We start from the raw sequence: 55,247 nt of genomic DNA on the forward strand, positions 1-55,247 counted from the left end.
AATCCGCCACTCTCCGCCACGACACTCACCGTGAACCGATGTTTGGCACCCTCGCCCGTCTTGTCGCCCGCCGGCGTGACCGTCTCCGGGCCGAGGCTGATGTAGAGGGCGGGGACAGCTCCGGTCGGCACGGCGTCGTAGATTTCCGCGTCGACGAGCCCGGAAAGGGTGCTGTCTGCTTGAAGGTGCTGGTATATCGCCGATTGTAGCGCCGCCGCCGTTCCGTAGCTCATGCCGAAACCTCCTCTTCCCTCGTGAAGCAGGTCAGGTAGCGGCCGCGCACGTCCGCATCGGCGACAGCCAGTATCCGGAATACACGGCTCCCCTCCCGGAAACGCTGATCGGCCTTCGGCCGACTCGCCGCACCGGGCGGTGCAGAACGAACCGTGATACGGTACGGCACCGTCGAAAGCGTGAGGAATTCCTCCTCGGTCTCCTTGCCCGTGCCAGCCTTGACCTCTGCCCAAAGCGTGCCGAGAACAGACCAGGACTCGACAAAGCCGCCCGCGCCGTCAGGCACCCGCTCCAGCGCCTCGAGCGTCAGCTTGCGCGTTAGTTCCGGCTGCGCGGTGCTCATCTCGCACCCCCACCGACAAGCCGGACGTTCCGCCAACGGTCGACCAGCGAAGACACGCCGTAGGGCATGACTGCGCCACCGACCCGCATCTCGTGCCGGTACTCGAAGTAGTAGGCCGCCAGTAGCATCACCGCCTGCGCAAGATCCGCCGGCACATCGGCCCAGGCCGGACCGAAGCCCGCCGTGAAGTCTATGGAAATGGACCCTTGCGGCGGGATGGTCGGCAGTCGGCTACCGCGCGCCATCAGCACCGGGCGATGGGTATCCTGCTGCAACCGGTACTTCGAGGTATCGACAAGGCTCTCCCAGTCCAGGCAGTCGGTGATCCTCACTGCCGTGATCTCGCTCACAGGTGCCACCGGAAGCACCTGCGCTCGCCCGTCGCGCCAGGCTGTCAGGGAAAACGTGAAGGTCCGCTCCAGCAGCACTTTCCCGGTCCACGCTTCCACGGCCGCGATGGACGCACGCAGGAATGTCTCCAGCAGGCTGTCCTCGCCCCCCTCATCGGCAAACCCGGTGCCCAGGCGCAAATGGTCTCTGAAATCCGCAACCGGCAGTGCTGCCGCAGGCGCTGTGGTCTGCTCGACTAGCATCATTCATCTCTCCGAATGTTCTGCCCCTCAAAAGGTGGACTTGGCAGGCGCGCACCCCGCATTGCTCGGACGGAGGGGAGCAGCTGGTCAACGCGGTGAATCACTTCACGGCACGCACCCGCCGGCGGATTCGACCGTGAGGGGCCGAAACCGCCATTCCCGGGAGGCGTTAGCTCGCCGAGAATTTCAGCACCTTGATTGCGGCGAAATCGCTCACGTCGCCGCCCACGCGCTTGGTGGCATAGAACAGCACGTGGGGCTTGGCCGAGAACGGGTCGCGAAGCACCCGAAGGTCCGGACGCTCGGCAACGGTGTAACCGGCCGAGAAATCACCGAACGCGATGGAGGCGGAGCCGGTGGCAATGTCCGGCATGTCCTCGGCAATCATCACCGGGTAGCCGAGCAAGCGGGCCGGCTCGCCGGCCGAAAGTCCGTCGGACCACAGGAAGCGGCCGTCGCCGTCCTTCAGTTTCCGCACCGTGCCCGCGGTTTTGGAGTTCATGACAAAGGTCGCGCCCGCGCGGTATTCGGCGCCAAGCGAATAGACCAGGTCGATCAAGCAGTCCGCGCCGGAAAACCCGCCGTCCGCGCCCGACGCCACGTACCCGATATTGCCCCAGCTCCAGCTGTCGTTGTCGACCGTTGGATGCGTCAGGAAACCCGTGGGCTTGTCGACGCCGTCGCCATTGACGAAGGCTGCGGCCTCCGCGCGGGCAAACTTGTCTGCGATGCGGCCGGCGAGCCAGCCGTCGATGTCGAAGGCGCTGTCGTCGAGGAGCCGCTGGCTGGCCTTCGGCAGCGCCGAAAGCTCGTGCAGCGGGATGGTGATCCGCTCGATTTGCGGCGTATCGGTTTCGATGGACGAGCCGGTCTCGGTCGCCCATCCGGACCCGAGCTCACCGTGATCCATCAGAACATCGAACGACGTTGCCTCGACCGACACCACATTGGCGATCGAACGGATCGAGGCGTTCGACATCAGAACGCTCTTGATGGTTTCGGAGGTTTCGGGGTCCACCAGGTAGCCGCCGTCGGCCGCGACCGCCGTCGAGAGCGCTTTGCCCTCCAGTTCCAGGCCGCGCAGCGCGTCGTCGTCACCGGACCGCAGATAGGCTTCGAACGCCTTCTGGTGCGGGGCTCCCCCGGCCTCGGTCTGGGTGGCAAGCGCCGGGCGTCCGGCAATCATGGTTTTCCGATCCAGCATGGTCAGTCGCTCTTCCTGCTTGTGAATTCTGTTCTTTACGTCGGCCTGAAAGGTTCTGAAATCACTCAGAAAACCTGCCATGGCCTCCTTGAAATCGGGCAATTCCTGCCCGGCCCGAGCCTTCGTCTCGGCTGTGCTCATCGCATGGGTCCTTCCTAAATGGGCTAGGGGGAGGTCCGGCGGCTACTCTGCCGCCATGTCGCGGCGGGCCGCCTCCAGCGCCTCCGCCAGCTCGCGCATCAGGCCGGTCTCGGGGCTCTCCCCCTTGGCACCCACCCGCGCTTCGGGAAGCATCGGAAAGGTCACGAGCGACACTTCCCAAAGCTCCAGATCGTGCAGGAGCCGCTGGCCCCTTGCATCCTTCTCGGCCCGCTTGGTGCGGTAGCCGATTGACAACCCGTCGATGGCGCCCGCGTCTATCAGCGCTGCCGCCTCCCGGCCCTTTCCGACCTCGGTCAGAATGCGGCCTTTCACGTAGAGCCCGCGCGCATCTTCCCGAACCTCGTCCCATACGCCGATGGGTTGCGCGGGATCATGCTGCCAAAGCATCTTCACCCGCCGGTCAGCCGCCTCCAGAGCCTTCAGCGACTCCGCATAGGCGCCGGGCTGTACCACGTCGCCGCCTTGGTCCGTCTTGCCGAAAAACGAGGCGTACCCCTCGATCACGGCGCCATCCTTCACCGTCAGCGCCGCTTCGAACTGACAGAATTTTCGCTCCAGTCCGGAGCCGAACGTCTGATCCATATCTCGATCCTCTCTCTTGCCTCAGGCGCCGCCTTCCACGAGCGGAGGAAGGCCCAGAAGGGTGCGCTTCTCCGCGTCGGTCAGAAACGTCGCTGCACCCACACGCGCCCATTGCGCTTCCCGCTCGACACTGAGAGCCGGGATCTGATCCAGGTCCGGCGCCAGCGCGATCGACTCGTCCTGGAACCGGGAGAGCCAATCGGCGATCGTCGCCGCCACGCGGCTCGCCAGCGGCAGAACGGTCAGGCGGTAAAACGCCCGGTTCGCCTCCTGGTAATTCGCGTAGGTCAGGTCTCCGGGGATCCCCAGCATCATCGGCGGCACGCCGAAAGCCGTTGCGATCTCTCGCGCCGCGTCCGACTTGGTTTGCTGGAACTCCATGTCGGAAGGGGAGAACCCCATGGGCTTCCAGTCGAGCCCGCCCTCCAGCAGCATCGGCCGGCCCGCATTCCGGGCGCCTTGGTGATGCATCTCCATTTCGCTGAGCAGGCGGTCGTATTGATCGGCCGTGAGCGTGCCGGGCCCACCATCCGAACTCTTGTAGACAATCGCGCCCGAGGGACGCGCCGCATTGTCGAGCAGCGCCTTTGACCAACGCGACGCGCTGTTGTGCACGTCAATCGCCGTGGCCGCCGCCTGCATGGGCGACAGGCCGTAGTGGTCGTCCTGCGGGTGGAAACTGCGGATGTGACAGATCGGCGGAACCTCTGCCCTCATGTCGAACCGGTGTTTCCGCCCGCCCACGGAATACTCGTAGGCTACGGGCCAGCCATCCGACCCGGGGACGATGTCCATCCGGTCGCTGCGCAGGACATGAAGCTCGAATGGCAACGCGCCGTCTCCGACCGCTTCGATATAGCCGTTTCCGGACAGGAGGATCTGCCCGTAGAGCGCCTCCAGCAAATCCGCCCGCCCCTGCGCCGCATTCGGACGCGACAGCAAGGACAAGACCGGATGCACCTCGTACCGCCGGGCCCCGTCCTGGCAGATCAGCGGCACGGCCGCCGCGGCCTCCGCGATCAGCTTCACGCAGCGAAAACCGACGGGATTGCCGGTGAACCCGGTTTTGGTCAGCGAGACCGTATCGCGCGGCGACCAGACCACGCGCCCGGAACCCTGCCAGGCAACCACCGGCCCCGTGGCCGATGCCTTTCGTTCCGGCGGCCGGGGTGTCTCGGTCGCGTCGCCGGACCGTCGCAGGAAATCCAGTACCATGCGCCATTGCTCCTTGTTCCATGTTTCCCACGGGGCACGGCGCCCCGGCGTCATCGGCCCGGCCCCCTGCCAGTCGGCAGGGGGCGGGCACACCGAGAGAGGGCACGCCCCTCACCAAGGCGCGCCTCGCTCTCTCGTCTGTCTCGTGTCAGTAGATCCCGGCGCTCAAAGCGTCCGTACCCGGGGCCGGCGGAATTGCCCGGCCGGCCCGATCATCAACTCGGTCATCGCCCAGACCAACGCGTCCAGCCTGTCCGGCGAGCCCCGCCCGTCATAGCCGCGGGTCGTCATCCGGCACATCTGGTCTTCCAGATCGCCCATATCCCGCAGGTGCCGAACCCTGCCCTGCTCGTAGAGCGCCGCCACAGGTTCCGCCCGGGCGGCCTTGCCCTTCTGGGCCCGCACCGCCTTGAATGGCAGCATCGGGTCGATCTGGTTCAATACCGATTGGACCATTTCGCCGCCCTGGTTCACCTCCGCGACCAACCTGTCCGCCCCGTGCCGTTCCAGTGCCGCCACCGCCGCATGTGCCCAGGCCGAGGGCGATGCGGCCGATACTGAGGCGTCCTCCAGCACCCAGGCCACCCAATCCTTCGGATCGCCCCTGGTTTCCGCACCGACAACGACAATGCCGCATTCGTCCGAACCGGCATGTCCCGTCACCGGCGGGTCGATGGCAACAACGATCCGGTCCAGCTCCGGGGCCGCGTCGCGGCGCGCGTTCTCGATCAGGGCAGAGGTCCAGAGCGCGCCGTCGGTGTCCTCCACCAAAACGCCTTCCAACTCCTGCCGCCCAAGGCTGGTACCACCGTATCTTGCCTGCACCTCCGAGAGGAAACTCTCCGCCAGGTTGGCCCGGTTCGCTTCCGTCGACGCCGAGGTCACCACCGTCGATTCCCGTTTCAGCAAATCCTTCAGGATCTGCACATTCCGCGGTGTCGTGGTCACGCATTGCTGCGGGTTCTCGCCAAGCCGGAGCCCGAACTGGAGCATCGACCACGTCTCTTCCGCCTTTTTCCACTTCGCCAGCTCGTCCACCCAGGCGCAGTCGAACTGCGGCCCCCGCAAGCTCTCAGGCTCATGCGCCGAGAAAACCTGTGCCACCGCGCCGTTGGGCCAGAGCAACCGCTTCCGCCCCGCCTGCCACTCCGGAACACGGTCGGGCGGCGAACAGGCGAGAATTCCGCTGTCGCCGAAGATCATCACTTCGCGAACCTGCTCGATCGTCTCGCCCACCAGCGCAATACGGCTTGCGATACCGGGGTCCTGTGGGCGCGCGCCTTCGACCCTGGAACGCACCCACTCCGAGCCGGCGCGGGTCTTCCCCGCGCCGCGCCCGCCCAGGATCACCCAGGTCTTCCAATCCCCCGCCGGCGGGAGTTGATGCGGCATTGCCCAGAACTCGAAGAGCCAGGGCAACGCGCACAACGCCTCCCGGCTCAGGCCCTCAAGAAACGCCGCCTGCACCTCGGGCGGCTCGGAGGCGAGCAATTCGGCTCCCGATCTCATCGCGGGCCGCGGCAAGGTCGAAAGCCTGCTGGTGAACATTCCCGACGAGCTTTCGGCGAAGATCTTCGACATTGCGCGCCTCTTCCATCATGGTGACCGAAGCCTTCCGGAGCTCCGAGAGAACCCCCTGCAGCTTCTTTGCCCGCTCGGTCTTCCCCCGACCGATCTCTTCAATAATATCCGTCAGCTCCTTGGAGCCGCTGCGATAGAGCGTGACGGCCTGATCAAAATACTGGCCGGTTTCGTCTCCCGATGTCTCGGGGCCAAAGGGTTTATCCATTCTATGAACCTGCTCTTTCTCATGCCTCCGCACGAGCGAAACGAAAAAGCGCCGGGACCATCGGTCCGGCGCTTGCCCACTTCTTCCAGCTTGACCTGTTTCTACTTTAGACCGTTCGGAGAGTCAAGCTCGATGGCTCACTCGCGACCTGAACGGCGCACGCCAGGTTACTGTTTTTTAACCTTTTCCCTACTGGTTCGCGCGCTCCGCCTCGATCTCGCGCCAGCGTTGCACATTGCGGTTGTGCTCCGTCAACGTGGCGGCGAAAGCGTGCCCGCCGGTGCCATCGGCCACGAAGAAAAGGTAATCGGTATCGGCCGGGTTGAGCGTCGCCGCGAGGGACTCGCGCCCCGGATTCGCAATCGGCGTCGGCGGCAGTCCGGGAATCACATAGGTGTTGTAGGCCGTCGCCCCGCGCAGCTCGCTCTGGCGGATGCCGCGGCCCAGCGGTCCCTTGCCCTCGGTGATTCCATAGATCACCGTCGGGTCGGTCTGCAGCCGCATGCCGTCGTTGAGTCGATTCACAAACACGCTCGCCACCAGCGGGCGCTCCTCGGCCACGCCGGTTTCCTTTTCCACGATAGAGGCCAGTGTCAGCGCTTCCTCCGGCGTCTCCAGCGGCAACCCGGGGGCACGCGCCGCCCAGAGGTCGCTCAGGATGGCCGCCTGCCGCGTTTCCATCTCCTGCACGAGCGACGCCCGGTCCGCCCCGTTCGGCGTCTCGTAGCTGTCGGGTGCCAGGCTCCCCTCCGCCGGAACCGCCGCCACCTCCCCGCTCAGGAACGGCGCCTGTTTCAGTTCCTCGACCACCTGCCAGCTTGTCACGCCCTCGGCGAGCGTCACGCGGAACCGGGTGCTCGGGTTCGCCATGATCGCGTCCAGCCCGTCAGGCGCGGCCTCCTCGCCCGGGCTGAAGCTGGCCAGTTCCACGTATTCCTGTGTCGCCGGATCCAGTTCACGAACGACCATGTTCGCGGCCGCCACGCCGATGCGATAGTTGATCTCGGTCCCGCAGGTGCTCCGCCCGCTGGCGGTGATGATCTCGACGATCTCCCCCATGGACGCGCGCGGTTCCACGACGAAGCTCCCAGCCTTCAGCTGGTTCGCACGGTCGCTGTATTCCGCGCCAAGGCGGAAAATCGTACCGCTGCTGATCGCGCCCTGTTCTTCCAGATCCCGGGAGACGCGCGACATCGACGCGCCGGACGGCACGACCAGGCAGATCGCCTCTTCGAGCGGCCCCTCGCCGGCATACTGGCTGCGTCCCCAGGCCACGATACTGGCAACCGCCACCATCAGCACGACAAAGACGGTCAGCGCGTTGGAGGCGAGTGCCCGCGCCATCAGCCGTCGACCTTGCCGATGACGAGAGTCGCATTCGTGCCGCCAAACCCGAAGGAGTTGGACAGGGCGACATTGATCTCGCGCTCCCGCTTGCCGTTCGGCGCGAGGTCGATCTTCGCACCCTCCGGCGGCGTGTCGAGGTTGATCGTCGGCGGTGCCACCTGATCGCGGATCGCGAGAATGGAGAAGATCGCCTCCACCGCGCCGGCGGCCCCCAACAGGTGCCCCACCGAAGACTTGGTGGACGACATCGTCGCCTTGCCCGCCGCGTCGCCCAGAAGGCGCTCAACGGCGCCCATCTCGATGGTGTCCGCCATCGTCGAGGTGCCATGCGCGTTGATGTAGTCGATTGCGTCGGGCTCCAGCCCGGCGCGCGCCAACGCGGCTTTCATGGAACGGAACCCGCCGTCGCCATCCTCGGACGGCGCCGTGATGTGATAGGCATCACCCGACATGCCGTAGCCAAGGATCTCGGCATAGATCTTTGCGCCGCGCGCCTTCGCGTGTTCGTATTCCTCCAGCACGACAACGCCCGCGCCCTCGCCCATCACGAAGCCGTCGCGCTCCGAATCCCACGGCCGGCTGGCCGCCTTCGGATCGTCCGCCCGCTTGGTGGACAGTGCCTTGCAGGCATTGAAACCGGCAATCCCCAGCTCGCAGATCGCGCTCTCCGCGCCCCCGGCGACCATCACATCGGCGTCGCCGAATGCGATCAGCCGCGAGGCGTCGCCGATTGCATGCGCGCCGGTGGAACAGGCCGTCACGACCGCATGGTTCGGTCCCTTGAACCCGTGGCGGATACTCACCTGTCCGCTGGCCAGGTTGATCAGCGACCCGGGAATGAAGAACGGCGAGACGCGCCGCGGCCCTTTCTCGTTCATCAGGATGGCGGTGTCGGCAATCGAACTCAGCCCGCCGATGCCCGAGCCGATCATCACGCCGGTCCGCAACAGGCTTTCCTCGTCCTCGGGCGCCCAGCCGGCGTCCTGTACCGCCTGATCGGCGGCCGCGATTGCGAAGAGGATGAAATCGTCGACCTTCCGGCGTTCCTTCGGGGCCATCCAGTCGTCGGGGTTAAATGTCCCGTCCGTCCCGTCTCCCAACGGAACCTCGCAGGCGTATTTCGTCGTCACCCGCTCCGGATCGAACCGCGTAATCGGGCCGGCACCGGACTCGCCGTCCAGAAGGCGACTCCAGGTTTCCTCCACGCCACATGCCAGGGGGCTGATCATTCCCAATCCGGTGACTACCACTCGCCGCATGTCTTGCACCTTGGTTGTTTTGTTGTCTTTCGGGGGTGATACACGGGCCGCAAGCCCTTCGCAACAATGCGCCGCACCGGTTGAGGGCGCGATCCGGCATCAGCAGGCCACCGCCGAACCGCACCGCCCGAAACGGCCGCCGCAAACGAAAAATGGCGCCCCGGGATGGAACGCCATCGTTTCTTGATCCCGCTGGATCGGTGGACGAACCGATCAGGCAGCTTCGGAAATGAACTTCACCGCATCGCCGAACGTCTGGATCGTCTCGGCCGCATCGTCGGGGATCTCGATACCGAATTCCTCCTCGAAGGCCATTACCAGTTCGACGGTGTCGAGCGAGTCGGCGCCCAGGTCGTCGATGAACGACGCGCTCTCGGTCACCTTGTCCTCGTCGACACTCAGGTGCTCGACCACAATCTTCTTCACGCGATCCGCGATGTCGCTCATGTCACTTCCTCATCCGTTGGGGCTTGCTGCCCCGTTCTTGTCCGCGCCCCTCGGGCACTTTGAATCGTTGCCCCGCAAGGGGCGGCTCATCCCCGGCAGCCGTGGGATTCCCGGTCCGGCGATCCCCTCCACAGGGCACCCGTCCGCAAACTGCGCCGCCTTTAGCACGTTCCCCTGCAAAAGCAAACGCTTTGACCGGCGGCGTTTTGCCTGCCGCCGCCCGTCTGCGATACGTGCACCGAAACATGGGCAACAGGGGCGCTGGACGCAAGGGCAGATACGCCGAATGGCCGCGTTCAGCGGGCCTCAGATCATTGCCATGCCGCCATTGACATGCAGGGTCGCGCCGGTGACATAGCCCGCTTCCGGGCTTGCCAGATAGAGCACCGCCGCGGCGATCTCCGTCGGCAATCCCATGCGCGCGGCCGGGATCTTGGCATTGATCAGCGCCTTCTGGTCATCCGAGAGCTTGTCGGTCATCGCCGTTGCGATGAACCCGGGCGCCACCGCGTTGACCGTGATTCCCCGGCTGGCAACCTCGTAGGCAATAGACTTCGTCATCCCGATCATCCCCGCCTTCGAGGCGGCGTAGTTCGCCTGTCCGGGGTTTCCGGTGGCGCCGACAATCGACGAGATATTGACGATACGCCCCCAGCGCTTCTTCATCATCGGCCGCATCACGCCCCGGCACAGACGCATCGTGGAGGTCAGGTTCACCTCCAGAACCTGCGCCCATTCCTCGTCCGACATCCGCATGAAGATCTGGTCGCGGGTGATCCCGGCGTTGTTGACGAGCACATCCACCCCGCCCATTGCCTCGGCGGCCTGTTTCGGCAGCGCGTCGACGGCCTCCGCATCGCCGAGGTTGCAGGGCAGAACATGTGCCCGCTCGCCGAGTTCGGCCGCCAGCGCCTCCAGCGGGCCCACCCGCGTCCCCGAAAGCCCGACGGTCGCGCCGGCCTCGTGCAACGCCTTGGCAATCGCGCCGCCAATGCCTCCGGATGCCCCGGTGACAAGCGCGGCCTTCCCAGTCAGATCAAACATGTGCATTCCTTCCCAAACGTTCCGACGGGCCACGAATTCTCGCTCGAGAATCGCGCCCGGTTCAGCCCTTTGCGCTTTCGACCGCAGCCGCGACATCGTCCGGCGCGCCGATGGCGCGCGTTGCAACCGACCGGTCGATGCGCCGGATCATCCCGGTCAGCGCCTTGCCGGCGCCGATCTCCCAGGTCTCGCTCACGCCCTGACCCGCCATCCATGCGACGGATTCGCGCCAGCGCACCGCATGCGTCACCTGCTCCACGAGCAGAGCGCGGATCTCGTCCGGCTCCGTCACCGCCTCGGCCCGCACGTTTGCCACCACCGGGACCTTCGGCGCCGCGATGTCAACGCCCGCCAGCGCCTCGGCCATCACCTCCGCCGCCGGTTGCATCAGCGCACAATGGAAGGGTGCGGAGACCGGCAGCAGGATGGCGCGCTTCGCGCCCTTGCCCTTGGCGATCTCCACCGCGCGTTCGACCGCCGCCTTCGCGCCGGACACCACGACCTGCGCGGGATCGTTGTCATTGGCCGCCGCGCAAACGTCGCCCTGTGCCGCTTCCTCGGCCACCGCCGTCACCGTGGCAAGGTCCAGCCCCAGTACCGCGGCCATGGCCCCTTCGCCGACCGGCACCGCCTGTTGCATCGCCTTGCCGCGGGTGCGCAGCAGGCGTGCCGTGTCGGTGATGCTCAGCGCCTGCGCCGCCGCCAGAGCCGAATACTCGCCGAGCGAATGCCCGGCCACGAAGCGCGCCGCCTCGATCCCGACCCCCTCGGCCTCCAGCGCCTTCATCGCCGCCAGCGACGTGGCCATCAGCGCCGGCTGGGCATTCTCGGTGAGCGTCAGCGTCTCGATCTCGCCCTCCCAGATGAGGTCGGAGAGCTTCTCGCCCAGCGCCGCATCGACCTCCTCGAATACCGCCTTCGCCGCCGGATAGGCATCGGCCAGCGCCTTCCCCATCCCGATTGCCTGCGCGCCCTGCCCCGGAAAAACGAATGCCCGGCTCATGCTCTCACTCCCGATCTTGCCGTTACGTTGCGCCGGTGTATCCCCATGCGCCCGAACCCACAAGCGACGCGCGCACATGCTCTGTGCGGCGGTTGCCATGTGCCCCGCCCGCGCGCGCCCGTATCTCTTGGGCAAACACGTTCCCTCCCGGAGACACGCGCATGACCCTCGCCAATACCGAAGACAGCTACGGCCTCGCAACGCGCCTGCTGCACTGGCTCACCGCCGCCCTCATTCTCGTCCTGCTGCCGCTTGGACTGATCGCCGAGCAATGGCCCTACGAAACCGCCGCGCAACTGGCGCAAAAGATGTGGCTCTTCAGCCTGCACAAGACCCTCGGCGTCGCGGTCTTCTTCGTCGCCCTGACGCGCCTCGTCTGGATGGCCACCCAAACGCGGCCGCGCCTGCTCAATGGCGACAAGCCGCTGGAGGCCGGCCTCGCCGAAACCATCCACACGCTGCTCTATATCGCGCTCGTCGCGACCCCACTTACCGGCTGGATCCACCACGCCGCCTCCGAGGGATTCGCGCCGATCTGGTGGCCCCTCGGTCAGTCGCTGCCGCTCGTGCCGAAATCAGAACCGCTCTCGGCCGTCTTCTCGGGGCTGCATCTGGTCAGCGTCCTGACCCTTGTCGCCGCGCTCGGGCTCCACGTCGCGGGCGCGCTCAAACACCACGTCATCGACCGCGACGCCACCCTGCGCCGCATGGTGTCCGGCGTGCGGGCCGTGGGCACCGGCGGCACCCATACCGGCCGTGCGGCCGGGCTCGCGGCACTTGCTGCGGCGATGATCGCGGTTGGCGGCGGCGCTGCCGTTGGTCTCTATGCGCCCCCGCAATCTCCCCGCGATGCCGAGCCCGCGCCGATCGTGGCGGAAACGGGCGGCGACTGGCTGGTCTCGGACGGCACGCTTGCAATCACCGTCAGCCAGATGGGCTCCGATGTCAGCGGCACCTTCGCGGATTGGAACGCCCGGATCGACTTCAGCGAAACGCCCGTCGACGGCAGCCACGGGACCACCGAGGTCACGATCGCAATCGGATCGCTGACCCTCGGTTCCGTCACGGAACAGGCAATGGGGGCCGACTACTTCAATGTCGCCGCCTTTCCGACCGCCACTTTCCGTGCCGACCTGCGTCCGGGCGACGATGGCACGTTCCTGGCCACCGGCAGCCTGACCCTGCGCGGCGCCGAGGTACCAGTGGACATGCCCTTCACCCTGCAGATCGACGGTGACACCGCCACGATGAACGGCAGCCTCACGCTCGACCGCCGCGACTTCCATATCGGAGACAGCCAGACCAACGCCGGCACGCTGGGTTTCGACGTCGCGGTCAACATCGCACTGACGGCGGACCGCAGCCGCTAGTACCGCAATCCCGAACGCGGGCAGCGCCGCGCGCGCCCGCGTCATCGCAAAGGAAAACGGCCGCAGGATTTCTCCGGCGGCCGTCCTTACGTCCGTGAGTGGCGCGTGGATTATTCGGCCTTCATGGCCTCGATGGAAATCGTGACATCCACCTCGTCGCTGACATAGGGCGCATATAGCCCCATGTCGAAATCCGACCGCACCAGCGTCGTGGTCGCATCGAACCCGGCCCATTCCTTTTCGGCCATCGGATGCACGCCGGCGGCGTTCAGCTTGGCATCCAGCACCACTTCCTTCTCGACCCCGTTCATGGCCAGCAGGCCGGTGATCTTGGCCGTGTCCTCACCGGTCACCTCGATGCCGGTCGAGTTGAACGTCACCAGGGCGTTGGCCTCGATGCCGAAAAAGTCCTCGGCCTTGAAATGCGCATCGCGCTCTTCCCAGCCGGTCAGCATCGACGCCACCGGCAGCGACACGCTCACCGAGCTGTTCGCCGGGTCCTCCATGTCGAAGTCGATCTCGCCCTCGAAGCCGGAAAACATGCCGGTGGTGGTCGAGTAACCGAGGTGGTTATACGTGAAAACCGCCTGGCTGTGGCTGGAATCCAGCACGTATTTCTCGGCCGTGGCCGCCACTGCCGAGGTGAGCACCGCGACGGCGGCGAGAGTTGCGATGCGGGAGGAAGTCGTCATTTTATGGTCCTGTTCGGGTTGTTGATCTTGACGCTTCGGAAGATGGCACCATTCCCTCCCTTGAAAATTCTGCACCGCCGCACAGACGCGCTATCGCCAGCGCGCAACCGCTTCGGTCTTGCATCGCGAGGGCGATTGGCGTAACTGCCCCCATCTCCGCAAGTTGATATGACCAGCGGCGCCTCTCGTGGTCGGGCAGCGGAGATCATCGCCCGCCCTATGAAGGCCGCTTTAGAAATGACAGGAGTTCGCATGCCGCTTTACGAGCATGTCTTCATCTCGCGTCAGGACCTGTCCAACGCGCAGGCCGAAGGGCTGATCGAGCACTTCTCGACCGTTCTGGCCGACAATGGTGGCCAAGTCGTCGACCAGGAATACTGGGGCGTCAAGACCATGGCCTACAAGATCAACAAGAACCGCAAGGGCCACTACGCCTTCCTCAAGACCGACGCGCCCGCGCCGGCCGTGCAGGAAATGGAACGCCTGATGCGCCTGCATGACGACGTGATGCGCGTGCTCACCATCAAGGTGGACACCCACGCCGAAGGCCCGTCGATCCAGATGCAGAAGCGCGACGACCGCGACGACCGCCGTCGCGAGCGCCGCTGATCCGAAACCCGAGAAAAGGAGCATAACTCATGGCTGCAAAACCGTTTTTCCGCCGCCGCAAGGTCTGCCCGTTCTCCGGTGAGAACGCGCCCAAGATCGACTACAAGGACACCCGTCTTCTCCAGCGCTACATCTCCGAGCGCGGCAAGATCGTGCCCTCCCGTATCACCGCCGTCTCGGCGAAGAAGCAGCGCGAACTGGCCCGCGCCATCAAGCGCGCCCGCTTCCTCGCCCTGCTGCCCTACGCCGTGAAATAAGGAGCGAGCCCCATGGACGTTATCCTTCTGGAACGTGTGGCCAAGCTTGGCCAGATGGGCGAAGTCGTTTCCGTCAAGGACGGCTATGCCCGCAACTTCCTGCTGCCCCAGGGCAAGGCGCTGCGCGCCTCCGAGGCCAACAAGGCCCGGTTCGAGGCCGAGAAGGCCCAGCTCGAAGCCCGCAACCTCGAGACGAAGGCCGAAGCCGAGAAGCTCGCCGCCAGCCTCGACGGTCAGCAGTTCATCGTGATTCGCTCCGCCTCCGACACCGGTGCGCTCTACGGCTCCGTCACCACGCGTGACGCCGCCGACGCGGCCACCGAAGGCGGGTTCTCCGTCGACAAGAAACAAGTGGCGCTGGCCAAGCCCATCAAGGAACTCGGCCTGCACGACGTACACGTGAACCTCCACCCCGAAGTGGTCGTCACCATCGTCATGAACGTCGCCCGTTCGGAAGAGGAAGCCGAGCTTCAGGCGTCCGGCAAGTCGATCCAGGAACTCGCCCAGGAAGAGGAAGAGGCCGCCGAATTCGAGATCGCCGAACTCTTCGACGACATCGGGTCGGCCGCCGCCGACGACGAAGACCTCAAGGGCGCGACCGCCGAAGAGGCGCCGCAGGACCCGATCGAGGACTGATCGGCCCAAGCGCCATCGCGGGCGGTGCTCATCCGCCGCCCGACACGGTATCAAAACAACAAGGCGCGTCGCGATTGCGGCGCGCCTTTCGTTTTTCCCGGTGGCGGTGGTGGCGGTCCACGCCCCCGCCGCGCCCGCTACTGTGCGGCGATCACCTTGGCGGGGTTGTTCGGGTGCGTCGTCCAGTCGCCCGGCTCCGCGGGCACGTTCCGCCCGGTGCGGTCATCCATCTCGCCGGCTGCAAGCTTGCGCATGCTGATGCACCCCTCGACCGGGCAGACGTTGACGCAGAGGTTGCAGGCGACGCATTCGCTATCGTCCACCTCGAAAACCCGGCCCTCCTTCATCAGGATCGCCTGGTGCGACGTGTCCTCGCAGGCCGCGTAGCAGCGCCCGCACTTGATGCAGGCCTCCTGGTCGATCTCGGCCTTGGTGATGTAGTTCAGGTTCAGGTACTGCCAGTCGGTGACGTTCGGCACGGCCTTGCCAACAACCTCGCTGACGGAGCTGTACCCCTTCTCGTCCATCCACGACGACAGCCCCGAGATCATCTCCCCGACGATCCGGAACCCGTAGGTCATCACGGCGGTGCAGACCTGCACGTTGCCAGCCCCCAGCGCCATGAACTCCGCCGCATCGCGCCAGGTCGTCACCCCGCCGATGCCGGAAATCGGGATACCCGCCGTCTCCGGGTTGCGCGCGATCTCCGCCACCATGTTGAGCGCGATCGGCTTCACCGCCGGGCCGCAATATCCGCCGTGCGTCCCCTTGCCGTCGATCATCGGCTCCGGGCTCATCGCGTCGAGATCGACCGATGTGATGGAATTGATCGTGTTGATCAGCGAGACCGCATCCGCGCCGCCGCGCTTTGCCGCCTCCGCCGGGTAGACGATGTTCGTGATGTTGGGTGTCAGCTTCACGATCACCGGCATCCGGGTGTTCTGCTTGCACCAGCGCGTCACCATCTCGATGTATTCCGGTACCTGCCCCACGGCCGAGCCCATGCCGCGCTCCGCCATGCCATGCGGACAGCCGAAGTTCAGTTCCACCCCGTCGGCGCCGGTTTCCTCGACCACCGGCAGGATCGCCTTCCAGGCATCCTCCTCGCAGGGCACCATCAGCGACACCACCACCGCGCGGTCCGGATAGTCGCGCTTCACGGATTTGATCTCCTGCAGGTTCTGCTGCAGCGGCCGGTCCGTGATCAGCTCGATGTTGTTGAGCCCGATCAACCGACGGTCCGCGCCCCAGATCGCGCCGTACCGCGGTCCGTTGACGTTCACCACCGGCGGCCCTTCGGAGCCCAGCGTCTTCCACACGACGCCGCCCCAGCCCGCCTCGAAGGCGCGGCGGACATTGTATTCCTTGTCCGTCGGCGGCGCGGAGGCGAGCCAGAACGGGTTGGGCGATTTGATCCCGACGAATTCGGATGCAAGACTAGCCATCTCTGCGCTCTCCCCTATTCGGCCGCGACGGCGGTGACGCCGGTCAGCGCCATGTGAATGTCCTCGGCCGCGTCGCGGCCATTGGCGACAGCCGTCACCGTCAGGTCGTCGCCGCCGGACGCGCAGTCGCCCCCGGCCCAGACCCCCTCGATCGACGTGCGCCCGCTGTCCGAGACGACGATCTTGCCGCCTTCGGTCTCCAACACGCCCGGCACGCCGCTGAGGGCCTGGCCAATGGCTTTGAAGACCTGGTCGGCCTTGATCGTGAAGGTCTCTTCGGACGCGACAAGCCCCGTCGGCCCGTCCTCCGTATAGGCGAAGGTCACCGACGAAACGGTCTTGCCATCATCGCTGTTGAACGCCACCGGCTGGGCGTTCAGCACGATCTTCACGCCCTTCGCCGTCGCCAGTTCCTGCTCGAAGGTCGAGGCCGACAGCCGGTCGCGCCCCCGGCGATAGACCATCGTCACATGTTCCGCCCCGAGCAGCTTCGACTGGATCGCGGCGTCCACCGCCGTCATGCCACCGCCAATGACCACCACGTCGCGCCCAACGGGCAGCACGGACAGGTCGTCGGCCTGCCGCAACTCGGCGATGAAATCCACCGCGTCGCGCACATGCGCATGCTCCTCGCCCTCGACACGCAGCGCGTTCACACCGGCCAGTCCCATGCCGAGGAACACCGCGTCGAACGCCTCCTGCAATTCCTCCAGCGACAGACCCTCGCCCAACCGCTGGCCATAGCGCATCTCGATACCGCCGATCCCGAGCAGCCACTCCACCTCGGCGGCGGCAAAGCTGTTGGGCGCCTTGTAGGCGGCGATGCCGAATTCGTTCAGCCCGCCAGCCTTCTCGCGCGCGTCGAAAACCACGACCGAATGGCCACGCATGGCGAGGCGATGCGCGCAGGCCAGTCCCGCCGGCCCCGCGCCGACGACCGCAACCTTGCAGCCGGTGGGCGCGCCGCGGCTGTAGGGATGCGGGTCCTGCGCCATGAGATGATCGGTCGCGTAGCGCTGAAGCTGCCCGATCTCCACCGGGTTGCCCTCCGCCACCTGCCGCACGCAGGCCTCCTCGCACAGCGTCTCGGTCGGGCACACCCGGGCGCACATGCCGCCCAGAATGTTCTGGTCGAAGATCGTGCGCGCGGCACTGTCGGGATCGCCGGTCTGGATCTGCCGGATGAACATCGGGATGTCGATCGCCGTCGGGCAGGCCGTGGTACACGGCGCGTCGTAACAGAAATAGCACCGGTCCGCGGCAACGCGTGCCTCATGCGTATCGAGCGGCGCATGGAGATCGTCGAAATTCTGACGGTAGGTGGCTTGATCGAGCCGACCGGGAACGACGCCCGGCGTCCTCTGGCTGTTTTGCATCGTGCAAACCCCTGCTGGAGACATTTTCTTTCTCCAAAGGCTGACACAGGTCAGATTTTTTATCAAACGGTAAATTTTCTGGAAACGCCAGATTCCACCGCGCCGTCTGCCGAGTGCCGCCTTTTTCGGCGGGACTCCCGCGCTTCGGCACACACACTGACCTATGCCTGCTTCCCTCCGCCCCTGCCCGAGCATGGGCCGGGGGTTCCTTCGGAACGGCTGGTCCCCGCCCCTGGCGTTCGGCTGTCGGCGGGCGGTGTGCGATCGTGCATCGGACAACGGTGGGACAACGGGCGGTCACGGCGTGGAACCCTCAGGGATGCGCGGCTGCAACGGGTGTTCCACGCGATGTGACGTGACGATCCGAAGAAGGTCAGACCGGTGCGCTTACGTCGACAAGGCACAAGACGCACGCCGGCAAAACGGCTCTCGCCAAGGCGCACGGCTCCCCCGTTTCCGGCGCCGCGCAACCGCATCAATCGGTTTCCCGTAATGACAGCAGTGCGACCGGACATTGCTATGGCAACGTGACGGCGTCCGGGCAGCTGATCGGAGGGTCTGTCAATGATCGACACCTCGAACGCACCGGACACGGCCCGCATCCGCATTCTGATGGTGGATGGCGACACCGAGCTTTCCTGCGAGACCTGCGCCTTTCCGGCGTCGCGCCGCGACGATGCCGACCGCGCGGACACCGTTTCCGCCGCCCGGAGCATGATCGCATCCATCTCCGGCCCGGTAACAGGCCGCTCTCCGTCGCGTCGCTACGCCGGCGACGAAAACATATTCAAGAATTTTAATTTGGAACCCGCGCGCCCCTGCGCTAAACTCTTCTGAAACGCTCGATAGCCTTGCAGGGATTCGACCATGCCAGAACTCGTCCGCCTCTACATCCGTCAGGTTGCAATTGGCTTCCTCTTGTCGGCGGCCTTCGTGGCGCTGCTGTTCGGGCTGAACGTGGCGAACCTCTGGCATCTGGTCACCCATTCCAGCGGCGGATGGATCGCGGCTCTGATGCTCTTCGTCTTCAACGGGATCGTCTTCGCCGGAGTCCAGTTCGGCATCTCCGTCATGCGGATGCACGAGGACGACGACGACACCGGCCGGGGCAAGCGGATCTCCTTCGCGACGCCGACCGTACCGGCCGACGGCTCGCTCGCGGTGACCGCGTCCGACGATCGCCGCTGACGCGGCGCCGATCCGACACCGCTCCATCTGATTTCGGTCGTTTTCGGCGGTCATTCCGACCGGACTTGTCCGTCACGGCACGAAACCCCGCGTCTGGTCGCGAATTGTACGAATCTGCGTGAAAAACGACCGCGCTTCCGGTCATTTCACCCCGGCAACCCGGTCGAAACGACCGTTTGCCGGCAGTGAAATCGTGGCGGGGACCGCGCGCAACCGTGAGGGTGTTTCATTCCCGAGGACCTGTATATACAGGTGGGCGCCAGGTAACCGGACCAGGATCCGGACAGAGCCAGCTCCCTCGGAATTGCTTAAGGCCACCGGAATTTGACCCAGGCACGAGGAGGGCAGAGCCGCCAACGCCCGAAATAGGCGTCGCCGGCGCATTCGGCAAGAGATCAGGCGGATTTTTCCATCTCCACGTCTGGCACGTGCAGACGAAGCCTTGCCAGGTGGGAGTCCCAGCCTTCGTCGAGCGCCAGAACGAGTCCAAACCCCGCCTCGCCTTCCGGCAATCCACTATGTTCCAGCGAAAGCCGCGTTCCGCCAGGCACCTCTTCGAGCGTCCACGCGACACGCGTCTTGTGCCCTTGCAGCGGTCCTATCTCGAAACTGTATTCAAGATACTCGTGCGGCCGCGCGGCGATGACCTCGCCCCACATCAGCCTGTCGCCGCTGCTCGTCCCGAACATCTCGTAGCTGCTGCCTTCGCTGAGCGGAACTTCCGGCTTGTGAAACCACGTTGCCAGCTTCTCCGGTTCGGTCAGGAATGCCCAGACACGCGCCGCCCCCACCGGCAGGTAGATCGTCTTCCTCAACGTCGCATTGCTCATTTTTTATCCTCCTCTTCAATGGCTTGTCGGAGCGCGGCCAGACGGTCGTCCCAAAAGAGATCGAAGGCCGTCAGCCAGTCCAGTACCGGCGCCATGCCGGCTGGGTCGATGGAATTGATCCGCTCGCGGCCCGATGGGCGGGTTCGGATCATCCCGCCGTCGCGGAGCACGACGAGGTGCTTCTTCACCGCTGCACGGGTCATGTCGAAATTCTCGGCCACCTGCGCAATGGTCAGCTCCTGCCCACGCAGCATCATCAGAATGTCGCGTCGCGTGGGATCGGCCAACGCGCGGAAGGCGGCCTGTGGTGTGACGGTCATGGTCCCCACACGTGATACCTTTTGGTTTCACGTATGAATTACAGTACCAAAAGGTATCACGTCAAGCGCAAGTTTGCATTGCCAAATGTTCACTTATTGTTCACCATGCCTCCATGAACTCACAGCCTGCCTCCCCTCTCGACGCCCTCATGCCGGGTCAATTGCTGGCGCGCGGCGTGTGCCGGCACCTCGCAAGCCATGGCTTCGTGACAGTGGAGGAACTCGTTCCCACCCCGGGCCTGCGCGTCGACGTGATGGCGCTCGGGACAAAGGGCGAGATCTGGGTCGTGGAGTGCAAATCGAGCCGCGCGGATTTCACGTCCGACCGCAAATGGCATGGATACCTGGAATGGTGCGACCGCTTCTTCTGGGCTGTCGACTCCGACTTCCCAACGGAGCTACTTCCACCGGAAACCGGCCTGATCCTGGCGGATTCCTACGATGCGGAGATCCTCCGCATGGGCCCGGAGACCAAGCTCGCCGGCGCCCGCCGCAAGGTCATGACGCAGAAGTTCGCGCGCCACGCCGCGCGCCGGCTGCACGCCTTCCGCGACCCGGGCGTGGCGGCGCTGCTGAGCGACGACGTCACCTGACCCATCGGCCGCGCCCAATGCGCACGCCGCTACTTGGCCTTGCCACCCGCGTTCCGCGCCCTTTCGGCAGCGGCGCGCAACTCCTCGGCAATTTCCTCGGCCTCCTCCGGCTCGAAGTCCATCGGCAGATCCACACCATCGCCTGAGATATAGATCCGCACCATGCCGAGCGACGTCGGGCCGATCTGGAGGTTTGCGGAAATGTCGCTTTCCTTGTTGATGCTCATTCAGGGCTCCTCTGCGCGGCACGCCGTGGATCGTCTTGCCTCATAGCTCGATTGCACATCAATCCCGGCATACGGAGACATTCGCACTGCGTCCGGTGCCAGTACCGCGACCGTCGTCTCTGGGCAAGTGGCCGAACGGATCCGGAACCGGCACCTGACCCGCCCAACGGCGCCGCTGGCCGGATTCCCAATGTCTGGCGCGAGGAAAGTCTTGCGCCCCGCCCCGCCTCAGGCTAAACGACCGCCCTGTGCCGCCTTAGCTCAGTTGGTTAGAGCGCTGGATTGTGGATCCAGAGGTCCCCCGTTCAAGCCGGGGAGGCGGTACCACCTCTCTAACGCACCAGCAACGCAATACCTTGCGCATGGCTCGGCAAAATCGCGGGTGCCCGGTTCAGATCTGCGGCGGGGCCGTGTCGCCAGCGCCGAGCGAACGTTGCATTAGGACGGTATCGAGCCAGCGCCCGTGCTTCCAGCCGACCGACCGGAACGTGCCCACGTGGTCGAACCCGAGACGCTGGTGCAACGCGACCGAACCGGCATTTCCGGAATCGCCGATCACCGCGATCATTTGCCGGAACCCGCCCGTTTCGCAGTGCGCGATCACCTCCGCCAGCAGCATCCGGCCGATCCCTGCCCCGCGATGGCGGCGATCAACGTAGACGGAATCCTCAACCGTCCCGGCATAGGCGGGGCGTTCCCGATAGGCGGCGGCGTAGGCGAAGCCAGAAAGCTCGCCCCCCCGTTCGGCCACCAGAAACGGGAAACCCGCCGCCGTGATTTTCGTCCAGCGTGCCTGCATCTCCTCAACCGTCGGCGCCTCCAACTCGAAGGACGCGAGCCCGGTCAGAACCGCATCGGCATAGATCGCCTGCACCGCGGCGATGTCCCGCGCCTCGCAGGGGCGCAGGCGGATATCTGGCATGTCTTCGTAGGGCATCGGATTCCCGGAACAGATAGGTTGGCTCTCCCCGGCGCCGACCCTTGCAGCACCACGGGGAAATGAAAAGCCCCGCGCGTGGGACCGGCGGGGCTCTCCCTATCTTATCGGTACGGATCGGCGGCGATTGCCGCCCGCCGCCTGACGCGCGCTAGTAGATCTTCGGCACGTAGAGTTCGTCGGGCAGTGTCTTGCGCTCGTATTCCGGGTCATACTCCCGCTCCGGCAGCATGACCTTCTCGTGGTCCACCGGCGCGTAGGGGATCTTGGTCAGGATGTGTTCGATGCAGTTCAGCCGCTCGCGCTTCTTGTCGTTTCCCTCGACGATGTACCACGGCGCCTCGGGAATGTTCGTACGGGCGAACATCTCTTCCTTGGCTTTGGTGTATTGTTCCCACCGGACGCGGGACTGAAGGTCCATCGGGCTCAGTTTCCACTGTTTCATCGGGTCGTGGATACGCACCTGGAACCGCAACTGCTGCTCGGCATCGGTGATCGAGAACCAGTATTTCAGGAGGATGATGCCGTTTCGAACCAGCATGCGTTCGAATTCCGGGACGTCCTCGAAGAACTGCTCGACCTGGTGGTCTGTCGCGAACCCCATGACCCGCTCCACGCCGGCGCGGTTGTACCAAGAGCGGTCGAAAAGAACGATCTCCCCACCCGCCGGCAGGTGCGGCACGTAACGCTGGAAGTACCAGCTCGATTGCTCGCGACGGTTGGGCGCCGGCAGCGCCACCACACGGCAGATCCGCGGGTTCAGACGTTGGGTGATCCGCTTGATCACCCCTCCCTTGCCGGCGGAGTCGCGCCCCTCGAAGAGAATGCAGATCTTGGCGCCGGTTGCCTCGACCCAGTCCTGAACCTTGATGAGTTCGGACTGCAGCCGCAACAGGTTCCGGAAATACGTGCGCCGGTCGAGCGAGTCCGGGTGCGCCGCGCGATAGATCTTGCGGATTTCCTGGCTCAGCATCGGTTCGCTGAATTCCAGCTCGAACGTCTCGTCGAGCGTCTCCTCCAGTTCGGCCTCCAGCCAGTCGCTATGCATGTCGTCCAGCGGGTTCTCTTCCGTCATGTCGCTCATCGCTCTGTTTCCAATATTTTTTGCCCCGAATGGCGCTATTTTGGCGGTCCGTGCAATCGGTATCAGGCGACTGTAACATAGGAATCACACAGATATCCCCGCTTTGGACCGCGCCGGACGGGATTGCGTATAGCTTTCCGCATATCCGCTTCTACACGTGAACATGACGCGTTAGCGGTAACAATGCAACTGACTGATATTGCACGTACTTTTTTGCCTCCCTCACCATTATCCCGCTGAAATCCCCCGGAATTTCGGCAACCGCGTCAATCGTTCCATGGTTGTGGCGTTCACTCGGAGCGAAGACTGGTATATCAGTTTAGTTGACCATGGATTTTCGGGCGTTCGGCCTTCCGGGCGCGTGAAGGGCCAGCGTGGTTCCTACCCTATCTTACTCTTACCGGATGGAGACCCAGCCGATGTCGTCCCGTATTGCCAATGCTGAGTTGCGGAAAAAAGTCGTGAGTGTCGATGAGGCCATCACGCACATAAAGTCAGGCATGCGGGTGGGAATGAGCGGCTTCACCGGCTCCGGCTATCCAAAGGAGGTCCCGCCCGCGCTCGCCGCCCGGATGGAGGCCGCCCACGCGGCCGGCCAGCCGTTCAAGGTGAGCCTGTTCACCGGCGCATCCACCGGCCCAGAGCTGGACGGGGCGCTGGCGAAAGCCGACGGCGTCCAGTTCCGCTTCCCCTACAATTCCGACCCCACGACCCGCGACAAGATCAACCGCGGCGAGATGATGTATATCGACATGCACCTCAGCCACGTCGCGCCGATGGTGTGGGAGGGCTTCTTCGGCAAGCTCGACCTGGCCGTCGTGGAGGTGTCGGGCATCACCGAGGATGGGGAACTGATCCCCTCGACCTCCATCGGCAACAACAAGACCTGGCTCGACCTGGCCGACAAGGTCATCCTCGAGGTCAACTCCTGGCAGAGCGAAGGTCTGGACGGGCTGCACGACATCTACTACGGCACCGCCCTGCCGCCGAACCGGATGCCGATCCCGATGGTGCGCCCGGACAACCGCATCGGCCAGCCGCATTTCCGCTGCGACCCCGAGAAGATCGTCGCCATCATCGAGACGGACAAGCCGGACCGCAACGCGCCCTTCACCAAGCCTGATGCGACGGCGGAGGCGATTGCCGGACACCTGCTGGAATTCCTCATGCACGAGGTGAAGGTCGGCCGGTTGCCGAAGAACCTGCTGCCGCTGCAATCGGGCGTGGGCAACGTGGCCAACGCGGTGCTGGCGGGCCTGATGGACGCGCCCTTCGGCAACCTGACCTCCTACACCGAGGTGATCCAGGACGGCATGATCGACCTGCTGGAAGCCGGCAAGCTGCGCATGGCCTCGGCCACGGCCTTCTCGCTGAGCCCGGATGTCGCCAACTACATGAACGAGAATGCCGCGAAGTTCCGCGACAAGATCATCCTGCGCCCGGCAGAAATCTCCAACCACCCCGAGGTCATTCGCCGTCTCGGCTGCATCGCCACCAACGGTCTGATCGAGGCCGATATCTACGGCAACGTGAACTCCAGCCACGTCATGGGCTCGCGGATCCAGAACGGTATCGGCGGCTCGGGCGACTTCGCGCGCAACGCCTATATCTCGATCTTCGTGACCCCGTCCGTCGCCAAGCGCGGCGACATCTCCTGCATCGTTCCGCAGGTGAGCCACGTGGACCACATCGGTCAGGACGTGCAGGTGATCGTCACCGAACAGGGCCTTGCCGATCTGCGCGGCATGGCACCGAGACAGCGCGCCGAGCTGATCATCAACAACTGCTCCAACCCTGCTTATCGCGACATGCTGCGCGACTACTTCGAGCGTGCCAAGCGCGGCGCCTACGGGATGCAATCGCCGTCGCTGCTGTCCGAGGCGCTGTCCTGGCACCAACGCTTCGTCGACACGGGCTCCATGTCGCAATCGCCCGCCCAGGCCGCGGAGTAATCAGAACCGCGCGGGCCGGGGCAAATCCGCCCCCGGCCCGCGCAACGCCCGGTCACTCGATCTCGACCCGCTGGCGCAACGCGCCGCTATCCGCATCGAAAATCAGGATCTCCCCCGCCGTCGTGACGATGGCCCACCAGCCTGCGCCTTGCGTGACCGCCTGAGGCTCGGCGCCTTCGGGAAGCGCTAGCGTATCCGGAAAAACCAGCCCCTGCCCCGCCGACGGCGCGGGCGTGTCACGCCCGGAGAACCGGATCGCGAAAAGCGCGACAAGTGCGGCCATCCCGACAATCATCGTTACCGTCAGAACCAGCACCAACCCGCGCAGGAACCGAAGGGTTCGCGCGTCGCTCTCGCTGAGTTCCCGTTCATTCTCCCCCGTGTCGCCCATGGGCCGCCCCTGTCGCTACCTGCGGTCGCTGATACGGCACCGCGCGCGGCGGCGCCAGTGGCGTCCGGGCGGGCGCGAACTTGCACACACCCGCGCTGCGGCGTATCGCGCGTTGGATGCCTGCGTATCGCGCGGGCCGCGAGAGCCGAGGACCATCCATGACCGACCCGCTCCGGATCCTCCGGATCGAGATCACATCCGCAACCGCCGAGCGACTGGACAAGGCGCTCGCGCGCGACGTACCGGAGGCGGCCGCGCTCAGCCGGTCACGCCTGGCGCGGCTGATCGCCGAGGGACATGTCCGGCTCAACGGCGACAGCGTGCAGGACGCCAAGCGAAAGGTCGGCGCGGGCGACGTGGTGGAGATCGCGCTGCCGGCGGCCGCCGAGGTCGATACGCGCCCGGAGGCGATCCCGCTGTCGGTGGTCTACGAGGACGACGCATTGATCGTTGTGGACAAGCCGGCCGGCATGGTCGTGCACCCCGCCCCCGGATCGCCCGGCGGCACCTTGGTCAATGCGCTGTTGCATCACTGCGGCGACACGCTGTCCGGCATAGGCGGAGAACGGCGCCCCGGCATCGTCCACCGGATCGACAAGGACACATCGGGTTTGTTGGTGGTGGCCAAGACCGACGCCGCGCATCACGGCCTGGCCGCGCAATTCGAGGCCCATTCCGCCGAGCGACGCTACCTCGCGGCGGTCCATGGCTGCCCGGACCCGTCCGATCCGCGGCTCCGAGGCGTCCGGGGGACGCATTGGGAAAACACGGAGGTGCTTCGCATCACCACCGAGCTTGCACGGCATCGCCATGACCGCCAGCGACAAGCAGTTGTCTGGTCTGGCGGCCGGCACGCGATTACGCGGGCCCGCGTGCTGGAACCATTTGGGCAGCCGCCCGCCGCCGCACTGGTCGAGTGCCGGCTGGAGACGGGCCGCACCCACCAGATCCGCGTTCACATGGCGCATGTCGGCCACGGGCTGATCGGAGATCCGGTCTACGGCGGTCGCCGAAAGCTCTCCGCGCGCGCCGTGGGTCCGGAGGCGGCGCGCGCCGCGGAGCAGTTCCCGCGCCAGGCGCTCCACGCCACGTCGCTCGGCTTCCGTCACCCTTTATCCGATGCCTGGATGGCTTTCGAAAGCCCGCTGCCCGACGACATGGCGCAGCTGATCACGGCGCTTCGGCACGGAACGACCTGACACCGCGACCGCCAGCCCCGCGCGCGCGGCCGGGATTGAAACAATCGGTGAATAGCCCGTGACAAGCGTTTCATTCCCCTTCCGACGGAAACTCCAACGTCCTACGTTTGAAGAACATGAGACCGTTAACGCAATCATTACCACTTGAACCGAACGGTTCAGTTTATACATACTATGTGAATTCCTTTGCGCCGATGACGCGCGAAGGGTCCGACAGGCAAGGAGGGACACGATGAGCAATTACACAAGCCTTCCCGCCCCCTCTCCGGAGCAGGGGCTGAACCGGTATCTGCAGGAAATCCGCAAGTTTCCGATGCTGGAGCCGGAGCAGGAATACATGCTGGCCAAGCGGTGGGTGGACCACGGCGATGCCGAAGCCGCACACCAGATGGTGACAAGCCACCTGCGGCTCGCGGCGAAGATCGCCATGGGCTATCGCGGCTACGGGCTGCCGCAGGCCGAAGTGATTTCGGAGGCCAACGTGGGTCTGATGCAGGCGGTCAAGCGCTTCGACCCCGAAAAGGGCTTCCGGTTGGCGACCTATGCCATGTGGTGGATCCGTGCATCGATCCAGGAGTACATCCTCCGGTCATGGAGCCTGGTGAAGCTCGGCACGACCTCGGCGCAGAAGAAGCTCTTCTTCAACCTGCGCAAGGCAAAGTCGCGTATCGGCGCGCTGGAAGAGGGCGACCTGCGCCCGGAAAACGTCGCCCGGATCGCCAATGACCTCGGCGTGACCGAGGACGAGGTGATCTCGATGAACCGGCGGCTGTCCGGCGGCGATGCCTCGCTCAACGCCACCGTCGGCAGCGACGGCGACACCACGACCCAGTGGCAGGACTGGCTGGAGGACGAAGACGCCAACCAGGCCGAAGCCTACGCCGAGAGCAACGAGATGGCGGTGCGCCGCGACCTGATGCTGGAGGCGATGGAAGCCCTGAACGACCGTGAGAAGGATATCCTCACGCAGCGCCGGCTGGCCGAACCGCCCGTCACGCTCGAGGAACTGAGCGGCGTCTACGACGTGAGCCGCGAGCGAATCCGCCAGATCGAGGTTCGCGCGTTCGAAAAGCTCCAGAAGCGGATGAAGGAGCTGGCCCGCGACAAGGGGATCCTCCCGGCCTCCTGACAGCCGGTGCACGGCAACGCGGAAGAATGACGAAGCCCGGCGCGACCTGCGCCGGGCTTCTCGTTTGTTGGCCAGGAGAAGGCGGGGCCCGGCAGCCGGACACCCCACGGCGCTGACTATAGGTAAACTTACCCTTGATCCGATCCCCGCATTTCCGGAAACTTAGCCCATCGAAGCAGGTGGGATTCGGTGCCACGAGGGGAGGATTCGTTGGCCGTTTCCACGGCTGAGCCTCCCATTTTTACAAACCCGAGTTTGGGAGAAAATTGGAATGGCAAGCTTTACCCTTAGCAGTACGAGCACACTGGCAAGAACCCTGGCGAGCGGTGAAACCGGCTTTCTGGGTGTCAATGGTGCGCTCTCGATCGCCAGCGGACCGGCCGTCGACGGGGCCGGGAGTATCAAGCTGACGGTCCTTGGTGCGATTCAGGCGTTCAATGGACAAGCCGTCGATCACGACGGCACGACGCTCCGGCTGGATGTCGGCGCATCCGGTTACCTCGGGTCGAGTACCTCCGATACCGTGTCGGCGCGGATTTCCTCCGCTGCGGATGTCACCAACCACGGGACGATCCAGTCCGGAGAAGACGGGCTCGATCTCCGTGAAACGGACGGGGCGGCCAGCCTGCGTGTGTTCAACCATGGAAGCATCAGCGCCCGCAGCGACGGCATGGTCCTGCAGTCCGGGTCCGGCAACACCACGGTCTTCAATACCGGCGAAGTCGTCGGGCTGCAGTACGGCATCTTCAATGCCTTCAGCGGCCAGAGCGGCACGACGACGATTATCAACAGCGGCAAGATCGTCGGAGAGGACGTCGGGTACGGCGGCGACGATTCCACCGAAACAATCCGCAACAGCGGCGAGATCATCGGCGGCATCGAGCTTGCGGGCGGAGACGACGTTTATCGCGGCGCCAATGGCAAGGTCGTCGGGGTTGTCGCCGGCGAAGACGGCAACGACAAGATCTTCGGCGGCGCCTATGACGAGGAATTCAGCGGTGGCGCGGGCAACGACGAATTGCGCGGCCGGGGCGGCGACGACAAGCTCCTGGGCGACGACGGCGAAGACAAGCTGTTTGGCGGCACCGGCAATGACAACATGTCGGGCGGCACCGGAGACGACGTGCTTCGGGGCAAGGACGGCGACGACGCGCTGAAGGGAAACGCCGGCGCCGACAAGCTGGCCGGCGGTCGCGGAAACGACACGCTCTCCGGCGGCGGCGGCAACGATGTCTTCGTCATCCGTCCGGCCGCCGGGAATGACACGATCACCGACTTCGCCAACAACAAGGACAAGATCGACATCACCAGCTTTGGCCTCCGGCCATCCGACTTCGGAAGCGAGGTGGCGCCCGCGCTGTCAAATGCCGGCGGCGGCAGCACACGACTGGATCTTACGGAACTTGGCGGCGAAGGTGTTCTTCTGATCGACGGCCTCAGCTTTGCCAATGCCGATTCCAGTGACTTCATCTTCTGATCGAATGCCCCGCGCGGCGCCTGTCGCCGGCCGTGGGCAAGAGGTCGCCTGATCCCAGACCGCGCCGGCATCGTCCGGCGCGGTTCGATTCTGGCCACCTTGGCCCGGTGTCAGCTCTGATGCACGTAGGTTCCCGGCGCCGCGCAGAGCGGCTTCAGCCCGGCGGAGGGCGCCCCCATGTCCGGTGGCGCAATCACCGTTCCAGAGCCCTTCGATCGCAGGAACTCCGCCCAGACCGGCCACCACGACCCCTCCTGCGCATCCCGGTCCTGCATCCAGCTGTCCGGATCCTGGTAATGCTCATTCGCCGACCGCGTCCCGACGCGAAAACTGCGGCGGGGGTGCCCCGGTTCGCTGACAATGCCGGAATTGTGCCCGCCCGCCGTGAGCACGAAGGTCTGCTCCGCGTCGTTGAAGAGGCGGATCTTGTAGACCGACTTCCAGGGCGCGATATGGTCCTTCTCGGTTCCAACCACGAAGAACGGCGCCGCGATATCGCTCAGCGCAATGGGCTTGCCCTCCACGGCGTAACGCCCACCCGTAAGGCGGTTTTCCAGGAACAGCCCCCGCAGGTACTCCGAATGCATCCGGTAGGGCATGCGCGTTGCATCGGCGTTCCACGCCATGATGTCGAAGAGCTTCTCCGGCTCGCCCAACAGGTACCGCCGGATCGCCTTGGCCCAGATCAGGTCCTCCGCGCGGAGCGCCTCGAAGGCGCCGGCCATCTGGTCCTGGTCGAGATAGCCCTGATCCCACATCATGTCTTCGAGATAGGCGATCTGGCTTTCGTCGAGGAACATCATCACCTCGCCGGCCTCGGTGAAGTCGGTTTGCGCCGCCAGCAGGGTGACGGAGGCCAGCCTGTCGTCGCCGTCGCGGGCCATGGTGGCCGCCGCAATCGACAGGATGGTGCCGCCAAGGCAATAGCCGCAGGCATGGATCTTCTGGTCGGGCAGGATGGCGGACACCGCGTCCATGGCGGCCATCACACCCGTTTTCCGGTAGGCATCCAGACCGTATTCGGCGTAGCTCGCGTCAGGGTTGACCCAGGAAATCGCAAAGACCGTGAAGCCCTGATCGACGAGATACTTGATCATCGAATTATGCGGGCTGAGGTCGAGGATATAGTACTTCATGATCCATGCCGGAACGATCAGGATCGGCTCGGCCTGCACCGTCTCGGTGGTCGGCGAATACTGGATCAACTCCATCAGTTCATTGCGGAAAACCACCTTGCCGGGCGTGCAGGCAATGGTCTCGCCCACCTTGAACTTCTCCGGCATCGGTTCCTTCTCGCCAGAGACCTCCCGCACCAGGTCGTCGGTGAAGTTCCGTGCGCCGGCCACCAGGTTCTCACCGCCGGTTTCCAGCGTCTTGGCAATCACCTCGGGGTTGCTGAAAGGGTAGTTGGAGGGTGCGAACGCGTCGAGGATCTGGCGCGACTGGAAGGCCACCCGCTCGCTTGACTTGTGCCGCATCCCGCGGACTTCGGTGGTGGCGGTTTCCCACCAATCTTCCATGGCGAGATAACTCTGCTTCCATATCGAGAACGGCGGCGCATCCCAGCCTTCGTGGCGGAAACGATTGTCCCCTTTCTTGGGCTGGAACCCGTCTCCAAGACCCATCGCGCCCAGCCACAGCTTGCGCATTCCGTCGGCCGCATGTTCCATCAGTTCCTGTTGCCGGCCGGGTGCCTGCGCCAGATGCTTCGCCCAATCGGTCCAGGCCGCTTGGGAGGCGTTGATCGACATGCCGTTGGTAATCTGGGCGTTTTTCGCCCGGATCGACCGATCGAGATTCTCGTACCTGCGGCGCGCCGCCTTCGGGGCCGGTTTGGCCGGAGGAGACACCGCCGGAACCCCGGGTTTGTTGGCCGCCTTTCCGGTGGCGGGAGCCGGCACCGGACCGATGTCGGACGGCTTGGCGGCAGTCCTGCTCGTCGTTCTCGTCGTCATGATATCCTCGTAAGATTCAACCGCGCTGCAGCGCAACGGCGCGCGCCGCAATGCAGCAAACCGGTTATCTCCCCTTCGCGGAAGGATGTAACTGCGACCTTCCTTCACCGTTAGCGCAACACTTTCAAACGCTGCGCATTTGATACATTCCAACCGTGGAGCAACGGTAAATCCGGATGCAATTGCCCGAGTTCTGTGCACGAATCCGCCCCCTGCCGCGGTCTGCCCCCGGGTCTTTCTTCAGGGGGGTCAGGCCCGCCGGATCTGTCGCGCACCGGGCGGCGCCGTTTCGGTGCGCCTTTGACAAGCCCCGGGGCATGAAGGATGCTCGGCGCGCACGGCACGGGACCGGCATCGACACGCGGGCACTCACCCGAAGGGAGACAGGGACATGGACACGATCCGTTGGGGCATACTCGGTGCCGCGAATTTCGCACGCCAGCACATGGGGCCGGCGATCCACGCCGCCCGGGGCGCAACACTCGCCGCGGTCGCAACCAGTTCGGCCGAGAAAGCGGCGGCCTTCTCGGACCTGTTTCCGGGCATCCGCGTTGTCGACAGCTACGACGCCCTGCTCGCCGATCCCGACATTGATGCCGTCTATGTGCCGCTTCCGAACCACCTGCATGTGGAGTGGAGCCTGAAGGCACTGGAAGCGGGTAAACCGGTGCTCTGTGAAAAGCCCATGACACTGGCGGCCAGCGAGTTCGACCCGCTGATCGCGGCGCGCGACAAATCGGGGTTGCTGGCGGCCGAGGCATATATGGTCGTTCACCATCCCCAATGGCAACGCGCCCGGGACTTGGTGGCCGAGGGCGCAATCGGAAATCTCGTCGACGTGCGCGGCGCCTTTTCCTTCAACAACCCGGACCCCGCCAACATCCGCAACCAGGCGGCGACCGGCGGCGGCGCGCTCCGCGACATCGGCGTCTATCCGTTGGGAACGGCGCGGTTCGTCACCGGCGAGGAGCCGGTTTCCGCATCCGCGAAGATCACCTGGGTGGACGGCTACGACACCACCTCGCGCAGCCTCCTGACGTTCCCCGGATTTACCATGTCGATGATGCTGTCGACACGGCTCGCGCCCTATCAGGAGATGGTTTTCCACGGCGATGAGGGCGTCCTGCGGCTCGACTATCCGTTCAACGCGAATGTCCACGGCGAGGCGCGGCTGGACCTCTATCGCGACAACGAAACCCACACCGAACGCTGGCCGGGCGTGAACCATTACGTGCTTCAGGTCGAACGCTTTGGCGAATGCCTGCGCACTGGCGCGGCCTACCCCTGCCCGCTGGAATTCAGCCGCGGCACGCAGGCGGCCATGGATATGATCTTCGCGGCCGATCCGGCACCGTAAGCGGCCTGCCGCCGCCACAATACCGCCGAACTGATCTGGCAACACTGTCTCGTCCGGGGCACTGCGGTGGGTTTCCTCCCCGCCGCAGGAGGCACATATGTGTCGCACCGCAAGGTCACTGACTCCGGCTTCACAGAACACGCCACGAAGCTGCCATGCCCTACTACTCCGACCTGTCCGATTATCTCGTCTCCGGCTATTGGGCCGACAGCGGTGACGCCTCGCACCAACACCGTTCCGGAGGCGACACGACAACAATCACCTACAATGCCAGCGGCCTCGACGCGGAAGGCCAGAGGCTCGCGCACGCGGCAATGGCCGCGTGGGAAGATGTCGCCAACATAGAGTTCGTCCGGGCTTCCAGCGCATCGGCAACCCTGCTCTTCACCGACGACGCGAACGGCGCCTGGACCGACCACACCGAGTTCTACGGAATCATCACCTCGGTTCAGATCAATATCGCGCGGCAATGGCTCGACTGGTACGGGACCGGATTCGACACGTATTCCTACGGCACGTATCTGCACGAAATCGGTCACGCACTCGGCCTGGGGCACAGCGGCGACTACAACCGGACCGCCGATTTCGAGCGCGACGCCAAGTTCTCCTATGACAGCACCCAGCTGACGGTGATGTCTTATTTCCTCCCCTCCGAAAACCCGAACGTCAACGCCTCGGATGCCGAAGTTCTGACGCCCCAACTGGCCGACATCGAGGCAATCCAGACCATCTACGGGGCCGCCGAAAAGGCACGCAACGGTGATACCGTCTACGGGCACAGTACCAACCTTTCGGGCGGACGCTGGCATCTCACCGGCTTCGACGAGGCGTGGTCCCTGACCCTGGTCGACACCGGCGGCACCGACACGATCAACCTCTCGACCTTCGACGCCTGGCAACTCATCAACCTGCGTGCAGGGGCCTTCTCCAGCGTGCTCGGCGGCCGCGCCAACCTCGCCATCTCTCCGGACACGGTGATCGAACGCGCGATCGGTGGTGCCGGGCGGGATCTGCTCTACGGAAACGCCGCCTCCAATGCGCTGAAGGGGCGCGACGGCAACGACGAGTTGATCGGGCGCGGCGGCAACGACCGGCTGTTCGGCGGCGGTAGCGACGATAGGCTGACCGGCGGACAGGGCAATGACCGGCTCAAGGGCGGGAGCGGAACGGATACGTTTGTGTTCCGCGCGGGCAGCGGCAAGGACCGTATCCTCGATTTTCGCGACGATTGGGATCGCATCGAACTCGATAGGGCGTTGTGGGACGGCGGGCTGAGTCGCAAGCAGGTGATCCGGAAATTCGCGCACGTTCAGGAAGACGGTGATGTCGTGTTCGATTTCGGAAAGGACGTGCTCATCGTTGCCGATGCGGGTGACCGCTGGCTGCTGACAGACGACATCGCATTCCTCTGACCGCCGCACCGAACCCCTGCAGGCCATGATCCGGCTGCCCATATCCTGCCCATCCAATCCGGCGTGCCGCGAGACACGCGAATGTCGGCTTGCCGATACCGGGCCGACGCCCAAGTGTTGAACGTCGCGGCACAGGCGTTAATCTCGCCCCAGGTCTGGAACGGAGCACCCCATGCAGAATGACAACATCGAAGGACGCCTCCACGGGCCGCAACCCGACCCCGATACGGAGGAATCTCTGTTTCTGCGGCTGGTCTACATGCTGATCATCTATTTCATGATCGGGATCGCACAGACCGTACTGGGGGTTGCCACCGTGGTGCAGTTTTTGATCATGCTATTAAACAAGCGACAGCCCAACGAGCGGCTGGCCGATTTCGGCACCGATCTTGGGATCTGGATCGCCAAGGCCGCGCGCTACCAGACCGCGGCCAGCGACGTGAAGCCCTGGCCCTGGACAGAGCTGGACTGACCCAACCGCATTCATGAACGCGCAGCGCGGCTCGCTTCGGAGGCCCGCATTTCGGCTGCGCCAAAACCGCCGGCGCCGGTTGCGATCCCAATTTCGCACCTCATATTTGAATATATGGGTTATGGGAGGAGTGCCGACATGTCACTGTTCGAAGACCGCGAGCGGGCAATAGAAGCGAAATTCGCCCGAGATTCGGAGTTGGACTTCCGCGCGCGGGTGCGCGCGTTCCGCTTCCTGGCCGTTTGGGCGTCGACGCTGAAAGGCGAAACCGTTGCGCAGGCGCGCGAATTCGCCCGGTCGATGATCCACGTGGATGTGCGCCAGATCGGGGACGAGGATGTCGTCCGCATTGTCCGGAGCTATCTGGGCGAACTGACGGACGAGGCAACCGTGCGGCGGAAGATGCAGGAGTTCTTCCGCGAGTCCAAGGAGTTGCTGGAGTTGGAGAAATCGCTCTGAATTGCACATCGGGTCCGGCGCGCAACTCTTCGCGGCTGGCCGATTGCGAATCTCATGGTGGCTGATAAGAGTCGATCCACGACGGGCCGGCACAGCACGTGGCCGGTCAGAGACCATGGCACGGCACAGAGCAGAAAGGTCACGCGGATGCGCTGTTTTTCCCGGATCGGAGCCGTCCTTTTGCTGGCCGCTTCCGTCGCGCTCCCGGCGTCGGCTCAGAACTGGTCATCGACGATCGCGGAAGACGGCGACGGGGTCAGCGGCGAGATCGCGGTCGACGGCAAGACCTTCATTCTGGGCTGCACGCGTCAGGCCGGGTCATCGCTGACCGTCCTTCTGACCAACGGTCCCCACGACGGGATGCAGAACGCGGATGGCGAGGCAGAAACCGTGACCATGCGCATCACGCTGGACAATGGCTCGGCAGGAGACTTCCAGATCGACGGGTTCTACCTGGAGCCGGAAGCGACCTTCGTCGGGCGGCTCGTCGCCTCCAACAACACCCTGCAACAGTTCGCCCGGGGTATGGATCTCCAGTTGCTCACAGCAGACGGCGACCTGGTACTGGGTGCCCCGATGACGGGCACGGGCAAGATCCGTGGGGAAATGCAGGACGCCTGCGGGCTTTAGGCGCTTTCCATCAGGCGCGTTCCTTGATCAGCAACAGCCACTCGCCGCTCGCCTCGGTGGCGTCATCGTTCACCATCGGTCGGCGGGCCCGTTCGCGGTATCCGGTGCTCGTGTAGAGTTGGACGGCGTTGCGGTTGCTTTCCGACACGATGAGACTGGTCTCGCGCAAGCCGAGCGCCTGCGTGATTTCCTCCGCCGCGCGCAGCAGCACGCGCGCATAACCTTGACGTCGGGCATCCGGCAACACGGCCAGAATGTTGATGTACCATGACCCCGGCGCATGGTTTTCCAGTTCAACCAGCGGCCGGAACAGCGCGGCCACGCCGCCGGGATCTTCCGGCTCGTGACCGATCGGGTTTCCGATGAGGCACGCCACGGCCCCGTGCCCGGGGTCAAGCATCACCACGGTTTGCCCATTCGCGACACGCTCGATCTGCCGGCGCCGGCCGACCGCCCACGGGTCCTCGCCCTCGGCCGCCATATCGCGCCACACGCGCAGCGCGAGACCGTCGCTCGCCATCTCGTTGAGCCGTGCCGCGACCGCGGCATCGTCATTGCGGAAGGGCCGCAGCGGGGGCGCCAGGTCAATGGGGATTGACGCCTCGGCGTGGCTCATCCCTCCATCGCCTCCAGTTCGTCGATCATTCCGGAGATCATGCTCAGGCCCTTGTCCCAGAAGGCAGGGTCCGTTGCGTCCAGTCCGAAGGGCGCCAGCAGTTCGGTGTGATGTTTCGATCCGCCCGCCTTGAGCATCTCGAAATACTTCTCCTGGAAGCCCGAGTCGCCCTCCTCGTAAACCGCATAGAGCGCGTTCACGAGCCCGTCACCGAAGGCATAGGCATAGACGTAGAAGGGCGAGTGGATAAAATGCGGGATGTAGGACCAGAAGGTGTCGTAGCCGTCCATGAAGCTGAAGGCCGGCCCGAGGCTTTCACCCTGCACCGACATCCAGAGGCGGTTGATATCCTCCGGCGTCAACTCGCCATGGGCCCGCGCCTCGTGCAGCTTGCACTCGAAATCGTAGAAGGCGATCTGCCGGACGACGGTGTTGATCATGTCCTCCACCTTGCCGGCGAGCAACACCTTCCGCTGTGCCTGGCCGGACGCCTGGTCCAGCAGCCTGCGGAACGTCAGCATCTCTCCGAAAACGCTCGCTGTCTCGGCCAGCGTCAGCGGCGTCGCGGCAAGCAGCTCCCCCTGCCCCGCGGCCAGCACCTGGTGGACGCCATGGCCCAGCTCATGCGCGAGCGTCATCACGTCCCGCGGCTTGCCGAGGTAATTGAGCATCACGTAGGGATGAACGTCGACCACGGTCGGATGGGCGAAGGCGCCCGGCGCCTTGCCCGGCTTCACGCCGGCGTCGATCCATCCCTTCGAAAAGAACGGTTCGGCAATCTCCGCCATGCGGGGGCTGAACCCCGAGTAGGCGTCCAGCACGGTGTCCTTGGCCTCCTGCCAGCCGACGATCCGGTTGTCTTCCATCGGCAGCGGCGCGTTACGATCCCAGACTTCCAGCGCGTTGAGCCCGAGCCACTTGCGCTTGAGGTCATAGTACCGGTGGCTGAGGCGCGGATAGGCGGCAACCACGGCGTCGCGCAGGGCCTCCACCACCTCCGGCTCAACCTGGTTGGACAGGTGGCGCCCGGTCTGCGGCGTGGGCATGCCGCGCCAGCGGTCCTCGATTTCCTTCTCTTTCGCCAGCGTGTTGTGGATCCGCGCAAAGAGCTTGATGTGCTCGCCGAACACGCGGGCCAGTTCGCGGGCAGCGGCCTCGCGCAGCTCGCGATCCTGCTCGGTAAGGAAGTTGAGCGTCGATTCGAGGTTGCGGGTCTCCCCTTGCACCTCGAATTCCAGCCCCGCCATCGTCTCGTCGAAGAGCCGGTTCCACGCGGCCGCCCCCACCGTGGACTGGTCGTGCAGGAACTTTTCCAACTCGTCGGAGAGCTGGTAGGGCTTCATCGCGCGCAACTTGTCGAAGATCGGCTTGAACCGCGAAAGCTCCTCGCTTTCGTTCAGCAGGGCGTCAAGCGCGTCATCCTCGATCCGGTTGATCTCGAGCGTGAAGAACACCAGCGGCGTGGTGAAGTTCGTGATCTTCTCCTGGCAGTTTCCGAGAAACTGCGCCCGCCCCGCATCGGACGTGTTCTGGTAGTAGCGAAGGCCCGCGAAGGACATGATCCGCCCGGCGACCACGTCTATCTTCTCGTAGCGCAGAACGCAGTCGAGCATTTCCCGGGAGTTGAGGCTCGCCAGCTTGCCCTCGTAATCCTCGGCAAAGCTGAGGCACGCCTGTTCCAGCCAATCCATATCCCGTTTGAGCTCCACGGCATCCGGGGCGCTGTAGAGATCAGTCAGATCCCACTCCGGAAGATCGCTGAAGGCGCCATCGGCGGCTACGTCGATGTCTCGGACCGGGGTCGGAAGAATTGGCAACATGGGCGGAACCTCTCTGTCTGGTGGTGTCCAGATAATCCCGCAATGCCACGTTCTTCAACCGTCACCGCCCCCGGTCCACTGCCTTTGGCGCGTTTGCCCGTACCGTCGCCGCGGATTCCCGTTCCGCGGATCGCCGCGAGCCTGCGTCAACGCGGCTGGCCGGCCTGTTCGCGCCGCTTGCGCAGTTGCGCCATCATCTGCAATTCAAGCGCCGCGTTCTGCGAGAGCGGAAGGCCGGCCGCGGCCTCCACCTCCCGGCGGCTGACGCCGATGTCGTCGAGCATCTTGTCGTCGAAATCCAACAGCCTCAGGAACTTGCGCCGTCTGCGAATACGCTGGAACCGGGCGCGCAACCAGCCTCCCACGGCGCTGGAGGCGCGGTGCGGATACAGCACGGATGCATGGCGGATCGGGGCAGCGGCGTCATCGTGAATTACACTCATCGCGGTTTCCTTTCGACCGTGTGATTGGGTGTCCTGTCGTCTTCGGGGATGACTCTCGCCGCATTCTATGCTTCAATCAAACGAAACAAACTGACGGCAACCGTCAGTTATTTTGATGATAGGAGCATCTCGCCCGTATGAACATCGCCCGCACGCCGCAGATCCCGTTGATTGACCTGGATCTTCTCAGAACGCTCGACGCCATCGCGGAGAGCGGCTCCTTCGCAGGCGCCGCGACGATCGTGCACCGCTCGCCGTCGGCGATTTCCATGCAGGTGCGTCGGCTCGAAGAGATCATCGGCCGCCCGGTGTTCCTGCGCGACAGTCGGTCGGTGACGCTCACGCCGGACGGGGAGTTTCTCCTGTCCCATGCCAGGCGCATGCTGGCGCAGAACCGCGAGGCGATGGCGCGTTTCGCCTCGCCGGAATTGCGCGGAACCGTGCGGCTCGGGGCGCCGGACGACGCCGTGGAACGCTTTCTGCCGCCAATGCTCCGGCGATTTGCCGAATCCCACCCCGGCGTGGTGGTGGATGTGACGGTCGAGGATTCGGTCGGCCTGCGCGGGATGCTGCGGGCCGGCGCCATTGATATCGCGCTCGTGACAAGTTCCTGCGAGACGACCGGCAGCGGCGTGGCCGAACCGCTGATGCGCGAGCAGCTGGTCTGGGCGAGCTGCCGCGGTGGCACGGCCGCCAGCCGCTCGCCGCTCCCCGTCTCCGTCTGGGAAGAAGGCTGCGCCTGGCGGAATTCCGGTCTCTCGGCGCTCGACAAGTCCGGGCGTCCTTGGCGGATCGCCCTTCAGAGCGCCCATATCGCCGGCCAGCGCGCGGCAATTCTGGCCGACCTCGCCGTGGCCCCCATCCCGGCGGCGGCGCTGGGCGGCGATGTGGTCGAAGCGCCCGAGGAACATGGATTGCCACCGCTGCCAAGCTACACGCTGGGGCTTCTGATCCATCCGGACGCAAAGGCCCATGTGCGCGCGGCAGCCGATCACCTCCGCGCCAGCTTCGCCGCCTGCTGAGCCGCCCGGCAGCGGGGGCAAACCCTCACCGGCGAAACCGACCCCCGGCCGTCACAGCCACTCCTGGCGAAAGAGCGCACCGTCGCGCGTTTGCAACGCGGCGACTGGCAGTGACGACCCCATGCATTCTGAATGCTGCGGGCGGAAAAACGGGCGGAATGCCGACTGTGAGGACATCCGACGTGATTTGTCGGATGTCCGGGCCGAGACCATTCGATGGTTCCCCCACGTAAAGTTTTCTTGGTTTCTCGGCCTGCGGCTGTCACGAATAGTCGGATTGTGACAGCCTGCTAGGAGATCAGATCTATGGTGCGAAGTGTACTGACAGCTGCGTTGGCGCTCAGTTTTGGCGCTGCGGTTGCGCAAGAAAGTCCGATCATTCACGACGCCGAGTTCTTTGTTCTGAGTGCACAAAACGGCGATCGATGGGCGTCCGAAGACGTAGATGTTCAAAACCGACTGGCCGAACTCAGAGAAGAACATGGGCGGCCACCCAATATCGTCTACATTCTGTGGGACGATCAGCCCTTTGGCATTGTTGGCTTTCCGGGAATTCAGCAAACGCTCGGGTTTGAAACACCCAACCTGAACCAGATGGCCGCCGATGGCATCAATTTCACGCGAATGTACTCCGAGCCATCATGTACACCGACGCGGGCTGCATTCCTAACGGGGCGCCATCCGGTTCGACACGGCATGGGCGTGGTGGGCATGCCTCACGAATACGCCGGTCTTCGCGGCGACGAAGTCACGCTCGCAGAGGTGCTTTCAGAAGCCGGATATGCCACCGCCCACTATGGAAAGGGTCACCTCGGGGACATCGAGGAGAGCTACCTGCATAACCAGGGGTTCGATGAAGCACTCTTCACGCCAATGAACCAAATCACATCACTCTATGACACTCTTGGATCAGCGGCGAATGCGACACTTGGGTTTCCGGATATTGGTCCGGAAGACCCATACAAGCTAGACGATCCCGGCCTGCTTCCCGAAGGCTGGGTCCAAACCATCGACGGCCGCAAAGGTGAACTCGGACAAGAATGGGGTCTGCCCAACAACGAGTGGTACTCCAAGGTCGATCCGGAAAGCGAAGTGCGAATGATGAACTTCATCCGGACGAATGCCGAAGCCGGGAAGCCATTCTATGTCCAGTACTGGCCCAACTGGTTGAACTTCCTCCAACCCGACATCGAGAGAAACACGCTCAACGGAGGAAAAGTTGCAGAAGCCTACCACCGGCTAGACATGTTCGTAGGCGAGGTCATGGACGAACTTGAAACTCTCGGGATTGCAGAAAACACGATCTTTGTTGCGATGGCCGACAATGGTCCGATGGTCCACAACCCACCCCCGGGGTGGGGCATGACCCAGATCATGTTTTCAGGAGGAAAGGGTGATTTCACAGAAGGTGGTGTTCGTGTTCCGGCCTTTGCGTGGTGGCCCGGAACCATCGAAAGCGGGCAACTCGTGGGCGACATCATCCACGTGACCGACCTTTTCACCACCTTCGCGTCTCTCGCCGGTGCATCGGATTTCATCCCGCGTGACAGGGTGATCGACGGGATCAACCAATCCTCACTTTTGTTGAACGGCGATACGCATTCCCGTCGCGACTACGTCCACATCTATCAGGGGCATACGCTCGCTGCGACTGTGAAGGGACGCTACAAGCAACACTGGATTTCGCCGGACCCCGGCGCCGCCTCAGGTATCGGCGCATCATACTACGATCTCTATCAGGACCCCCACGAGGAGAACCCTCATCTGGTTCCCCTGATTCATACCCTTGGCCAATTCAAGATGATGCGGATGCGGCATGAACTCCTGAAGGAGAAGTACCCCGACAAGCCGAATGCTCGGGGCATTCCACTGACAGGTCTTTCCAATGCTCGTCCGGAGACACTGGCCATCGCGGATCGGCTTGAGCAGAACCTGCAAGGACTGCCGGTGTCAGTTCAGGAGTTCGTTCAGCGTCAGCCTAGCTTCGAAATCATGGATTTCGATTGGGGTGAATAACAGACCTGGGCCCGTGGCAATGCCGGACCTTCCTTCGGCAAGGTGGGCATTGCCGCTCGGGCGCTTACCCCTAACGGGACCCTGGCCAATTCCCCCTTTCTGACGGCAACGCGCAGGCAGCGGTCGGTCGCATGGAATGGACGAACGGCACCAGCGTTCCCCCGCCAGCCTGCACGGCCAAGACATCCGCCGCGGCGGATTTGCCGGAAGCGGCCGTCTCGGCCCGGTCTGAGCGGGGCCTGCGCCCCTACTCGGCGGGTTTCTCCGCGTTCAGCGCGGCGAGGATGCCGCCGTACCCCTCGTTCTCGAGGAACTCCGCCTCGGACGGCAGGGTCATGCGGCCAAGCGCGGCGTTGCGGTAGGGAAAGCGGCCGAACCGGCGGATGATCTCCCGGTGCGCGCGCGCGTGGTCCAGGTTGTTCGCGCCGGTCTCCGGCATCCGCTCGACCATGAGCCGCACGCAGCGATCCTGGTCGCCGAGGTTCTCCGAATGCATCAGGGGCAGGTAGAAGAACTGCCGCTGCGGTTCGGCAACGGCCATGTCCCACCGGCGGTCGATCGCCATCTTGGCTGCCGTGCGCGCCAGGACGTCGGTATCGAACGCACGCGCCTCGCCACGGAACATGTTGCGCGAGAACTGATCGGTGAGGATCAGGAAGCCGAACGTCCCCTCGGCGTCGCAACACCACCCGTGCAGGTCGCCGGCATGGGCGAGTTCCCAGGCCGCTCCGAAACGCTCGCGGATATCGGCGTCCAGCGCGTCGGATGCCTTGTACCACCCCTGCGGCCCGACCTCGTCGACCCAGTAGCGTTCGATTTCCTGTGGTGTCACATCCACCATCTGATTTCCTTTCGTCCGTTCGGACGGGTATCGAATGCGAACGGCTCAGCCCGCCTGTCCCGCCTCTTCCTGAACCGCCTCCGCATCGGCTTCCTGCGCGGCCTCGATGAACATCTCCTGCGCGACCTCCACCGCGACGGGCGATGCCGTTGGCAGTACCGGAGCATAACTCACAGTTTCGTCCACCGGAACAGCCTCGCTCTGTGTCATCCGCCAGAATGCGTAAGCGGCCAGAGCCGCACATAGGATGCTCAGGAACAGAAAGAAACCCTGTGGCCCCGCAATCGACATCATCCCGCCAGTGATCAGCGGGCCGGCAACCGCCCCGACCCCGTTGACGAAGATCAGGCCGCCCGAGGCGCCGGCCATCTCGTCGTACTCCAGATGGTCGTTCACATAGGCCAGCAGCAGCGCGTAGAGCGGGCTCGATGTGCCGCCGATGAAAAACGCCGCCACCAGAAGGGTCACGTATTTCTGCCCCATGACCATCGCGAGCAACGACGCGACAGCTCCAACGGCCGCCAGCGCGAGTATGAGCAACCTGCGGTCCATCCGGTCGGAGAGCCATCCGATGGGATATTGCATCACCATGCCGCCGATATAAATCGTTGCAATGAAAGCGGAAATCTGTGCGACGGCAAGGCCGGCCTGCGTCGCGAAAACCGACGCCATCCCGTAGAGCGCCGAAAACACGCCGCCCAGCAGGAAGAGGCCCACGCAGCCAAGTTGCGATGTCTTCCAGAGTTGCCGCAGGCTCATCGGCTTGGCCGTCTCGAATGCGGGCGTCGGCTGCACCGCCAGCAGGATCGGCGCGAAGGAGACCGACACCAGAACGGACGGGATGATGAAGAGCACGAAGCCCGAGGGGTCGCCCAGCAGCAGCAATCCCTGCGCCGAGACCATACCCGCCATCTGCACGATGACGTAGAGCGAGAGCGCCTGTCCACGGCGGTCATTCGTCACCGCATCGTTCAGCCAGCTTTCGGCGGTCACGTAAACGGCGGACAGGCAGAATCCCATCAGCACACGGCCAATCGTCCAGGCCAGGGGCTGCGCCAGCAGCGGGTAGAGAATGAGGATCGCGGACACCAGCGAGCCGAGCGCGGCGAAGACCCGGATGTGCCCGACCCGCCGGATCAGCTCCGGCGCCATGCGCGAGCCCCCGAGAAAACCCGCGAAATACGCGGACATGACAATGGACATCTCGAAGGTCGAGAAGCCCTCGATACTGCCGCGGATACCCAGCAGCGTGCCCTGCACGCCATTGCCGACCATCAACAGGAGCATTCCGAACAAAAGGGCCCAGGAGGCCGAGATCACTTGGAACATGAGACGCATTCCCTCTTTCGCGCGGCCGCTCTAGACCAGTCTTCGCGACAGCGCCATGTCCGGTTGCGACATTCGGAATCCGTGAACGACCTATGGGTCGGATGCGGAGAGATGGTCGCGGCGCTCGGCTAGCTGGCGCCGCACCAGATCGACATGCAGCCGCGCATGATAAGCGCCGACGCGGAACGCCGGCGGCAGGCGCATCGCCGCCAACCGATGGTCGAGCGCATCCAGCCGCCCGTCGAGCGAGCGCAGATCATCGAGGGTTTCGGCCTGCGCGAGATCGGTCTCGATTGCGCCGATGGCCCGGTAGTGCTGCCAGACCCTGCGTCGCATCGTCCAACGGTAGACCGCCGGAAGAGACCGGATCAGCGGAACGACGACGAAGAGAAGCGGCAGCAGAATGAGCATCACCCTCCGTACCTGGGCGGCGATCCAGTACGGCAGCCAGTCGTGAAAGAAGCTTTGACCTTCGGTCAGCAACTTCTGCGCCGCCGCGTCGACGGGCATGTCGGCTCCCTCCGGCGTCGGGTATTGGCCCTGACGCGCGAAAACGCTCTGCTCGCCATGGATCTCGCGGGCGGCAAGCACCATCCGGTCGACAACCGCCGGATGAAGGTCCGTCGTGCCCGCGAGTCGTGCCAGCAGGACAACCGTGGAGAGCGGCACCTCCGGCACCACGGGGTCGAGTGAAACCGCGCCGGCCGGGGCGGTCAGCACCCGGCTGTGCGGCATTCTCTGGGCGATTGCGTCGGCATAGGACAGCACCAGCAGGTCGGTCGTCGGCGATTGAATGAGCGGCACCAGATAGGGCGCGTGGATGGGCGCCACGAACAACGCGACATCTATTTCGCCGGCCAGAAGCGCCTCCGCCGCCGCCTGCCCCCCGAGGTCCGACAACCGGTTGACCGGTTCGCCGATTTCCAGCGTCGTCAACAGCCGGTCGAGCGCCAGCTGCGTCCCCGATCCCGGGCCGCCCCGCGCGACGACGAGCCCCCGCCAGAGTGCCGGATTGGCCGGGATCGGCCGGTCCGCGCGGGCAAACGCCAGGATCGGCTCCACGAAGACCGTGCCGAGCGCCACCACGCCGGTGTCCCGCTGCGGTTCGATCCCGCCCTGCACGAGGCCGACGTCGACGGCCCGGTCGGCAAGGAGCGCGACATTTTCCACCGACCCTGCGGTCTCAACGATATCGACGATGATGCCGTCGCGGGCGAGGATCTCGCGGTAACGCTCGGCAATCTCCCAATACCCGCCGTCGCGCTCGCCTGCGGCGAAGGACAGTCGGTCCGGAGGCGGAAGATCCCGCAGCAGGTAGAGCGAGTACAGGACGGCCGCGACGATGGCGGTCAGCACGAGGATCAATCGCATCGGCCTCTCCGGGGCAGCGGGGAAAGGGAGTGCGGAAACCGCAGGAATCCCCCGACAGTGCCACAGCCGGCCCGATCGCGGAAGAATCCGTTTGACGGCTTGGCGGAATTGGCGCAGGAGAGGCGTATGACACGCCCTGCCGCCACCCGATTTTATTGGTCCCGTTCCACATAGGAGCGGCCGCAGGGGGCATACCCTTACGCACGAGGCCGCCACGAGCGGCCTTTTTCATCTCTCGCGTCTCGTGGTGGCAAACATCCCGGAGACAGAAAGATGGATGCAGAAGAAAAACCAGCCGAGTTGAAAGCGGTGTCGATCCGGCGCGCGGTGCGCGGCGACATCCCATGTCTTGTGGACATGGTATCGGCCCTGGCCGCGTATCACGGTGACCTTGCGACGGTCTCGCCGCAATCGCTGGAACGGGACATCTTCGGCCCCGGCGCCTGCGCCCGCGCGCTGCTGGCCGAACGCGACGGCGCGGCGGTCGGATACGTGGCGCTGGCCTGTTACCCGGCCCTCCACTTCGGCCGCAGGGTAATGGAGATGCACCATCTCTACGTGGCGCCCGCGCAGCGCGGCCGCGGCGTGGGGCGCCACCTCGTTGCCGCCGCCGTCGAGGAAGCCCGGCGCGAGAATTGCGGCCGGATCACCGTCAGCACCGATCCCGACAATGCGCGGGCGCAGGAGATTTACGGCTCCATGGGGTTCGCGCCGCAATCGCCGGGCGGCCCGCGTTTCCGGCTGGAATTGCCGGAGACGGGCGCGCTGCCCGCCGGCTGGGTCTAGCGCACGTCGCGCAGAAGCGGGCACCGGTTTTGCGCGCCTCGTAGGTGCGCGTTTGAACGGTCAGAATTTGTCGCGCGCATGCAAGTGGACGCGGCAGACTTTGGCCAGCGACGCCACCGGATCGAACGACGCGCACCACGCCCGCGCACGCCCCCCGGGGCCAGTGGTGCGCGGCATGTCACGCTCTGTCCTTGGCGCCCTTGAACGACTTCCCGGAGGGCGCCAAGGGATTAAGAATTCGTGAATCCGCGCCGGTAACCCATTGATTTAACTAGGTCTGGAAGATGTCCCATCGTGAGACACCAAGGCGCGAGCGAGCGGACGGAGCGCCGGGCCGGCCCACCCTCACGGCAGCAGCAGCGAGGCATCTCCATAGGAGAAGAAGCGGTACCGCTCCGCGATGGCATGGTCGTAGACCTCCATCATGCGGCCCCGCCCCATCAACGCCGAGACCAGCATCATCAGCGTCGACTTCGGCAGGTGAAAGTTCGTCATCAGCCCGTCCGTGACCCGAAACCGGTAGCCCGGCCGGATGAAGATATCGGTCTCCCCGCGCCAGGGCGCGATACCACCGTCACCGGCCGCGGATTCGATCAGCCGGCAAGCGGTGGTGCCCACCGGCAGGATGCGCCCCCCGGCCGCCCGCGTGGCGTTTATCTCGTCGGCCGCCGTTTCGGTCACCTCGCCCCATTCGGCGTGCATCTTGTGGTGGCTGACGTCGTCGACCTTGACTGGGAGGAAGGTGCCCGCGCCCACATGCAGCGTCACTTCCGAGATCGCGACCCCCATCGCGACGATCCGCTCCAGCAGGGCGGCATCGAAATGCAGGCTCGCCGTGGGCGCCGCCACCGCGCCGGAGTGGCGCGCGAAAACGGTCTGGTAATCGACCCGGTCGCGGTCGTCGGCTTGTCGTCGGGCGGCGATATAGGGCGGCAACGGCATCGCGCCCGCGCCGTCGAGCGCCCGGTCGAAATCCTCGCCCTCGCACGAGAACGCCAGCGTGAGCTGGCCGTCGGCGCGCCCCAGAACACGGGCGGAGAAGCCCGGCGCGAACTGGATCTCCTCGCCGTCGCGCACCTTCTTGGCGGGTTTGGCAAGGGCCGCCCAGGTGCCGTCTCCGCGCGGATCGAGCAGCGTGACCTCGATCCGCGCTTCCGTGGGGCCTTCGGCACCGGCACGGCGGCGCAGTCCGGTCAGCCGAGCCGGAATGACTCGGGTATTGTTCAGCACCAGCCGGTCGCCCGGACGCAGGAAATCCGGCAGGTCGAAAACGTGGGAATCGGTCAGGCTACCCGGCCGAGCGACGAGCAGCCGCGCCGCGGTTCGCGGGCTGGCAGGCCGGGTCGCTATGAGCGCCTCGGGCAGGTCGAAATCGAAATCCGAGAGCCGCATCCTCAGCCCTCGCTCCCCGCCTGCCCATCGGACCGCGCCCTTGGTTGCGGAGGCGCCGCGCGGAATATCTCCCGAAACATGCCCGGCGTGAGCATCGAGAGCGGGTTCACATCCACCGACGGATCGGATGCAGGCCCGCGCATCCGGTAGGTCACGCCAAACAGGCCCTCGCCCTTCCGGGTGAAGATGGATCCAATGGAATTGACCATGTAGATCGGGGAGAACACGCCCTGCATGTCCAGTCTGCCGGTGCCCATATCGAAGATGCCTTCCATGGTGATGCCGAGCGATGGCCCGACGCCGGAGGAGCGTGTGACCTGCAGGTAGCGCGGCGTCAAGCGGAAGGCGGCCTCGACATCGCTGAAAACAATGCCGGAGCCGTTCAATTCATCGAGCAGCCCAACCACGGAAATCGCGTTGGCCAGCGACACGAGCCCGGTCACGCCGCGGACACGCAGGTTCTCGACTTTCAGCTGGCCGTCATATTCGCCGTCTTCGGCACGCGGCTGAAGGGTCAGTGTCATGCTGCCGCCAGCCGCCTGCTCCAGGATTCCGGCCGACCGGAACACCGCGCCCGCGTCTTGCGACGTCACGCGGATCGCCGACTTTCCATGTTGCCCCTTCGACAAGGCCACGGAAACCGGCGCCTGGCCGTTGAGATTGCCCGCGAACGTGCCGGATACGCCGCTGCCGGGCGGCACATCGCCTCGAAACGGCGCGATGAACAGATCGTCGTCAATCTGCAGCCTGTCGAGCGCGAGGGTAACGGGCGGGTCCGCGGCACTGCCGCCGGAACCGGAGGCGCCAGACCGCCTGCGCAGGTCGACTCGCCCGCCGACAATGGAAATCACCGGTGCATTCCCGGTGCCACGACCGATGAGCGTCACTGGTGCATCGAGCCATTCGCCGAGTTGTACACGGTCGAAACGGGCCGCGCCGAGCCCGCCGTCGGGGGACATGTCGATCCGGCCTTCCGCGGCGAGACCCGCGGCAGCAAACCTGAGCGCCGTGACCGCAGGTGTGTCGCCGAGATAGCCGGAAACCTGCAGTTCGCCCGTGCCGTCGACGGCCTTCGACCAGCCGAGCGACGGAATCGACAACCCCACGCCTTCCAGCGCCGATGTAAGCGCAAAGACCGGCGGCGCGCCTTTCGGAAGGTCGAGCCGGAAATTTGCCGGGCCCGCGCCGGTCACGCTGCCCTCCGGCAGCCCGATGCCGAAGGTCGAGACAAAGGTCTCTCCGATGTCGATCGCGCCTTCCACCGAGGGCTGATGATCGGCGGCCGCAGCTCCGAGCGGCAGGCTGAAAGCGGCTTCGAGCGGCACCTCGTCGAGCGTGCCCGCGCCGGAAATCCTGAGCCCGTCGGGCCGGGCCTGCAGGTCGAGCATTTCGGCCCCCAGCCGCCGCCCGGGCACGACCTCTTCCGACACGACGTTGGTCAGCGCACCGGCGACGTCAAACTCGACCTCGTCCGCCGAGATACGCCGCCGCATGGGAAAGGCGATGCGCCCGTCCAATCGGGCGTGCCCGTCGGCCAGGTTCACCGGTTTTCCGGCCCGCTGAAGGAAGCGGAACGGCGGCTGATCAAGCAACGACAGGGCGGCTGTCGTGCTGGACGTGGAGTGCCACAGGATTTCTCCGATGCGCGGCGCCGTCGCCATGTCGTCAATGGTGAATACCGATCCGGCAACGTCGATCTCTCCGCCCTCTGGCGGCTGAATGCGGCCCGCATCGAGCGAAAGCGAGAATGTGTCCCGGCCGACATACCCGTAGCCGGCAGCATCTTGGATTGGCGGCAGGCTTTGCATCGGACGCAATTTCGCGTCGCGAAACTCGAACGTTAGCGCCACGTCGGGACGTTGCCCCTGATCGAACCGCACGCCGGCGCTCGCGTCGAACACCTGCCCGTCCAGCAGGTTCCGTTCGATCCAGTCGCGCGTGCGCGGGACGAGTGGCAGCGGCCAGAGCGCCATCATCGGCGCAACCCCGATCTCGTCGAGCCCCATATCAAGGGCCACGTGCCACCCTTGCCCGTCGGCCGTGATCCGGCCGGACGCATGCAGTCTTGAGTCCGCTGCCGTTTCGCCCCCGTCCGGATCGGTCGTTGTCAGGACGAGTTGACCAATCCGGGCGACGAACGGGTCGATCTCAACTTTCAGGTCGAGGATCCCCTCGTCGAAGGTCGCCGGGCCCGGCAAGAGACCGGGGGGATCGAGCCGAAGTTCGGAGAAGCGAAACTGCCCGACCAGCGCTGTCGGCCAGCCGCTGTCCAGCCCTTCCAGATAGGCGTGTCCGCTGGCCGATACCGTCCCGTCGGGCGCGTGGACCTGGAGTTGCTCGAAACTCAGCCGGGCCTCCTCCGGACGGTACCCGAAATAGGCGCGCGCGCCGTCGAAATGGATCGGGCGGGCGGCCCGCTCCGGCTGGAACGCCCCCGGGCCTATCTCCAGCGTGCCGTTCAGGGTTTCCATCTCGCCCGTCTCGCTCAACCCGGCGATGATCGCGCCGGACACGCGCGCATCGAGCGGGCGCAGCCAGGCGACCGCGGGATTCTGTGCCGCGATGTCGGCGGCGGCCACGCCGTCGACAAGGGCGGAGAACTCGGCCCGCGACCCCGTTTTGCCGAGCGACAGGCGCAGGGCGACCTTTGCCGCGGTTTCTGGCTCCGCCGCGGAACCCGCGCCATTCGCCGTGTCGGCTTCTGCGGCCGCCGGCGCCTCTTCCGCTGCGGCGGACGGCAGCTTCAGATCGACCGAGGCGGACAGGGCGTCCGCATCCTGCGCAATCACCAGCCGGCCATCCTCCACCCGCCACAGGCGCCCGGCACGCCGGTCGTCGAAGTGAACGTCCAGACCGGTCACTTCGATCCGATGGATCGGCTCCATGCCCGGCAGGGCAAAAACCCGCTGGACCGCGGCAATCGCTTCCTCGACCGATCCGAGCTTGGCCGGTGCCACGTCGCGACCGAAGCCGAGATCCAGCGTCCCGTCGGTCTTGCGCAATAGCCGGACAGCCGCGCCGTCGAGATGCAACGCCTTGGGCTGGATCTTCCGGCTGAACAAGGCGCTCTTGTCCAGCGAGACACCGAGACTGGGAACCGTCACGAGTTCGGCGCCGCTTGGCGCCGCGACCCGCACATCGCGAAACGCAACCTCCGGCAGACGCCGATGGGCGAGTTGCACCGTAACCTGCCCGACCTCGACCTGTCCTCCGCCGAGCCCCTGCGAGAGGATCCGCCCCGCCTCGTCGGCCACCCAATCCGGCGCCGGCAGATCGCGCCCCGCCATCAGCGCGCCCGCGAGCAGCAGCGCGATGCCCAGCACCAGCGCCAGGTCGAAGATGACGAAAACGCCCCAGAGCAACGCGCGCCGCTTCCGGCGACGCGACCGCGGCCGCTTTGCGCGACCTTCATCATCCGCCGCAACCGAGGCGTCCAAGCGATCCTGTTTGCTGTCGTTTTCGTCGGTCACATCGTTCCCGCCGGGAAGCCCTCCCCCAGTCTCTTTATCTTCGCGGCTGACGCACTAGAACGAAAGTAGCCGTCCAGCCTCAAGGGATAACAGTAACATGATCGACATCGACGCCCCTGCCCCCGATTTTACCCTGCCACGCGACGGTGGCGGGGAGATCACGCTTTCCACCCTGCAGCCCAAACCCGTCGTGCTCTATTTCTACCCCCGCGACGACACCTCGGGTTGCACCAAGCAGGCGCTCGCCTTCACCGAGGCTCTTGAGGACTTCGAGGCAGCCGGCGCCGTGGTGCTCGGGGTCTCCAAAGACACCGTCGCCAAACACGACAAGTTCCGCGACAAACACGGGCTGGGCGTTACCCTGCTGTCGGATGCCGAGAGCGACGTCTGCGAACGCTACGGCGTCTTCAAGGAAAAGAAGATGTACGGAAAGACCTTCATGGGCATCGAACGCACAACGGTACTCATCGACGGCGCAGGCACAATCCGGCAGATCTGGCGCAAGGTGAAGGTGCCCGGACACGCGGACGCCGTATTGGAAGCCGTTCGCGCGCTCTGATCGGTTGCCGCCGTTCCCCACGTCTGCAAATACGTCGGCGCGGCATCGGGTTGCACGCTCGCAGCCACCCGCCGCGACGGCGCAGAAGGCCGAACGGAGGGACGGTGAAACATGGATGACATCGAGAAGAACCTTGCCGCCATGGCCTGCGAGGTTCTCACCACGTCGGATGGGCGCGAAAAGGCGGCCCTCGCCCGTCGTCACGCCGCGACCTGGCGCGCGGCACGCGCTGCCGAACAGCCGATGCAGGTCGGCACGGCGGCACCGCCGCTGCGCCCCGCCCGGCCTGCCAAGCCCGATCTGCTCGATCCGCGCGACGTTCCGCGCCGGCGGCCCGGCTCGCCGCAGGGACGGATCGCCATCCTCCACGCCGTCGCCCACATCGAACTGAACGCGGTCGATCTTCACTGGGATATCATCGCGCGCTTCGGTCACGTGCCGATGCCCATGGGTTTCTATGACGACTGGGTGAAGTCCGCGGATGAAGAGGCCAAGCATTTCAACCTGATATGCGACTGCCTTGAAGCGAACGGCAGCCACTACGGCGCCCTGCCCGCACATGCAGGCATGTGGCGCGCGGCCGAGGACACTGCGGAGGATCTCATGGGGCGGCTGGCGGTGGTACCGATGGTGCTGGAGGCACGCGGGCTCGACGTGACCCCGGGCATGATCGACATTTTCCGCAAGGCTGGGGACGCGCAAACCGTTGCGGCGCTGGAGGTCATTTACGCCGAAGAGGTGCATCACGTGGCCTATGGATCGAAATGGTTCCACTTCCTGTGCGGTCGCGAGGACCGCGACCCGGTGGAGGTCTTTCACGCCCTCGTGCGACGGTATTTCCACGGCCCGCTGAAACCACCCTTCAACGAGGAAAAACGCGCCGAAGCCGGCCTTCCGCCGGATTTCTACTGGCCGCTTGCCGACGAGGCGGCCCGCACATAGGGGCGCGGCAAGCTGTCGCACCCCCGCGTCCATACCGAATCAGATCGGCGGTTTCTTGCCGGTTTCATGGGGACTTCCACGCCGTTTCGGGACGAAAACCCAAACTTGTTGCGCCTCACGCAGCAGACCCGTAAGTCATTTTCAACCGGCGGCCGAGGGGATGCGCTTGCCGGACAAGAACGCGACACGACGACGGGGACGGGTATTTGCGCACGCGAACGAACGACCGCATTCACAATCTCTTTGAACGATTGTTCCCAGAGCAACGGCTCTTTCTCCGCTCCGATACCAGCACACGTTTCATTCGGCTGCGCCCCGGCACCCAGGCACTCGTCGTCTTCGGCGCGGCGGCCACTGTCGCCTGGGCGATTGTGGCCTCCTCCGTGTTGCTGATGGATTCGATTGGCGCGGGAAATGTCCGCGAGCAGGCTGGGCGCGACAGGGCTCTCTACGAGGATCGGCTGAACGAATTGTCGGAAGCCCGCGACTCCGCCGAAGCGGAGGCGCTGGCCGCGCACGAACGGTTCAATGCCGCGCTTGACCAGGTCTCCTCGATGCAGTCGAAGCTGCTGGCCTCGGAGACGCGCCGGCACGAGTTGGAAACCGGGATCGGAGTCGTTCAGGCCGCCCTTCGGCGCACGATGAACGAGCGCGACGATGCCCGGTCGGAACAGCAGGACATGTTGGCGCAGATCGAAGGCGACGCGACAGGCGACATGCCAAATTCGTCGCTCCCCGAAGTGGATGCGACGCTCGCCTTTCTGAACGACGCGCTGGAACGCACGGCGGCCGAGCGGGACGACATGGCCCGCGAAGCGGCCCTCGCATTCGAGGAGGCAGAGGCGGCCAGCTACGAGCGCGACCTGATCCTGGACCGCAACGACAAGATATTCACGCAGCTCGAAGAGGCGCTGACCGTGTCCGTGGAGCCGCTCGAGGCGATGTTCACCAAGGCCGGTCTGCCACCGGAAAAGCTCTTGAGCGCCGTCAAGAAGGGCTACTCCGGCCAGGGCGGCCCGCTGATGCCGATCTCCTTCTCCACCAAGGGCATGCCGCCCTCGGCCGACGAGGCGCGCGCCAACACGCTCCTGAAGGGGCTCGACCGGATGAACCTCTATCGCATCGCCGCGGAAAAGGCTCCGTTCGGCATGCCGCTGAAGGACTCGTTCCGCTTCACCAGCGGGTTCGGCCCGCGGTGGGGCCGGATGCACAACGGTACCGACTTCGCCGCCGGCCACGGCACACCGATCTACGCAACCGCGGATGGGGTCGTCACCACCGCCGGGTGGCATTCCGGCTTCGGGCGCATGGTCAAGATCCGCCACGAATTCGGACTGGAGACATGGTACGGCCACATGTCCAGGTTGCGCGTGAAAGAGGGTCAAAGGGTCTCGAAAGGCCAGAGGATCGGTGATATGGGCAATACCGGACGGTCGACCGGCACGCACCTTCACTACGAGGTGCACGTGAACGGAAAGCCCGTGAACCCTATGAACTTTATCAAGGCAGCCAAAGATGTTTTCTAAGAGCCGAATCAACGAGCCCGGCCCTGCGAAGGACACCGAAACCTCGAAGGGCACGGAGCCCGCGAAAAAGCCGGGCGGCCTGCCCCCTATGGACGCGCCGGCGACGGCTCCGAAGGCGAAGCCGCCGGCGTCCGTGCTGTCCTCCGACCTGACGATCACCGGCAATCTCAAGACGACGGGCGATATCCAGGTGGAAGGCACCGTCGAGGGCGACATCCGGGCACATCTGTTGACCATCGGCGAGAACGCCACGATCCGCGGCGAGTGCATCGCCGACGACGTGGTGATCAACGGCCGCATCGTCGGGCGTGTGCGCGGGCTGAAGGTCCGTCTGACGGCCACCGCGAAGGTGGAAGGCGATATCATCCACAAGACCATCGCAATCGAAAGCGGCGCCCATTTCGAGGGCTCCGTGCAGCGCCAGGACGATCCGCTCAATGCCGGCGGCCAGCGCGCGGCATCGGCGAAGGCCACGGCGACGTCCGAGGGCTGATCGCACCAGTTCCGGAGAAATCGAAAACGGGCGTGGCCACGGGCCTGCCCGTTTTTTCTTGCCCGGTTCGCCCCAGCATTGATCGAACGTCTCGCGACGTTGCCCACTCCGAACGCAAGTTCGGACGTGCTCCCCGCTGCGGGAAACACAGACGTTGACGGATTTGCGCGCGGTCCGCACGCTGGACGCAGGCCAATGGAGTCTGCGACATGAATTTCTTGATCGATTTTCTCAACACGATCTTCTGGGGATACGTCCTGATATATGGCCTTCTGGCCGTCGGGATCTACTTCACCTACCGGCTGGGGTTTCTCCAGTTCCTGCACTTCCGCGAGATGATACGCTGCGTGACGGGCTCGTCCGAACAGACGAAAAACGGCATCACGCCACTGCAGGCGCTGACGGTGTCGCTGGCATCGCGGGTGGGAACAGGCAACCTCGCCGGCGTCGCGGTTGCGCTCTACCTCGGCGGGCCGGGCGCAATTTTCTGGATGTGGATGGTCGCGCTCGTCGGCATGGCGACGGCTTATGCCGAAAGCACCCTTGCACAGCTCTACAAGACCAAGGGGCCATACGGGCTCTATCGCGGCGGACCCGCGTTCTACATCTCCCGCGGGCTCGGCGCGCCCTGGGCAGGCGCGGTATTCGCCATCTGTCTGCTCATCTCCTTCGGGCTCGTGTTCAACGCCGTTCAGGCGAATTCGATTGCCAGCGCGCTCAACGAGGCCGGCTCGATCCCGCCCCTCGTCACCGGCATCGTCATCGCGGGGCTGGCCGGCGTCGTGATCTTCGGCGGTGTGAAGAAAATCGCCTCGGTCGCCGAGATCGTCGTGCCCTTCATGGCAGGGATCTACCTGCTGCTGGCAATCATCATCCTGCTGCTCAACATCACGGCCGTCCCGGGCGTGCTGGCCAGTATCGTCGGCAGTGCCTTCGGCTTCTCGGAGGCGGCAGGCGGCGTGACCGGGGGCGTGATGGCGGCAATGCTGAACGGTATCAAGCGCGGCCTCTTCTCCAACGAGGCCGGCATGGGGTCGGCGCCCAATATCGCCGCCGTCGCGGTTCCGGAACCGCATCACCCCTCCAGCCAGGGCTTCGTTCAGGCGCTCGGCGTCTTCATCGACACGCTCCTCGTCTGTACCGCAACCGCCACCATCATCCTGCTCTCCGGCGTGCTGGAACCGGGCAGCGAGGTGACCGGCATGGCCCTGACGCAACGGGCAATGGAAGCGCATATCGGCGCGGCCGGCCCCTATTTCATCGCACTGGCGATCATCTTCTTCGCCTTCACGTCAATCATCGGGAACTACTCCTATGCCGAAAACGCGATGATCTTCCTCGGGCTCGGCAGCAAGACATGGCTGACCGCGATCCGCGTGGCGGTGCTGCTGATGGTCGTCTG

Annotated in this window: 55 protein-coding genes and 1 tRNA gene (2 of these 56 cut by a window edge); 25 read left to right on the forward strand and 31 right to left on the reverse strand. The window is 64.9% G+C overall.

Annotation, left to right across the window (positions count from 1 at the left end):
- The 13 genes from ARC39_RS19135 to fabD form a co-directional block, all read right to left on the reverse strand.
- Window positions 1-233, reverse strand: the 5' portion of a protein-coding gene (locus ARC39_RS19135) for a DUF3168 domain-containing protein (RefSeq protein ID WP_068116576.1). Its footprint begins 178 nt before the window's first position; 233 of the gene's 411 nt are visible here — the first part of the coding sequence; it begins with the start codon at window positions 231-233; its stop codon lies off the left edge, out of view.
- Window positions 230-577: a phage head closure protein gene (locus ARC39_RS19140; protein WP_068116578.1), complete on the reverse strand. Its 348-nt coding sequence runs from the start codon at window positions 575-577 to the stop codon at window positions 230-232. Before ARC39_RS19140 ends, ARC39_RS19135 begins: the two co-directional genes overlap by 4 nt.
- Entirely contained in the window at window positions 574-1,173 is a 600-nt protein-coding gene (locus ARC39_RS19145) for a head-tail connector protein (RefSeq protein WP_068116580.1), read from the reverse strand. The genes ARC39_RS19140 and ARC39_RS19145 overlap by 4 nt, the downstream gene beginning before the upstream one ends.
- Before the next feature lie 166 nt (window positions 1,174-1,339).
- Window positions 1,340-2,515, reverse strand: a complete 1,176-nt coding sequence (locus tag ARC39_RS19150) for a phage major capsid protein (protein WP_068116581.1) — start codon at window positions 2,513-2,515, stop codon at window positions 1,340-1,342.
- Window positions 2,516-2,557: 42 nt separating this feature from the next.
- A complete protein-coding gene (locus ARC39_RS19155; protein ID WP_068116584.1) occupies window positions 2,558-3,118 on the reverse strand; it encodes an HK97 family phage prohead protease in 561 nt (186 codons plus the stop codon).
- A gap of 21 nt (window positions 3,119-3,139) precedes the next feature.
- Window positions 3,140-4,333, reverse strand: coding sequence for a phage portal protein (locus ARC39_RS19160; RefSeq protein WP_068116586.1), 1,194 nt, complete (start codon window positions 4,331-4,333; stop codon window positions 3,140-3,142).
- A 165-nt stretch (window positions 4,334-4,498) separates the two neighbouring features.
- Window positions 4,499-5,842 carry a DNA-packaging protein gene (locus ARC39_RS19165; RefSeq protein WP_068116588.1) on the reverse strand — a complete coding sequence of 448 codons (1,344 nt, stop codon included), beginning with the start codon at window positions 5,840-5,842 and terminating at the stop codon, window positions 4,499-4,501.
- Window positions 5,781-6,122: a hypothetical protein gene (locus ARC39_RS19170; RefSeq protein WP_068116591.1), complete on the reverse strand. Its 342-nt coding sequence runs from the start codon at window positions 6,120-6,122 to the stop codon at window positions 5,781-5,783. The genes ARC39_RS19165 and ARC39_RS19170 overlap by 62 nt, the downstream gene beginning before the upstream one ends.
- A gap of 189 nt (window positions 6,123-6,311) precedes the next feature.
- Window positions 6,312-7,466 carry an endolytic transglycosylase MltG gene (gene mltG, locus ARC39_RS19175; RefSeq protein WP_068116593.1) on the reverse strand — a complete coding sequence of 385 codons (1,155 nt, stop codon included), beginning with the start codon at window positions 7,464-7,466 and terminating at the stop codon, window positions 6,312-6,314.
- Window positions 7,466-8,728, reverse strand: coding sequence for a beta-ketoacyl-ACP synthase II (gene fabF / locus ARC39_RS19180; RefSeq protein ID WP_068116595.1), 1,263 nt, complete (start codon window positions 8,726-8,728; stop codon window positions 7,466-7,468). The genes mltG and fabF overlap by 1 nt, the downstream gene beginning before the upstream one ends.
- A 213-nt stretch (window positions 8,729-8,941) precedes the next feature.
- Window positions 8,942-9,175 (reverse strand): acyl carrier protein, encoded by a 234-nt coding sequence (locus tag ARC39_RS19185; protein WP_068116597.1) that lies wholly within the window; start codon window positions 9,173-9,175, stop codon window positions 8,942-8,944.
- 306 nt (window positions 9,176-9,481) lie between these two features.
- Window positions 9,482-10,219 (reverse strand): 3-oxoacyl-[acyl-carrier-protein] reductase, encoded by a 738-nt coding sequence (fabG, locus tag ARC39_RS19190; protein WP_068116599.1) that lies wholly within the window; start codon window positions 10,217-10,219, stop codon window positions 9,482-9,484.
- A gap of 61 nt (window positions 10,220-10,280) precedes the next feature.
- The gene (fabD, locus tag ARC39_RS19195) at window positions 10,281-11,222 is read right to left on the reverse strand and encodes an ACP S-malonyltransferase (RefSeq protein WP_068116601.1); all 942 of its coding nucleotides are present in this window, start codon (window positions 11,220-11,222) and stop codon (window positions 10,281-10,283) included.
- A gap of 161 nt (window positions 11,223-11,383) precedes the next feature.
- On the opposite strand from fabD, the gene ARC39_RS19200 reads away from it, so the two are divergent.
- Window positions 11,384-12,592 carry a cytochrome b/b6 domain-containing protein gene (locus ARC39_RS19200; protein ID WP_068116603.1) on the forward strand — a complete coding sequence of 403 codons (1,209 nt, stop codon included), beginning with the start codon at window positions 11,384-11,386 and terminating at the stop codon, window positions 12,590-12,592.
- A 110-nt stretch (window positions 12,593-12,702) separates the two neighbouring features.
- Here ARC39_RS19200 and ARC39_RS19205 read toward each other — a convergent pair whose 3' ends face one another.
- Window positions 12,703-13,284: a YceI family protein gene (locus ARC39_RS19205; RefSeq protein WP_068116606.1), complete on the reverse strand. Its 582-nt coding sequence runs from the start codon at window positions 13,282-13,284 to the stop codon at window positions 12,703-12,705.
- A 252-nt stretch (window positions 13,285-13,536) separates the two neighbouring features.
- Between ARC39_RS19205 and rpsF the strand changes: the two genes are divergently transcribed.
- Genes rpsF through rplI form a run of 3 tightly spaced genes read left to right on the forward strand, consistent with a single transcriptional unit; the run spans window position 13,537 to window position 14,786 of the window.
- Window positions 13,537-13,893 carry a 30S ribosomal protein S6 gene (gene rpsF / locus ARC39_RS19210; protein ID WP_068116608.1) on the forward strand — a complete coding sequence of 119 codons (357 nt, stop codon included), beginning with the start codon at window positions 13,537-13,539 and terminating at the stop codon, window positions 13,891-13,893.
- A 29-nt stretch (window positions 13,894-13,922) separates the two neighbouring features.
- Window positions 13,923-14,150, forward strand: coding sequence for a 30S ribosomal protein S18 (gene rpsR, locus ARC39_RS19215; RefSeq protein ID WP_005608650.1), 228 nt, complete (start codon window positions 13,923-13,925; stop codon window positions 14,148-14,150).
- A gap of 12 nt (window positions 14,151-14,162) precedes the next feature.
- Window positions 14,163-14,786 (forward strand): 50S ribosomal protein L9, encoded by a 624-nt coding sequence (gene rplI, locus ARC39_RS19220; RefSeq protein WP_068116610.1) that lies wholly within the window; start codon window positions 14,163-14,165, stop codon window positions 14,784-14,786.
- 137 nt (window positions 14,787-14,923) lie between these two features.
- Here the strand turns inward: rplI and preA are convergent, their stop codons facing one another.
- The gene (gene preA, locus ARC39_RS19225; RefSeq protein WP_068116612.1) at window positions 14,924-16,231 is read right to left on the reverse strand and encodes an NAD-dependent dihydropyrimidine dehydrogenase subunit PreA; all 1,308 of its coding nucleotides are present in this window, start codon (window positions 16,229-16,231) and stop codon (window positions 14,924-14,926) included.
- A 14-nt stretch (window positions 16,232-16,245) separates the two neighbouring features.
- Window positions 16,246-17,607 carry an NAD(P)-dependent oxidoreductase gene (locus ARC39_RS19230; protein WP_068116614.1) on the reverse strand — a complete coding sequence of 454 codons (1,362 nt, stop codon included), beginning with the start codon at window positions 17,605-17,607 and terminating at the stop codon, window positions 16,246-16,248.
- 564 nt (window positions 17,608-18,171) lie between these two features.
- On the opposite strand from ARC39_RS19230, the gene ARC39_RS19235 reads away from it, so the two are divergent.
- Window positions 18,172-18,444 (forward strand): hypothetical protein, encoded by a 273-nt coding sequence (locus ARC39_RS19235; protein ID WP_068116616.1) that lies wholly within the window; start codon window positions 18,172-18,174, stop codon window positions 18,442-18,444.
- Between the two features lie 30 nt (window positions 18,445-18,474).
- Window positions 18,475-18,795, forward strand: coding sequence for a hypothetical protein (locus ARC39_RS19240; protein WP_068116618.1), 321 nt, complete (start codon window positions 18,475-18,477; stop codon window positions 18,793-18,795).
- 395 nt (window positions 18,796-19,190) lie between these two features.
- Here the strand turns inward: ARC39_RS19240 and ARC39_RS19245 are convergent, their stop codons facing one another.
- Entirely contained in the window at window positions 19,191-19,625 is a 435-nt protein-coding gene (locus ARC39_RS19245; RefSeq protein WP_068116621.1) for an SRPBCC family protein, read from the reverse strand.
- Window positions 19,622-19,945, reverse strand: a complete 324-nt coding sequence (locus tag ARC39_RS19250) for an ArsR/SmtB family transcription factor (protein ID WP_068116622.1) — start codon at window positions 19,943-19,945, stop codon at window positions 19,622-19,624. Before ARC39_RS19250 ends, ARC39_RS19245 begins: the two co-directional genes overlap by 4 nt.
- A 113-nt stretch (window positions 19,946-20,058) precedes the next feature.
- Here ARC39_RS19250 and ARC39_RS19255 point away from each other — a divergent pair, with 113 nt between their 5' ends.
- Complete coding sequence (locus ARC39_RS19255) at window positions 20,059-20,538, forward strand: MmcB family DNA repair protein (protein ID WP_068116625.1); 480 nt, start codon at window positions 20,059-20,061, stop codon at window positions 20,536-20,538.
- Window positions 20,539-20,567: 29 nt separating this feature from the next.
- Here ARC39_RS19255 and ARC39_RS19260 read toward each other — a convergent pair whose 3' ends face one another.
- Window positions 20,568-20,765 carry a DUF6324 family protein gene (locus ARC39_RS19260; protein ID WP_068116627.1) on the reverse strand — a complete coding sequence of 66 codons (198 nt, stop codon included), beginning with the start codon at window positions 20,763-20,765 and terminating at the stop codon, window positions 20,568-20,570.
- Window positions 20,766-21,015: 250 nt separating this feature from the next.
- On the opposite strand from ARC39_RS19260, the gene ARC39_RS19265 reads away from it, so the two are divergent.
- Window positions 21,016-21,092 (forward strand) — tRNA-His (locus ARC39_RS19265).
- 64 nt (window positions 21,093-21,156) lie between these two features.
- Here ARC39_RS19265 and ARC39_RS19270 read toward each other — a convergent pair.
- Entirely contained in the window at window positions 21,157-21,702 is a 546-nt protein-coding gene (locus ARC39_RS19270; protein ID WP_068116629.1) for a GNAT family N-acetyltransferase, read from the reverse strand.
- A gap of 151 nt (window positions 21,703-21,853) precedes the next feature.
- Window positions 21,854-22,777 (reverse strand): polyphosphate kinase 2, encoded by a 924-nt coding sequence (gene ppk2, locus ARC39_RS19275; protein WP_068116742.1) that lies wholly within the window; start codon window positions 22,775-22,777, stop codon window positions 21,854-21,856.
- 428 nt (window positions 22,778-23,205) lie between these two features.
- On the opposite strand from ppk2, the gene scpC reads away from it, so the two are divergent.
- A complete protein-coding gene (scpC, locus tag ARC39_RS19280) occupies window positions 23,206-24,738 on the forward strand; it encodes a succinyl-CoA:acetate CoA-transferase ScpC (protein WP_068116631.1) in 1,533 nt (510 codons plus the stop codon).
- 52 nt (window positions 24,739-24,790) lie between these two features.
- Here scpC and ARC39_RS19285 read toward each other — a convergent pair whose 3' ends face one another.
- The gene (locus ARC39_RS19285) at window positions 24,791-25,129 is read right to left on the reverse strand and encodes a DUF6476 family protein (RefSeq protein WP_068116633.1); all 339 of its coding nucleotides are present in this window, start codon (window positions 25,127-25,129) and stop codon (window positions 24,791-24,793) included.
- A gap of 158 nt (window positions 25,130-25,287) precedes the next feature.
- Here ARC39_RS19285 and ARC39_RS19290 point away from each other — a divergent pair, with 158 nt between their 5' ends.
- From ARC39_RS19290 to ARC39_RS19300, 3 genes are all read left to right on the forward strand, one after another.
- Window positions 25,288-26,328 (forward strand): RluA family pseudouridine synthase, encoded by a 1,041-nt coding sequence (locus ARC39_RS19290; RefSeq protein WP_068116635.1) that lies wholly within the window; start codon window positions 25,288-25,290, stop codon window positions 26,326-26,328.
- Between the two features lie 232 nt (window positions 26,329-26,560).
- Window positions 26,561-27,457 carry an RNA polymerase sigma factor RpoH gene (gene rpoH / locus ARC39_RS19295; protein WP_068116637.1) on the forward strand — a complete coding sequence of 299 codons (897 nt, stop codon included), beginning with the start codon at window positions 26,561-26,563 and terminating at the stop codon, window positions 27,455-27,457.
- A gap of 271 nt (window positions 27,458-27,728) precedes the next feature.
- Window positions 27,729-28,934, forward strand: coding sequence for a calcium-binding protein (locus ARC39_RS19300; protein ID WP_068116639.1), 1,206 nt, complete (start codon window positions 27,729-27,731; stop codon window positions 28,932-28,934).
- Between the two features lie 110 nt (window positions 28,935-29,044).
- Here ARC39_RS19300 and ARC39_RS19305 read toward each other — a convergent pair whose 3' ends face one another.
- Complete coding sequence (locus ARC39_RS19305; RefSeq protein ID WP_078059364.1) at window positions 29,045-30,889, reverse strand: PHA/PHB synthase family protein; 1,845 nt, start codon at window positions 30,887-30,889, stop codon at window positions 29,045-29,047.
- A 391-nt stretch (window positions 30,890-31,280) separates the two neighbouring features.
- Between ARC39_RS19305 and ARC39_RS19310 the strand changes: the two genes are divergently transcribed.
- The 5 genes from ARC39_RS19310 (at window position 31,281) to ARC39_RS19330 (ending at window position 35,219) form a co-directional block, all read left to right on the forward strand.
- Window positions 31,281-32,246: a Gfo/Idh/MocA family protein gene (locus tag ARC39_RS19310; RefSeq protein WP_068116641.1), complete on the forward strand. Its 966-nt coding sequence runs from the start codon at window positions 31,281-31,283 to the stop codon at window positions 32,244-32,246.
- Window positions 32,247-32,401: 155 nt separating this feature from the next.
- Window positions 32,402-33,658 (forward strand): M10 family metallopeptidase, encoded by a 1,257-nt coding sequence (locus ARC39_RS19315; RefSeq protein ID WP_068116643.1) that lies wholly within the window; start codon window positions 32,402-32,404, stop codon window positions 33,656-33,658.
- Window positions 33,659-33,830: 172 nt separating this feature from the next.
- Window positions 33,831-34,130: a DUF4389 domain-containing protein gene (locus tag ARC39_RS19320; protein ID WP_068116646.1), complete on the forward strand. Its 300-nt coding sequence runs from the start codon at window positions 33,831-33,833 to the stop codon at window positions 34,128-34,130.
- A gap of 138 nt (window positions 34,131-34,268) precedes the next feature.
- Window positions 34,269-34,589 carry an ATPase inhibitor subunit zeta gene (locus ARC39_RS19325; RefSeq protein ID WP_068116648.1) on the forward strand — a complete coding sequence of 107 codons (321 nt, stop codon included), beginning with the start codon at window positions 34,269-34,271 and terminating at the stop codon, window positions 34,587-34,589.
- A 147-nt stretch (window positions 34,590-34,736) separates the two neighbouring features.
- The gene (locus ARC39_RS19330; protein WP_068116650.1) at window positions 34,737-35,219 is read left to right on the forward strand and encodes a hypothetical protein; all 483 of its coding nucleotides are present in this window, start codon (window positions 34,737-34,739) and stop codon (window positions 35,217-35,219) included.
- A 10-nt stretch (window positions 35,220-35,229) separates the two neighbouring features.
- On the opposite strand, the gene ARC39_RS19335 is transcribed toward ARC39_RS19330, so the two are convergent.
- The 3 genes from ARC39_RS19335 to ARC39_RS19345 all read right to left on the reverse strand — a co-directional run bounded on the left by ARC39_RS19335 (window position 35,230) and on the right by ARC39_RS19345 (window position 38,098).
- Window positions 35,230-35,835, reverse strand: a complete 606-nt coding sequence (locus ARC39_RS19335) for a GNAT family N-acetyltransferase (protein ID WP_068116652.1) — start codon at window positions 35,833-35,835, stop codon at window positions 35,230-35,232.
- Entirely contained in the window at window positions 35,832-37,655 is a 1,824-nt protein-coding gene (locus ARC39_RS19340; RefSeq protein ID WP_068116654.1) for a M3 family oligoendopeptidase, read from the reverse strand. The genes ARC39_RS19335 and ARC39_RS19340 overlap by 4 nt, the downstream gene beginning before the upstream one ends.
- Window positions 37,656-37,801: 146 nt before the next feature.
- Window positions 37,802-38,098 (reverse strand): hypothetical protein, encoded by a 297-nt coding sequence (locus ARC39_RS19345; RefSeq protein ID WP_068116656.1) that lies wholly within the window; start codon window positions 38,096-38,098, stop codon window positions 37,802-37,804.
- A gap of 137 nt (window positions 38,099-38,235) precedes the next feature.
- Between ARC39_RS19345 and ARC39_RS19350 the strand changes: the two genes are divergently transcribed.
- Entirely contained in the window at window positions 38,236-39,120 is an 885-nt protein-coding gene (locus ARC39_RS19350; protein WP_068116658.1) for a LysR substrate-binding domain-containing protein, read from the forward strand.
- 306 nt (window positions 39,121-39,426) lie between these two features.
- Window positions 39,427-41,136, forward strand: a complete 1,710-nt coding sequence (locus ARC39_RS19355; protein ID WP_068116660.1) for a sulfatase-like hydrolase/transferase — start codon at window positions 39,427-39,429, stop codon at window positions 41,134-41,136.
- 247 nt (window positions 41,137-41,383) lie between these two features.
- Here ARC39_RS19355 and ARC39_RS19360 read toward each other — a convergent pair whose 3' ends face one another.
- The 3 genes from ARC39_RS19360 to ARC39_RS19370 all read right to left on the reverse strand — a co-directional run bounded on the left by ARC39_RS19360 (window position 41,384) and on the right by ARC39_RS19370 (window position 44,677).
- The gene (locus ARC39_RS19360) at window positions 41,384-41,977 is read right to left on the reverse strand and encodes a DUF924 family protein (RefSeq protein ID WP_068116661.1); all 594 of its coding nucleotides are present in this window, start codon (window positions 41,975-41,977) and stop codon (window positions 41,384-41,386) included.
- 45 nt (window positions 41,978-42,022) lie between these two features.
- Complete coding sequence (locus ARC39_RS19365; protein WP_068116747.1) at window positions 42,023-43,306, reverse strand: MFS transporter; 1,284 nt, start codon at window positions 43,304-43,306, stop codon at window positions 42,023-42,025.
- 90 nt (window positions 43,307-43,396) lie between these two features.
- The gene (locus ARC39_RS19370) at window positions 43,397-44,677 is read right to left on the reverse strand and encodes a type 2 periplasmic-binding domain-containing protein (RefSeq protein ID WP_068116663.1); all 1,281 of its coding nucleotides are present in this window, start codon (window positions 44,675-44,677) and stop codon (window positions 43,397-43,399) included.
- A gap of 273 nt (window positions 44,678-44,950) precedes the next feature.
- On the opposite strand from ARC39_RS19370, the gene ARC39_RS19375 reads away from it, so the two are divergent.
- Complete coding sequence (locus ARC39_RS19375; RefSeq protein ID WP_068116665.1) at window positions 44,951-45,463, forward strand: GNAT family N-acetyltransferase; 513 nt, start codon at window positions 44,951-44,953, stop codon at window positions 45,461-45,463.
- A gap of 345 nt (window positions 45,464-45,808) precedes the next feature.
- On the opposite strand, the gene queA is transcribed toward ARC39_RS19375, so the two are convergent.
- Window positions 45,809-46,855: a tRNA preQ1(34) S-adenosylmethionine ribosyltransferase-isomerase QueA gene (queA, locus tag ARC39_RS19380; RefSeq protein WP_068116667.1), complete on the reverse strand. Its 1,047-nt coding sequence runs from the start codon at window positions 46,853-46,855 to the stop codon at window positions 45,809-45,811.
- A gap of 2 nt (window positions 46,856-46,857) precedes the next feature.
- A complete protein-coding gene (locus ARC39_RS19385; protein WP_068116669.1) occupies window positions 46,858-50,325 on the reverse strand; it encodes an AsmA-like C-terminal region-containing protein in 3,468 nt (1,155 codons plus the stop codon).
- Window positions 50,326-50,422: 97 nt separating this feature from the next.
- On the opposite strand from ARC39_RS19385, the gene ARC39_RS19390 reads away from it, so the two are divergent.
- From ARC39_RS19390 to ARC39_RS19410, 5 genes are all read left to right on the forward strand, one after another.
- Entirely contained in the window at window positions 50,423-50,884 is a 462-nt protein-coding gene (locus ARC39_RS19390) for a peroxiredoxin (protein WP_068116671.1), read from the forward strand.
- A 141-nt stretch (window positions 50,885-51,025) separates the two neighbouring features.
- Window positions 51,026-51,826 carry a ferritin-like domain-containing protein gene (locus ARC39_RS19395; protein WP_068116749.1) on the forward strand — a complete coding sequence of 267 codons (801 nt, stop codon included), beginning with the start codon at window positions 51,026-51,028 and terminating at the stop codon, window positions 51,824-51,826.
- 206 nt (window positions 51,827-52,032) lie between these two features.
- Window positions 52,033-53,352, forward strand: coding sequence for a M23 family metallopeptidase (locus tag ARC39_RS19400; RefSeq protein ID WP_068116672.1), 1,320 nt, complete (start codon window positions 52,033-52,035; stop codon window positions 53,350-53,352).
- A complete protein-coding gene (locus tag ARC39_RS19405; RefSeq protein ID WP_068116673.1) occupies window positions 53,342-53,845 on the forward strand; it encodes a bactofilin family protein in 504 nt (167 codons plus the stop codon). The genes ARC39_RS19400 and ARC39_RS19405 overlap by 11 nt, the downstream gene beginning before the upstream one ends.
- Before the next feature lie 209 nt (window positions 53,846-54,054).
- A protein-coding gene (locus ARC39_RS19410) for an alanine/glycine:cation symporter family protein (RefSeq protein ID WP_068116675.1) crosses the window boundary here: on the forward strand, window positions 54,055-55,247 show its 5' portion. Its footprint extends 220 nt past the window's final position; only the first 1,193 of its 1,413 coding nucleotides appear in the window; it begins with the start codon at window positions 54,055-54,057; its stop codon lies off the right edge, out of view.

Source organism: Tropicimonas marinistellae, from assembly GCF_001509585.1.
Lineage (GTDB): Bacteria > Pseudomonadota > Alphaproteobacteria > Rhodobacterales > Rhodobacteraceae > Tropicimonas > Tropicimonas marinistellae.

What these genes read in the sequence shown, in the direction of transcription:
- ARC39_RS19345 (WP_068116656.1), bottom strand. Translation starts at nt 38,098, where the DNA reads ATGAGTGTAATTCACGATGACGCCGCTGCCCCGATCCGCCATGCATCC.
- ARC39_RS19165 (WP_068116588.1), bottom strand. Translation starts at nt 5,842, where the DNA reads ATGAGATCGGGAGCCGAATTGCTCGCCTCCGAGCCGCCCGAGGTGCAG.
- ARC39_RS19330 (WP_068116650.1), top strand. Translation starts at nt 34,737, where the DNA reads ATGCGCTGTTTTTCCCGGATCGGAGCCGTCCTTTTGCTGGCCGCTTCC.
- ARC39_RS19315 (WP_068116643.1), top strand. Translation starts at nt 32,402, where the DNA reads ATGCCCTACTACTCCGACCTGTCCGATTATCTCGTCTCCGGCTATTGG.
- ARC39_RS19160 (WP_068116586.1), bottom strand. Translation starts at nt 4,333, where the DNA reads ATGGTACTGGATTTCCTGCGACGGTCCGGCGACGCGACCGAGACACCC.
- ARC39_RS19375 (WP_068116665.1), top strand. Translation starts at nt 44,951, where the DNA reads ATGGATGCAGAAGAAAAACCAGCCGAGTTGAAAGCGGTGTCGATCCGG.
- ARC39_RS19290 (WP_068116635.1), top strand. Translation starts at nt 25,288, where the DNA reads ATGACCGACCCGCTCCGGATCCTCCGGATCGAGATCACATCCGCAACC.
- rplI (WP_068116610.1), top strand. Translation starts at nt 14,163, where the DNA reads ATGGACGTTATCCTTCTGGAACGTGTGGCCAAGCTTGGCCAGATGGGC.
- ARC39_RS19185 (WP_068116597.1), bottom strand. Translation starts at nt 9,175, where the DNA reads ATGAGCGACATCGCGGATCGCGTGAAGAAGATTGTGGTCGAGCACCTG.
- ARC39_RS19360 (WP_068116661.1), bottom strand. Translation starts at nt 41,977, where the DNA reads ATGGTGGATGTGACACCACAGGAAATCGAACGCTACTGGGTCGACGAG.
- fabG (WP_068116599.1), bottom strand. Translation starts at nt 10,219, where the DNA reads ATGTTTGATCTGACTGGGAAGGCCGCGCTTGTCACCGGGGCATCCGGA.
- ARC39_RS19405 (WP_068116673.1), top strand. Translation starts at nt 53,342, where the DNA reads ATGTTTTCTAAGAGCCGAATCAACGAGCCCGGCCCTGCGAAGGACACC.
- ARC39_RS19340 (WP_068116654.1), bottom strand. Translation starts at nt 37,655, where the DNA reads ATGTTGCCAATTCTTCCGACCCCGGTCCGAGACATCGACGTAGCCGCC.
- ARC39_RS19145 (WP_068116580.1), bottom strand. Translation starts at nt 1,173, where the DNA reads ATGATGCTAGTCGAGCAGACCACAGCGCCTGCGGCAGCACTGCCGGTT.
- rpsF (WP_068116608.1), top strand. Translation starts at nt 13,537, where the DNA reads ATGCCGCTTTACGAGCATGTCTTCATCTCGCGTCAGGACCTGTCCAAC.
- ARC39_RS19170 (WP_068116591.1), bottom strand. Translation starts at nt 6,122, where the DNA reads ATGGATAAACCCTTTGGCCCCGAGACATCGGGAGACGAAACCGGCCAG.
- ppk2 (WP_068116742.1), bottom strand. Translation starts at nt 22,777, where the DNA reads ATGACGGAAGAGAACCCGCTGGACGACATGCATAGCGACTGGCTGGAG.
- ARC39_RS19230 (WP_068116614.1), bottom strand. Translation starts at nt 17,607, where the DNA reads ATGCAAAACAGCCAGAGGACGCCGGGCGTCGTTCCCGGTCGGCTCGAT.
- ARC39_RS19350 (WP_068116658.1), top strand. Translation starts at nt 38,236, where the DNA reads ATGAACATCGCCCGCACGCCGCAGATCCCGTTGATTGACCTGGATCTT.
- mltG (WP_068116593.1), bottom strand. Translation starts at nt 7,466, where the DNA reads ATGGCGCGGGCACTCGCCTCCAACGCGCTGACCGTCTTTGTCGTGCTG.
- fabD (WP_068116601.1), bottom strand. Translation starts at nt 11,222, where the DNA reads ATGAGCCGGGCATTCGTTTTTCCGGGGCAGGGCGCGCAGGCAATCGGG.
- ARC39_RS19355 (WP_068116660.1), top strand. Translation starts at nt 39,427, where the DNA reads ATGGTGCGAAGTGTACTGACAGCTGCGTTGGCGCTCAGTTTTGGCGCT.
- ARC39_RS19310 (WP_068116641.1), top strand. Translation starts at nt 31,281, where the DNA reads ATGGACACGATCCGTTGGGGCATACTCGGTGCCGCGAATTTCGCACGC.
- queA (WP_068116667.1), bottom strand. Translation starts at nt 46,855, where the DNA reads ATGCGGCTCTCGGATTTCGATTTCGACCTGCCCGAGGCGCTCATAGCG.
- ARC39_RS19365 (WP_068116747.1), bottom strand. Translation starts at nt 43,306, where the DNA reads ATGTTCCAAGTGATCTCGGCCTCCTGGGCCCTTTTGTTCGGAATGCTC.
- fabF (WP_068116595.1), bottom strand. Translation starts at nt 8,728, where the DNA reads ATGCGGCGAGTGGTAGTCACCGGATTGGGAATGATCAGCCCCCTGGCA.
- scpC (WP_068116631.1), top strand. Translation starts at nt 23,206, where the DNA reads ATGTCGTCCCGTATTGCCAATGCTGAGTTGCGGAAAAAAGTCGTGAGT.
- ARC39_RS19285 (WP_068116633.1), bottom strand. Translation starts at nt 25,129, where the DNA reads ATGGGCGACACGGGGGAGAATGAACGGGAACTCAGCGAGAGCGACGCG.
- ARC39_RS19305 (WP_078059364.1), bottom strand. Translation starts at nt 30,889, where the DNA reads ATGACGACGAGAACGACGAGCAGGACTGCCGCCAAGCCGTCCGACATC.
- ARC39_RS19270 (WP_068116629.1), bottom strand. Translation starts at nt 21,702, where the DNA reads ATGCCCTACGAAGACATGCCAGATATCCGCCTGCGCCCCTGCGAGGCG.
- ARC39_RS19325 (WP_068116648.1), top strand. Translation starts at nt 34,269, where the DNA reads ATGTCACTGTTCGAAGACCGCGAGCGGGCAATAGAAGCGAAATTCGCC.
- ARC39_RS19155 (WP_068116584.1), bottom strand. Translation starts at nt 3,118, where the DNA reads ATGGATCAGACGTTCGGCTCCGGACTGGAGCGAAAATTCTGTCAGTTC.
- ARC39_RS19395 (WP_068116749.1), top strand. Translation starts at nt 51,026, where the DNA reads ATGGCCTGCGAGGTTCTCACCACGTCGGATGGGCGCGAAAAGGCGGCC.
- ARC39_RS19235 (WP_068116616.1), top strand. Translation starts at nt 18,172, where the DNA reads ATGATCGACACCTCGAACGCACCGGACACGGCCCGCATCCGCATTCTG.
- ARC39_RS19205 (WP_068116606.1), bottom strand. Translation starts at nt 13,284, where the DNA reads ATGACGACTTCCTCCCGCATCGCAACTCTCGCCGCCGTCGCGGTGCTC.
- ARC39_RS19255 (WP_068116625.1), top strand. Translation starts at nt 20,059, where the DNA reads ATGAACTCACAGCCTGCCTCCCCTCTCGACGCCCTCATGCCGGGTCAA.
- ARC39_RS19260 (WP_068116627.1), bottom strand. Translation starts at nt 20,765, where the DNA reads ATGAGCATCAACAAGGAAAGCGACATTTCCGCAAACCTCCAGATCGGC.
- ARC39_RS19200 (WP_068116603.1), top strand. Translation starts at nt 11,384, where the DNA reads ATGACCCTCGCCAATACCGAAGACAGCTACGGCCTCGCAACGCGCCTG.
- ARC39_RS19150 (WP_068116581.1), bottom strand. Translation starts at nt 2,515, where the DNA reads ATGAGCACAGCCGAGACGAAGGCTCGGGCCGGGCAGGAATTGCCCGAT.
- rpsR (WP_005608650.1), top strand. Translation starts at nt 13,923, where the DNA reads ATGGCTGCAAAACCGTTTTTCCGCCGCCGCAAGGTCTGCCCGTTCTCC.
- ARC39_RS19245 (WP_068116621.1), bottom strand. Translation starts at nt 19,625, where the DNA reads ATGAGCAATGCGACGTTGAGGAAGACGATCTACCTGCCGGTGGGGGCG.
- preA (WP_068116612.1), bottom strand. Translation starts at nt 16,231, where the DNA reads ATGGCTAGTCTTGCATCCGAATTCGTCGGGATCAAATCGCCCAACCCG.
- ARC39_RS19240 (WP_068116618.1), top strand. Translation starts at nt 18,475, where the DNA reads ATGCCAGAACTCGTCCGCCTCTACATCCGTCAGGTTGCAATTGGCTTC.
- ARC39_RS19335 (WP_068116652.1), bottom strand. Translation starts at nt 35,835, where the DNA reads ATGAGCCACGCCGAGGCGTCAATCCCCATTGACCTGGCGCCCCCGCTG.
- ARC39_RS19370 (WP_068116663.1), bottom strand. Translation starts at nt 44,677, where the DNA reads ATGCGATTGATCCTCGTGCTGACCGCCATCGTCGCGGCCGTCCTGTAC.
- ARC39_RS19390 (WP_068116671.1), top strand. Translation starts at nt 50,423, where the DNA reads ATGATCGACATCGACGCCCCTGCCCCCGATTTTACCCTGCCACGCGAC.
- rpoH (WP_068116637.1), top strand. Translation starts at nt 26,561, where the DNA reads ATGAGCAATTACACAAGCCTTCCCGCCCCCTCTCCGGAGCAGGGGCTG.
- ARC39_RS19250 (WP_068116622.1), bottom strand. Translation starts at nt 19,945, where the DNA reads ATGACCGTCACACCACAGGCCGCCTTCCGCGCGTTGGCCGATCCCACG.
- ARC39_RS19320 (WP_068116646.1), top strand. Translation starts at nt 33,831, where the DNA reads ATGCAGAATGACAACATCGAAGGACGCCTCCACGGGCCGCAACCCGAC.
- ARC39_RS19140 (WP_068116578.1), bottom strand. Translation starts at nt 577, where the DNA reads ATGAGCACCGCGCAGCCGGAACTAACGCGCAAGCTGACGCTCGAGGCG.
- ARC39_RS19300 (WP_068116639.1), top strand. Translation starts at nt 27,729, where the DNA reads ATGGCAAGCTTTACCCTTAGCAGTACGAGCACACTGGCAAGAACCCTG.